Genomic DNA, 57,671 nt, shown 5'->3' on the forward strand with positions numbered 1-57,671 from the left:
TCCCCACACCGGGGAGCCCCGCCGCCGTCGTTCCACCCACGGTTTCCGGACCGGCCGCTCAGAACGGCCGCAGCGCCGGCTCCTTGCGCCCGCCGCCGAGCAGCCGCTCCAGCGCCACCTCCACATCGCCCCGCCAGGAGAGCGTGGTCCGTGCCTCCAGCCGCAGCCGCGGGTAGCGGTGGTGCGGCCGAACGGTCTTGAAGCCCACCGCCAGCAGGTGGTCGGCCGGCAGCACGCAGCTGGTCGGCACCCGGCCCGCCGAGCCGAAGGCCTCGATCGCCCGCACCCCGCGCCCGAGCAGATCCTTGGCCACCGTCTGCACCAGCACCCGGCCCAGCCCCTGCCGCTGGTAGCCCGGCAGCACTCGGCTGACCATCAGCTGGACGGCGTCCGGCGAGACCGGGCTGGTCGGGAAGGACTGTGAGCGGGGGACGTAGGCCGGCGGGGCGTAGAGCACGAAGCCGGCGGGCTGGTCGTCCACGTAGGCGATCCGGCCGCAGGACCCCCACTCCAGCAGCACCGCGGAGATCCATCCCTCCTTCTCCAGCTCCGGCTTCCCGGACTCAACCGCCTCCTTCGCACTCACCGGGTCCAGCTCCCAGAACACACAGGAGCGGCAGCCGGTCGGCAGATCCGTGAGGTTGTCCAGCGTCAGCGGAGCTATCCGGCGTCCCATGGCCCGTACTCCTCCTCCCTTTCACGGTCGAGCATTCCCCCATGAACGCCGATGGGTGCATGTTTCACGTGAAACAGCGCTCACGTGGAACATGCACCCATCGGGTCGTTGCCCTCGGCCGGCTCAGCCCTGCGACAGCCGCAGACCGTCCTCGCCCGGAGCCATGCTGTCCAGGATCCGGTTGAGGTCCTCCACCGAGCCGAACTCCAGTACCACCTTGCCCTTGCCCAGCTTGCCGCCGCGCTGCGACACCTCGACCTTGACCCGGGTGTCGAAGCGGTCCGAGAGCCGGGTCGCCAGGTCGTTGAAGGCCGGGGACATCAGCTTGCCCGCCTTGGGTGCCTGGCGCTTGGGCTTCTGCTCGGTCTTCATCAGCTCGGCGATCTCCTCGGTGGTCCGCACCGTGAGACCCTCCGCGATGATCCGCTTGGCCAGCTCCTCCTGCCGGTCCGCGTCCGGGATGCCCACCAGCGCCTTGGCGTGGCCGGCGGTCAGCACCCCGGCGGCGACCCGGCGCTGGACGGACGGCGGGAGCTTCAGCAGCCGCAGGGTGTTGGAGACGTGCGGGCGCGAGCGCCCGATCCGGTCCGCCAGCTCGACATGGGTGCAGGAGAAGTCCCGCAGCAACTGGTCGTAGGCGGCCGCCTCCTCCAGCGGGTTCAGCTCGGCCCGGTGCAGGTTCTCCAGCAGGGCGTCCAGCAGCAGCTTGTCGTCCTCGGTGGCCCGGACGATCGCCGGGATCCGCTCCAGCCCGGCCTCCCGGGAGGCGCGCCAACGGCGCTCGCCCATGATCAGCTCGTAGCGCTCGGCCTCGACCTGACGCACCACGATCGGCTGGAGCAGACCGACCTCCTTGATGGAGGCGACCAGCTCGGCCAGCTTGTCCGCGTCGAAGACCTCGCGCGGCTGACGCGGGTTGGGGGTGATCGCGTCCAGCGGCAGCTCGGCGAAGGAGGCACCGGGGACCGGCGCCGGCTGCTCCGCTCGTCGCCCGACGGCCGCCTTGGCAGCCACCGTGCCGCGACCGCCCGGCAGCACCGGCACGGAGGCCGGCGACGTCACGCCGGTCACCACCACCGAGGTCGGCGCGGACGTGGCGGCGGCGGGCTGCGCCGCCCCACTGTCCGCCGGCGCGGGGCCGATCAGCGCCCCAAGCCCTCGTCCCAGACCCCTGCGACCACTCACCGATTACCCTCCGTCGTACCGTGCTGCGCCACCGGGGCACCGTACCCCTGCTGGCCGTCCCGCTGCTGGCCCACCAGCGGTCCGACCTGGCCCACCGCACGCAGCGCGAGCTCGCGGGCGGCCTCCAGGTACGAGAGCGCCCCGGTCGAACCCGGGTCGTAGGTGAGCACCGTCTGCCCGTAGCTGGGCGCCTCCGAGATGCGCACCGAGCGCGGGATCGCCGTGCTCAGCACCTCGTTCTGGAAGTGGGTCCGGACCTCCTCGGCGACCTGGGCGGCCAGCCTGGTCCGGGCGTCGTACATGGTCAGCAGGATCGTCGAGACGTGCAGCGCGGGGTTGAGGTGCGCGCGCACCAGCTCGACGTTGCGCAGCAGCTGGCCGAGGCCCTCCAGCGCGTAGTACTCGCACTGGATCGGGATCAGCACCTCCTGGCCGGCCACCAGGGCGTTGACCGTCAGCAGGCCCAGCGAGGGCGGACAGTCGATCAGGATGTAGTCCAGCGGCTGCTCGTAGGCGGCGATGGCGCGCTGCAGCCGGCTCTCCCGGGCCACCAGCGAGACCAGCTCGATCTCGGCGCCGGCCAGGTCGATGGTGGCGGGGACGCAGAACAGCCCCTCGACGTCCACGACCGGCTGGACCACGTCGGCCAGGGGCTTGCCCTCGACCAGCACGTCGTAGATGGAGGGCACCTCGGCGTGGTGGTCGATGCCGAGGGCGGTGGAGGCGTTCCCCTGCGGGTCGAGGTCGACGACCAGGACGCGCAGTCCGTGCATCGCCAGCGAGGCGGCCATGTTCACGGTGGTGGTGGTCTTGCCCACCCCACCCTTCTGGTTGGCGACCACGATCACCCGGGTGCCGGCGGGTCGGGGCAGCCCCTCCCCCGCTCGGCCGATCGCCTGTACCGCAGCCTGGGCGGCCCGTGCGATGGGCGTGTCATCGATCTGGTCGATGGTCTCCGAGTCCTGCATGAGGGCCAGTGTTTCACGTGAAACCGGAGCGGCAACAGTCGCCGCCCGGCTGCGGCTAAGGATTCCCGAGAGCAAGGAGCGACGTTTCACGCGAAACACCATGCCCGCTATGTCGGAAATCTGACGTTGCGACACTCCGATGTCCCGACGGCGGCCCGGGCGTCACCTGAACGACGACGGGCGGACGGCTCCCCCGTTCAGGAGGACCGTCCGCCCGCTCTCGTCCGTTTCCGGCGTCACTCGGCCTCAGTGGGCCTCACCATCAGCCCCTCAGCGGCTGCGGCGCCGCCCGCCCCGACCGCGTTCGCCGCCCTTGGCGTTGGCGTTGGCGTTGCGGCCGGCCCGGGCCACCTTGGCCCGCCGGGTCGCGGCCTTCACCCCGCCGGGGCTCTCCCCCGCCTTGACCTGGACCACCCGGGTCGAGGTCTCCAGGGTGCCCTCGCCGACCGAGATGACGCTCCACTCGACCGCGCCCAGCTTGGCCAGCCCGGCGCGCGAGTCGGCCAGTTCCTGCTCGGCGCTGTCGCCCTTGAGCGCCAGCATCTGCCCGTGCGGACGCAGCAGCGGCAGCCCCCAGCCGGCCAGCCGGTCCAGCGGCGCCACCGCCCGGGCGGTCACCACGTCGACCGCGAGCTTGCCCACCATCTCCTCGGCGCGGCCGCGCAGCACCGTGACGTTCTCCAGGGCCAGCTCCCGGACGACCTCCTCCAGGAAGGTGGTCCGGCGCAGCAGCGGCTCCAGCAGGGTCACCGAGACGTCCGGACGGGCCAGCGCCACCGGGATGCCGGGCAGGCCGGCGCCGGAGCCGACGTCGCACAGGGTGGAGCCGCTCGGCAGCAGCTCGGCCAGCACCGCGCAGTTGAGCACATGGCGGTCCCACAGCCGGGGCACCTCGCGCGGCCCGATCAGCCCGCGCCTGACACCCGCCGTGGCCAGCAGCTCGGTGTAGCGGACGGCGGCGTCGAAGCGGTCGCCGAAGACCTCCCGGGCGGCGGCCGGCGCCTCGGCCAGCACATCCAGCTCGGGTACCTCGGCCGCGCGCCCCTCAGCGTCCGGATCCACGTCCGCCCCCGGACGGCCGGCGGCCGTGCTCTCCGTGTCCATCTCGACCTCTCCGATCCCCGGATCCACCGACCCGCTCAACGCACTGTTTCACGTGAAACATCCCGGAAGGGACGACGACCCCGCCCGCACGAGGCGGACGGGGTCGCGTCCGGTGAAGCTCACCGGCTGCCGCAGCGGCCGGTCATCGACCGTCGGCCTCAGGCCGGCAGCACGACCACGCACCGCTGGGGCTCTTCGCCCTCGGACTCGCTGCGCAGACCCGCGGCCGCGACCGCGTCATGGACGACCTTGCGCTCGAAGGGCGTCATCGGCTTCAGCTTGACCTGCTCGCCGGTGCTCTTGGCCTGCTCCGCGGCCTCGGCGCCGAGGGCGGCCAGCTCCTCACGCTTGCGGGCCCGGAAGCCGGCAATGTCCAGCATGAGGCGGCTGCGCTCGCCGGTCTCCCGGTGGACAGCCAACCGGGTCAGCTCCTGCAGGGCCTCCAGCACCTCGCCGTCCTGGCCGACCAGGCGCTGCAGCGCGCGGTCGTTGCCGTCGCTGACGATGGAGACCAGGGCGCGGTCGCCCTCGACGTCCATGTCGATGTCACCGTCGAGGTCCGCGATGTCGAGCAGACCCTCCAGGTAGTCCGCCGCGATGTCGCCCTCGTGCTCCAGGCGGGTGATGAGGCTCTCGTCGGCGCTGGCGGCGGCCTCGGCCTCGACGGCGGAGGTGGTGGTGCCTTCCGTCACTGATGGACTCCTTCGGAGTTGGGCCCGTCTGGCGGGCCGGGAACGAAGCTCTTCGGGGCTGCCACAACGGGCCGGGGGCCGGTCAGGACTTCCTCTTCGGCCGCTGGCCGCCGCGCTTGGGCTGCTGCCGGGCGCCCTGCTTGGTGCCGGCGGGCTTGGCCGCGGTCTGCTTGGCGTCGGACTCGGCCGGGGCCGCGTCGCTCGGCTGCTCGGCCACGGTGTCCTCGCCCGACTCGGCCGCCTGGGTGGTGGCACCGCCGTGCTGGCGCTGGGCCTTGGTCTGCCGACGCGGCTGCTGGCGGCGCGCCTGCACCGACTCCTCGACCACGGTGGCCGCCGAGGCCGCCTGGTCGAGGGCCTCCTTGGACGGGGGCAGCATGCCCCAGAGCGCGCCCTTGATCTCCGTACCGTCCGGACGCAGCCGGCCGGCCTTCTTCAGCCGCGCCTGGCGCTCCTGGAAGGCCTTGCTGCCCGGGGTCGGGTTGTTGCGGATGACGATCAGCTGCTGGCCCATCGACCAGACGTTGGTGGTCAGCCAGTAGACCAGGACACCGACCGGGAAGTTGATGCCCATCACGGCGAACATGACCGGGAAGACGTACATCAGCATCTTCTGCTGCTGCATGAACGGCGTCTTCACCGTGAGGTCGACGTTCTTGGTCATCAGCTGGCGCTGGGTGACGAACTGCGACAGCGACATCATGACGATCATCACCGCGGTGACGACCTTGACGCTGGTCACGCTGCTGCTGACGAAGGTCGCGGACAGCGGGGCACCGAAGATGTGCGCCTTGCCGGCGCTCACCAGCAGGTCGCCGTGGATGACGCCGATGGTCTTGCCCTTGGCGACCGAGGCGAGCACGCCGTAGAGGGCGGTGAAGAACGGGGCCTGCACGATGATGGGAAGGCAGCTGGAGAACGGGTTGGTACCCGCCTCCTTGTACAGCTTCATCATCTCTTCGGACTGGCGCTGCCGGTCGTTCTTGTAGCGCTCCTGGATGGCCTTCATCTTCGGCTGGATCGCCTGCATGGCCCGGGTCGCCTTGATCTGCTTCACGAAGAGCGGGATCAGGCAGATCCGGATGACGACGACCATCGAGGCGATGGACAGACCCCACGCCCAGCCACCGTCCGGATTGAAGACGAGGCTGTACAGCGAGTGGAACTGGACGATGATCCAGGACACCGCCGTGTAGAGGGGGCTAAGAAAACCGAAGGTCACCGGTCAGACTCCTTGGACAGGTGGATTGGCCGCTCCGGGCCAATGGTGGCCGGGCCCTCGGGGTCCGGACCGGCGGGGGTGACGGTCACCGGCTCTCCGGTGGCGGACCGGCTGCTCAGCCGGTCTCGCAACCGCCGGTGCCACACCGGATGCTTGCGCGGCGGGACATGATCGACCCCGCCGGGCGTCCACGGATTGCAGCGCAGGATGCGCCACACGGTCAGTCCGCCGCCTTTGACCGCCCCGTGCACCCTCACGGCCTCGTAGCCGTAGTGCGAGCAGGAGGGGTAATAGCGGCAGACCGGACCGAGCAGCGGGCTGATGGTCCACTGGTAGACCCTGATCAGACCCATCAGCAGGTACTTCATCGCCCTGCTCCCGTCGGCGCCGTGGCGGCGGGCTCGGCCCTCAGCAACCGCTTCAGCGCCGCGTCAAGATCACGTTCGAGATCCTGGTACGAGGCGGTCGCGGCCTGGGGCAGCGCACGCACCACTATCAGGCTACCGGCGGGCAGCCTGGACAGACGATCACGGACGAGATGGCGCAACCGGCGCTTGACCAGGTTGCGAACGACCGCCGGGCCGACGGCCTTGCTCACGACGAAACCCGCACGCGCCGAAGGAGTCCCCTCGGCGACGTGCGGGCGGGAGTCGCTGGTCCGGTCGGTCTGCCCCTGCGGGTCGGCATCTCTGCTGAGATGGACGACCAGAAGGGGCCGGCCGGCCCGGCGACCGCGTTTGACCGCGGTCGCGAAGTCCTGGCGCCGCCGCAGCCGATTCTCGGAGGGCAGCACAACAGACTCTGTCGTGGATCAGGCGGACAGGCTGGCGCGGCCCTTGCCACGGCGGGCGGCCAGGATGGCGCGGCCGGCGCGGGTACGCATACGCAGCCGGAAGCCGTGGGTCTTCGCGCGGCGACGGTTGTTCGGCTGGAAGGTGCGCTTGCTCACTCGGGGGCTCCTGAGGTGAATCGTAGGATGACGGGGAGTCGCTTGGCCGTCACCGTGCGTCCGCGTGATCTCCCCTGATTCGGAAATCCGGCCCATCGCCCCAGTTCGGCTGGGGTCTGAGGCAATCCACGGCGCCCGTGCTGCGCGCCTTATGGAGCGGGTGGACCCGCGGACATGCGGCAGCGGCCATCGACAACTCGACCTGGTTACGGTACGCGGGACGGGGTGTGAGGGTCAAACCAGCCGCCCGTGGCGTACTTACCCACAGCCTGTGGACAACGACTTGATCCGTTCCCGTTCGCTGACTACCGTTGCAGGACTTGTCTGGTTTGTTCTTGGAAAGCGTGCACCAGTGGCTGATGTCAACAGCGACCTCGTCCCGGTCTGGGCGAGGGTCGTCGAGCGGCTGGTCAGCGACCCCGACGTCGGCGAGATGGACAAGCAGTGGGTGCAGCGCACCCAGCCCATGTGGATGATGCACGACACCGCCCTGCTGGCGACCCCCAACGAGCGGGCCAAGCAGGTGCTGGAGGGCCGGCTGCTGCCGCAGCTGACCGAGGCCCTCAGCCGCGAGCTCAACCGGCCGGTGCGGATCGCCGTGATGGTCGACGCCGACGCCGTGCCCACCACCCCCGCGCCCGCCGCCCAGGCCCCCGCCGAGCCGTACCCCGGCCCGGCCGAGGAGGACACCGGCGGCTACGGCGGCCAGGACTACCAGCACCCCTACGAGCAGGACTACGAGCGCCCCCGCTACGACACCGGCGGCTACGAGCAGCGCCCGGCGCCGTACGGCGGCCAGCCGGGCCAGCCCTGGCCCGGTTACCAGGAGTCCGGTTACCAGGAGCCGCAGCAGCCCTACCGCGAGCCCGAGGAGCCCTCTCCCCGCCAGGCGCCGCGCCCGCTGCCCAGCCCACCCTCGACCACCCAGGGCGACCTGTTCGGCGGCGCGTACGGCCCCGGCCCGGGCGAGCAGCCCCGCGGCGGCGCCGGCCGTCGTTCGCACGGCGCCCGGCCCACCGGTGGCCGCCCGGCCGACAAGCCCACCGCGGAACGGGGCACCGACCGCCTCGCCGTCCCCGGGGTGCCCGCCCCGCCCGGCGCGCCCCCGGCCGGCGGCTCGCGCAAGGACGAGCCGGCCGCCCGGCTGAACCCCAAGTACCTCTTCGACACCTTCGTCATCGGCGCCAGCAACCGCTTCGCGCACGCGGCGGCGGTGGCGGTCGCCGAAGCCCCGGCCAAGGCGTACAACCCGCTCTTCATCTACGGCGAGTCCGGGCTGGGCAAGACCCACCTGCTGCACGCCATCGGGCACTACTCGCGCAGCCTCTTCCCGGGCACCCGGGTGCGCTACGTGTCCTCGGAGGAGTTCACCAACGAGTTCATCAACTCGATCCGGGACGGCAAGGCGGACACCTTCCGCCGCCGCTACCGGGACATGGACATCCTGCTCGTGGACGACGTCCAGTTCCTCGCGAGCAAGGAGTCCACCCAGGAGGAGTTCTTCCACACCTTCAACACCCTGCACAACGCGAACAAGCAGATCGTCCTCTCCTCGGACCGGCCTCCCAAGCTGCTGACCACGCTGGAGGACCGGCTGCGCAACCGCTTCGAGTGGGGCCTGATCACCGACGTCACCCCGCCGGAGCTGGAGACCCGGATCGCGATCCTGCGCAAGAAGGCGATCCAGGAACAACTCAACGCCCCCGCGGACGTGTTGGAGTTCATCGCGTCCCGGATCACCCGCAACATCCGGGAACTGGAGGGCGCGCTGATCCGGGTCACCGCCTTCGCCAACCTCAACCGGGCGCCGGTGGACCTGGAGTTGGCCGGGATCGTCCTCAAGGACCTGATCCCGGGCGGGGACGAGGACGCCGGCCCGGAGATCACCGCGCAGGTCATCATGCAGCAGACCGCCGCGTACTTCGGCCTGGGCGTGGACGACCTCTGTGGATCCTCGCGCAGCCGGGTGCTGGTGACGGCCCGGCAGATCGCCATGTACCTGTGCCGGGAGCTCACCGACCTGTCGTTGCCGAAGATCGGCGCGCAGTTCGGCGGCCGCGACCACACCACCGTGATGCACGCGGACCGCAAGATCCGCTCGCTGATGGCCGAGCGGCGCTCGATCTACAACCAGGTCACCGAACTCACCAACCGCATCAAGAGCTAGCACCCGTCCACGGACGGGCCGGCCGGCTTCCAGAGGGCGTCAGGAGCGATCCTGACGCCCTTTCTTCACATCCACAGGTGTGTGCCGGGCCGAGGCTGGGCAGGGATGACGTCGACGGACGTTCCGCCAGCCCGCAGCCGGCGCCGAACAACTGACCGGTGATTCGAAAACCGGGGGCGCGCAAGGCCGTTGTCCACAGGACCGGCCCCTTCCGCACAGTCCACAGGCTGGGGAGTCCGAAGTTATCCAGAATTCGTCCACAGGCCTGTCGCCGCTACGCTCTTCCGCGCAGGTCAGGTGCCTGTGGACTTGTGCACAACGGTTATCCACAGGGTGTGGACAATTGACGGGCCGCCAATGGGCCGTCCGGGTTATCCACCGGTTGTCCCCAGGGGCCGGGCGGTTATCCCCAGGTTGTCCACAGCCGGGTCCACAGTTCGACAACCGTGGACTGCCGTTCATGCCCTGGTGTGAAAGGCGTCACGGAAAGTTGACCGGCGCCCGTGGATAACCGGGCCCGGATCTGGGGACAGCCCTGGGGATAACCTGTGGATACTCAGCGTGCCCTGTGGGTAACGCTCGGCTGTCCACAGCACGGCCTGTCCGTCCACAGCCGCCGTCCACACCGTCTGTGGACAAAAATCGGGCGTTGACCTGCGGAAACAGGGTTATCCACGGTTTCCACAGGCCCTACTACTACCGCTACACAGATAGACCGTGAACCTGCTTTCAAAGTGGGTGGGCCCCAAATCTGTGGACAAGCGCTCCCCGACATCTGTTCGGGTTTGCTTCCGCCCGTCTGCCCCGTCTGTCGGCGGAGTACGTCAGACTGTCCTTTGCAGCTGGAAGCGGAGTGGCAGAGCTCGGCGGACAGCGGGACCGACGATCAAGATCAGACGAACCAGAGTGCGAGCGGGAGCGCTCGATCCAGGAGGCGGTTACCGGTGAAGTTCCGGGTGGAGCGTGACGTCCTCGCGGAGGCGGTGGCCTGGGCTGCCCGCAGCCTCCCGGCACGGCCGCCGGTGCCGGTGCTGGCCGGCCTGCTGCTGACCGCGCAGGAGGGCAGCCTGGCGCTGTCCGGCTTCGACTACGAGGTCTCGGCCCGGGTCGAGCTGGAGGCCGACGTCGAGGAGGCCGGCACCGTCCTGGTCTCCGGTCGACTGCTCAACGACATCTCGCGCAACCTTCCCAACAGGCCTGTGGAGATCTCCACCGACGGCCAGCGGGTCAGCGTGGTCTGCGGCAGCTCCCGCTTCACCCTGCCCACCCTGCCGGTGGACGAGTACCCGGCCCTGCCCCAGATGCCGACCGCCACCGGCACCGTCTCCGGGGACGTCTTCGCCTCCGCCGTCAGCCAGGCCGCGGTCGCCGCCGGCCGGGACGACACCCTGCCGGTGCTCACCGGCGTCCGGGTCGAGATCGAGGGCGACCGGATCACCCTGGCCGCCACCGACCGTTACCGCTTCGCCGTCCGCGAGCTGCTGTGGAAGCCCGAGCAGTCGGACATCTCCGCGGTCGCCCTGGTGCCCGCCAAGACCCTGCAGGACATCGCCAAGTCCCTGGGCAGCGGCGACAACGTCTCCATCGCGCTCTCCTCGGGCGGCGCGGGCGAGGGCCTGATCGGCTTCGAGGGCGCCGGCCGCCGCACCACCACCCGGCTGCTGGAGGGCGAGTTCCCCAAGTTCCGCAGCCTCTTCCCGACCGAGTTCAGCGCGGTCGCCGCGATCCAGACCCAGCCCTTCCTGGAGGCGCTCAAGCGCGTCTCGCTGGTCGCCGAGCGCAACACCCCGGTCCGGCTCAACTTCGAGCAGGGCGTGCTGACCCTGGAGGCCGGCTCGGGCGACGACGCCCAGGCCACCGAGCGGATCGAGGCCGACCTGGAGGGCGACGACATCTCGATCGCCTTCAACCCGGGCTACCTGGAGGAGGGCCTCAAGGCCATCGACTCCCCCTTCGCCCAGCTGAGCTTCACCACCCCGACCAAGCCGGCCCTGCTCAGCGGCAAGGTCTCGGTGGACGCCGAGGAGGACAAGGCGTACCAGTACCTGATCATGCCGGTCCGCCTCTCCGGCTGACCGCCGGCTCCGTCCGTCACCCACAGGCTGTGCACACCCGCTGTGCACAGCCTGTGGACGTCTCCCCCGGTCGGCCCGACTGCGCAGAGCCCGTCACCGTCGGAAGCGTAGGCTCGGGGAGTGCGGCAACGGCGCCGCCGGCAGGCACGTCCCCACAGTAAGGATTTGGTCATGGAGCTCGGCCTCATCGGTCTCGGCAAGATGGGCGGCAACATGCGCGAGCGGATCCGCCGCGCCGGCCACACCGTCGTCGGCTACGACCGCAACCCGGAGATCTCCGACGTCGAGAGCCTGCAGGAGCTCGTCACCAAGCTCCAGGGCCCCCGCGTGGTCTGGGTGATGGTCCCGGCCGGTGCCGCGACCCAGGCGACCGTCGACGAACTCGCCGAGCTGCTCTCCCCCGGCGACGTGGTCGTCGACGGCGGCAACTCCCGCTGGACCGACGACATCAAGCACGCCGAGGCGCTGGCCGCCAAGGGCATCGGCTTCGTCGACTGCGGCGTCTCCGGCGGCGTCTGGGGCCTGGAGAACGGCTACGCGCTGATGTACGGCGGCGACGCCGAGCACGTCGCGCGCGTTCAGCCGGTCTTCGACGCGCTCAAGCCGGAGGGCGACTTCGGCTCGGTGCACGCGGGCGCGGTGGGCGCCGGCCACTTCGCCAAGATGGTCCACAACGGCATCGAGTACGCGATGATGCAGGCCTTCGCCGAGGGCTGGGAGCTGCTGGAGGCCGCCCCCGAGGTCACCGACGTGCGCGAGGTCTTCCGCAGCTGGCAGGAGGGCACCGTCATCCGCTCCTGGCTGCTGGACCTGGCCGTCCGCGCCCTGGACGAGGACGAGCACCTGGACAAGCTGCGCGGCTGGGCCGCCGACTCCGGCGAGGGCCGCTGGACCGTCGAGGCCGCGATCGACCACGCCGTGCCGCTGCCGGCGATCACCGCCTCGCTGTTCGCCCGCTTCGCCTCCCGCCAGGACGACTCGCCGCAGATGAAGATGATCGCCGCGCTGCGCAACCAGTTCGGCGGCCACGCGGTCGAGTCGAAGTAGCCCCCTTCCGGGGCGGAGTCCCCTCCCGGGGGCGGAGTTCCACCGGGCTCCCCGGTCATCCACAGGTCTGTTCATAGAAGGCGAGCGCAGTCCACCGCCATGCACGTCGCGCATCTGTCGCTCGCCGACTTCCGGTCGTACGCCCGGGCCGAGGTTCCCCTCGACCCGGGCGTGACGGCCTTCGTCGGACCCAACGGCCAGGGCAAGACCAACCTGGTCGAGGCGATCGGCTACGTCGCCACCCTGGGCAGCCACCGGGTCGCCACCGACGCCCCGCTGATCCGGCTCGGCGCCGAGCGGGCGGTGATCCGCACCTCGGTGGTGGACCGCGGCCGCTCCACCCTGGTCGAGCTGGAGCTCACCCCGGGCAAGGCCAACCGGGCCCGGATCAACCGCTCGGACAACGTCCGCCCGCGCGACGTGCTGGGCCTGCTGCGCACCGTGCTGTTCGCCCCCGAGGACCTCAGCCTGGTCAAGGGCGATCCGGGCGAGCGCCGGCGCTTCCTGGACGAGCTGCTGACCGCCCGCGCGCCCCGGCTGGCCGGGGTCCGGCAGGACTACGAGCGGGTGCTCAAGCAGCGCAACGCCCTGCTGAAGACCGCCGCGATGGCCCGCCGGGCCGGCGGCGGCAAGGGCGCCGACCTGTCCACCCTGGAGGTGTGGGACGGCCATCTGGCACGCGCCGGCGCCGAGCTGACAGCCTTCCGGATCCAGCTGGTGGCCGTCCTGCAGCCGCTGGTGACGGCCGCTTACGGGCAGTTGGCCCCCGGCGGCGGCGAGACCGCGCTGGAGTACCGCAGCTCCTTCGAGGGCGAGCTGCCGACCAGCCGGGAGCAGGCCGAGGAGCAGCTGCTGCAGGCGCTGCAGGCGGTCCGCAAGCAGGAGGTCGAGCGCGGGGTCACCCTGGTCGGTCCGCACCGCGACGAGCTGGTGCTCAGGCTCGGCCCGCTGCCCGCCAAGGGCTACGCCAGCCACGGCGAGTCCTGGTCGTTCGCGCTGGCGCTGCGGCTGGCCTCGTACGAGTTGCTGCGGGCCGACGGCGGCGAGCCGGTGCTGATCCTGGACGACGTCTTCGCCGAGCTGGACGCCGCCCGCCGGGACCGGCTGGCCGAACTGGTGGCCGACGGCGAGCAGGTGCTGGTCACCGCCGCGGTGGCCGAGGACGTGCCGAAGGCGCTGGCCGGCGCCCGGTTCGCGGTCTCCGACGGCGCCGTCCGCCGGATCGACGCCTGATCCGCGGCCCGGTTCATCGCCCGATCCATCGTCGGATCCGTCACCTGATCCGCTCGTCACACCGACCGCGCCTCGGGTACGCCCCGCCGTCACGCGTCCGAGCGCTCCCGTAGGCTGGACGGCTCATCGGTTGTCCACAGGCTGGGGAAAGGAGATCGCCGTGAGCGAGCCGGCGGAGCACTCCCTCTCTGGCCCCACCCCCGCTGCCCCCGAGCCCACCGGCGCCGACCTGGCCCGTTCCGCCCTGCGGGCGGCCCGCGCCCAGGCCCGCCAGCGCGGCGAGCAGGTGCAGCAGAAGCGCGAGGCGAAGCGGCACGGCCTGCGCAGCGGCGCCCGCTCGGACGGCCGCGACCCGGTCCCGCTGGGCGCGGCGCTGAACCGGCTGCTGACCGAGCGCGGCTGGGAGTCCTCCGCCGCGGTCGGCGGGGTGATGGGCCGCTGGCCGCAGATCGTCGGTCCGGACATCGCCGCGCACTGCCACCCCTCCTCCTACGACGAGGCCGCCGCGGTGCTCACCGTGCAGTGCGACTCCACCGCCTGGGCGACTCAACTGCGCTGGTTGGCACGGCAGTTGGTGGCTCGTCTGAACCACGAGCTGGGCCACGGCACGGTGCGGACCATCAAGGTGCTCGGCCCGGCCGCGCCCGCCCGCGGCTACGGCCGGCTGCGCGCGCCCGGGAGCAAGGGCCCGGGCGACACCTGGGGCTAGGGCCCGTCGGCCCCGCCGGGATCGGACCACGATCTTCCGGAATCCCTGACGGCCCTTCCAGGCGCCCCGGGCCCCCCGGGCGAGTATCGGGACATGTGCCGAGGGGATTCAGGGCGGCATATCTGCCTTCAAGGGCTGCCAAACGCCCATCTCTGTCAGTCGTACCGGTAGACTGGGAGCCAAACACTGTTGCTAGTGGCAACCGAGTCGAAACGCTGTGGTCGCACGCCCGCCCGTAGGGGGAGAGGCATGCGACCCGTGCTGTGCCAGAGAGGGCGCTTCGTGGCCGATTCCGGCAACCCCAGCCAGACCCCAGACCAGACCGACCAGGCTTCCTACACCGGTAGCAACATCCAGGTGCTGGAAGGCCTCGACGCCGTCCGCAAGCGCCCCGGCATGTACATCGGCTCCACCGGTGAGCGCGGCCTGCACCACCTGGTGCAGGAGGTCGTGGACAACTCCGTCGACGAGGCGATGGCCGGGTACGCCGACACCATCGACGTCACGATCATGGCCGACGGCGCGATCCGCGTCGTCGACAACGGCCGCGGCATCCCGGTGGACATCGTCCCCGGCCAGGACAAGCCCGCCGTCGAGGTCGTGCTCACCGTCCTGCACGCGGGCGGCAAGTTCGGCGGCGGCGGCTACGCCGTCTCCGGCGGTCTGCACGGCGTGGGCGTCTCGGTGGTGAACGCGCTGTCCACCCGGCTCTCGGTGGAGATCCACAAGGACGGCAGCATCTGGACCCAGGACTACAAGATGGGCGCGCCGACCGCCGCCCTGGCCAAGGGCGCGGAGACGGACCGCACCGGCACCACGGTGACCTTCTGGGCCGACGGCGACATCTTCGAGACCACCGTCTACTCCTTCGAGACGCTCTCCCGGCGCTTCCAGGAGATGGCCTTCCTCAACAAGGGCCTGTCGATCTCGCTGACCGACGAGCGCCCCGAGCACGTGGACGAGGAGGGCAAGCCGCTCACCGTCACGTACAAGTACGACGGCGGCATCGCCGACTTCGTCGCCCACCTCAACTCCCGCAAGGGCGAGGTCATCCACCCCTCGGTGATCGACTTCGAGGCCGAGGACAAGGACAGGGCGATCTCGGTGGAGATCGCGATGCAGTGGAACTCCTCCTACACCGAGGGGGTCTACAGCTTCGCCAACACCATCCACACCCACGGCGGCGGTACCCACGAGGAGGGTTTCCGCGCCGCGCTGACCGGCCTGGTCAACCGCTACGCGCGGGACAAGAAGCTGCTCCGCGAGAAGGACGACAACCTCTCCGGCGAGGACATCCGCGAGGGTCTGACCGCGATCATCTCGGTCAAGCTCGGCGAGCCGCAGTTCGAGGGCCAGACCAAGGACAAGCTCGGCAACACCGAGGCGAAGACCTTCGTCCAGAAGGTCGTCAACGAGCACCTCGCCGACTGGCTGGACCGCAACCCCAACGAGGCCGCGGACATCATCCGCAAGTCCATCCAGGCCGCCACCGCGCGCGTCGCCGCCCGCAAGGCCCGCGACCTCACCCGCCGCAAGGGCCTGCTGGAGTCCGCCTCGCTGCCGGGCAAGCTCTCCGACTGCCAGTCCAAGGACCCGTCCGAGTGCGAGATCTTCATCGTCGAGGGCGACTCCGCAGGCGGCTCGGCCAAGCAGGGCCGCGACCCGCGCACCCAGGCCATCCTGCCGATCCGCGGCAAGATCCTGAACGTCGAGAAGGCCCGGATCGACAAGGTGCTGCAGAACACCGAGGTCCAGGCGCTGATCTCGGCCTTCGGCTGCGGCATCCAGGAGGACTACGACGAGTCCAAGCTGCGGTACCACAAGATCGTCCTGATGGCGGACGCCGACGTCGACGGTCAGCACATCCGCACCCTGCTGCTGACCCTGCTGTTCCGCTTCATGCGGCCGCTGGTCGAGGCCGGGTACGTCTACCTCGCCATGCCGCCGCTGTACAAGATCAAGTGGGGCAAGGACGACTTCGAGTACGCCTACTCCGACCGTGAGCGCGACGCTCTGATCGCCGCCGGCGTGGAGGCCGGGCGCCGGCTGCCCAAGGACGACGCGATCCAGCGCTTCAAGGGTCTCGGCGAGATGAACGCCGAGGAGCTCCGGGTCACCACCATGGACGCCGAGCACCGGCTGCTGCTCCAGGTCACCCTGGAGGACGCCGCCCGCGCCGACGAGCTGTTCTCCGTGCTGATGGGCGAGGACGTCGAGGCCCGCCGCTCCTTCATCCAGCGCAACGCCAAGGACGTCCGCTTCCTGGACGTGTGACGCGCCTGCACCCCAGGCCCCGCACGTACCAGTCCGCGTGAAAGGAAACTGACCACCAGTGGTCGACGACAACCGTCCCGACGGCGAACAGCCCGAGACCCCCGAGATTCCCGACGCCGCCGAGGCCACCGCCCAGGTGACCATGCGGATCGAGCCGGTCGAGCTCGAGACCGAGATGCAGCGCTCGTACCTCGACTACGCGATGAGCGTGATCGTCAGCCGTGCGCTCCCCGAGGTCCGCGACGGCCTCAAGCCGGTGCACCGCCGCGTGCTCTACGCGATGTACGACGGCGGGTACCGCCCCGAGAAGGGCTACTACAAGTGCGCCCGCGTCGTCGGCGACGTCATGGGCAACTACCACCCGCACGGTGACACCTCGATCTACGACACCGTGGTCCGCCTGGCCCAGCCGTGGTCGCTGCGGATGCCGCTGGTGGACGGCAACGGCAACTTCGGCTCCCCGGGCAACGACCCGGCCGCGGCCATGCGCTACACCGAGTGCAAGCTGATGCCGCTGGCCATGGAGATGATGCGCGACATCGACGAGGAGACCGTCGACTTCGCGCCCAACTACGACGGCCGCTCGCAGGAGCCGACCGTCCTGCCCGCACGCATCCCCAACCTGCTGGTCAACGGTGCCACCGGCATCGCGGTCGGCATGGCCACCAACATCCCGCCGCACAACCTCCGCGAGGTCGCCTCCGGCGCGCTCTGGTACCTGGAGAACCCGGAGGCCTCCGCCGAGGAGCTGCTGGAGGCCCTGATCGAGCGGATCAAGGGCCCCGACTTCCCCACCGGCGCGCTGATCGTCGGCCGCCGCGGGATCGACGACTACTACCGCACCGGCCGCGGCTCGGTCACCATGCGCGCCGTGGTCGAGGTCGAGGAGATCCAGGGCCGCCAGTGCCTGGTGATCACCGAGCTGCCGTACCAGGTCAACCCGGACAACCTCGCGCTGAAGATCGCCGACCTGGTCAAGGACGGCAAGATCGCCGGCATCGCCGACGTCCGCGACGAGTCCTCGTCCCGCACCGGCACCCGCCTGGTGGTCGTGCTCAAGCGCGACGCGGTCGCCAAGGTCGTGCTGAACAACCTGTACAAGCACACCGAGCTGCAGACCAACTTCGGCGCCAACATGCTGGCCCTGGTCGACGGCGTGCCGCGCACCCTGTCGCTGGACGCCTTCATCCGGCACTGGGTCAACCACCAGGTCGAGGTCATCGTCCGGCGCACCACCTTCCGGCTGCGCAAGGCGGAGGAGCGCGCCCACATCCTGCGCGCGCTGCTCAAGGCCCTGGACCTGATCGACGAGGTCATCGCGCTGATCCGGGCCTCGGCGAGCGCGGACGCCGCCCGCACCGGCCTGATGGGCCTGCTCGACATCGACGAGCTCCAGGCCAACGCCATCCTCGAGATGCAGCTGCGCCGCCTGGCCGCCCTGGAGCGCCAGCGGATCACGGACGAGCACGACGAGCTGCAGCGCAAGATCGACGAGTACAACGCGATCCTGGCCTCGCCGATCCGTCAGCGGGAGATCATCTCCGAGGAGCTCGCCGCGATCGTCGAGAAGTACGGCGACGAGCGGCGCTCCACCCTGATCCCGTCCGACGGCGACCTCTCCATCGAGGACCTCATCGCCGAGGAGGACATCGTCGTCACGATCACCCGTGGCGGCTACGTCAAGCGGACCCGCTCCGACCTCTACCGCTCGCAGAAGCGCGGCGGCAAGGGCGTGCGCGGTGCCCAGCTCAAGCAGGACGACATCGTCGACCACTTCTTCGTGACGACGACCCACAACTGGATCCTGTTCTTCACCAACAAGGGCCGGGTCTACCGCGCCAAGGGCTACGAGCTGCCGGACGCCGGGCGCGATGCCCGCGGCCAGCACGTGGCCAACCTGCTGGCCTTCCAGCCGGAGGAGCACATCACCCAGGTGATGGCCGTCCGCACCTACGAGGACAAGCCGTACCTGGTCCTCGCCACCCGGGCCGGCCTGGTGAAGAAGTCCCCGCTCAAGGACTACGACTCCCCGCGCTCCGGCGGCCTGATCGCGATCAACCTGCGCCAGGACGAGGAGGGCCGGGACGACGAGCTGATCGGCGCCGAGCTGGTCTCCGCCGAGGACGACCTGCTGCTGGTCTCCAAGAAGGCCCAGTCGATCCGCTTCACCGCGACCGACGACGCACTGCGGCCCACCGGCCGTGCCACCTCCGGCGTCAAGGGCATGGCCTTCCGCGAGGACGACGAGCTGCTCTCGATGAACGTCGTCCGTCCGGGGACGTACGTCTTCACCGCCACCGACGGTGGCTACGCCAAGCGCACCGGTGTGGACGAGTACCGTGTCCAGGGGCGCGGCGGTTACGGGACCAAGGCGGCGAAGATCGTCGAGGGCCGGGGCTCGCTGGTCGGCGCGCTGGTGGTCGACGACACCGACGAGATCATGGCGATCACCCTGTCGGGTGGAGTGATCCGAACGAGGGTTTCCGAAGTTCGTGAAACCGGACGTGACACCATGGGCGTCCAACTGATCAACCTCGGAAAGCGCGACGCGGTGGTGGGCATGGCCCGCAACGCGGAGGCCGAGGACGACGAGACGGCGGAGGACGAGGTCGCGGGCACCGAGTCCACCGAGACGGCCGAGGGTGCGGAGACGGCGGTCGGCGGCGACGCCGAGGCCTGAACCGAACCGCAGACCGGTGTCGCCGCGTCCACAGGAGTGGACGCGGCGGCATCGGACGCCGACCAGTACCGGGCAATCCCGCCGGGCGCTGGATGACGAGTGACGGACCAGGGCGGCGCCGCCCTGGTGGGAAGTGCGGGAGGACCAGGTGAGTGGAGCCACGGGTGCTGCGGGAGGACCCTCCGGCGGCCGTCCGGGCGCGCAGGGCGGGGGTTCGTACGGCGTCCCGGGACAGCCGCCGACCGAGCACTCGGCCGCGTCCACCTCGCTGATGCCGCCGGTCGGCGGAGCGGGCCAGGCCGGTGCGACCTACGGGGGCCAGACGCCGTCCGGCAGCCAGGCCCCCGGCGCGGGCGGCTTCTCGACGCCGACCACCTACACCAAGGGGCAGCCGACCCCGGCCCGGGGCACCCGGACCGGTGGCAACACCCCGGCCGGCGGCACCCCCGTCCCCGGGGCGGCGCGCCGCCCCTCCGGCGGGCCCTCGACCGGCGTCGGAACCCTCGGCCGGACCCGCAAGGCCCGGCTACGGGTGACCAAGGTCGACCCGTGGTCGGTGATGAAGGTCAGCTTCCTGCTGTCGCTGGCCGTCGGCATCATCATCATCGTGGCCGCGGCGGTGCTGTGGATGACGCTGGACTCGCTCGGCGTCTTCGACTCGCTGACCAAGACGCTCAAGGACGTCACCGGCGGCGGCGCCGAGAACACCAGCAGCCAGCTGAACCTGATGGACTACATCGGCTTCGGCAAGGTGATGATGTTCACCACGCTGATCGCCGTGGTCGACGTCGTGCTGCTGACCGCGCTGTCCACGCTCTCGGCCTTCATCTACAACGCGGCGGCCGGCTTCACCGGCGGCGTCGAGCTGACCCTGGCCGAAGAGGACTGATCCCTGGCCGAATGCTGACCATCGGTCAGTTGTCCGTCCGAGAGCGGAATGTACGGGCCCCGCAGGCTGTTGCCGCCTGCGGGGCCCGTCGGCATTCGGGTGACAGCCGGCTCCCGCGGCGCGCCACCCGGAAACGGGTCGGCCGCGGTGGGATTAGCTGGACGCCGCCCGTTCCCGCGCCTGGGAGTGCCACAGGCCGTCCCTGGTCGGTCGACCGGGTCGGGAGAGGTTCAGCAGGACGACTGGACGGAGGCGCGCGATGGCGAAGCTCGCAGGTCAACTGGTGGAGGCCCTGGAAGGGCTGTTGGGGGTCCCGGTACCACTGCGGGTCCAGGCATGGGACGGCAGCGTCGCCGGGCCGCCGGGAACGCCCACGGTGGTGCTGCGCAACCGCCGGGCGCTGCGCCGGCTGATCTGGCAGCCGGACGAGCTGGGCCTGGCCCGGGCGTACGTCTCGGGGGACTTGGACCTCGCCCCCGGCACCGACCTGTACGAGACGCTCTCCGCGGTCGCCCGCTTCGCCGAGCGGCCGGAGATCCGCACCATGACCATCGGGCCGCGCGACGTGTTCGGCGCCAGGGGTCGCAGGGTCCTCGCCGCCGCCGTGCGGGCCGGGGCGATCGGCCCGGAGCCCACCCCGCCCCCGGAGGAGGTCCGCAGGGCCCAGGGGCGGCTGCACAGCCGCGGCCGGGACCGCGCGGCCATCAGTCACCACTACGACGTCGGGAACGACTTCTACGGCCTCGTGCTGGGTTCGTCCATGGTCTACTCCTGCGCCTACTGGACGCCCGAGGCGAAGAGCCTGGAGGCGGCCCAGGAGGCCAAGCTCGACCTGATCTGCCGCAAGCTCGGCCTGCGGCCCGGGATGCGGCTGCTGGACGTCGGCTGCGGCTGGGGTTCGCTGCTGCTGCACGCGGCGAAGCACTACGGGGTCACCGCGGTCGGCGTCTCCATCTCCAAGGAGCAGGTCGCGCTGGCCCGCGCGCGGGTCGAGGAGGCCGGTCTCGCCGACCGGGTCGAGGTCCGGCTGCAGGACTACCGGGAGATCACCGACGGCCCGTTCGACGCGATCTCCAGCGTCGGCATGGCCGAGCACGTCGGTTCCGAGCAGTACCGGGTCTACGCCGAGGGCCTGTACGGGCTGCTGGTGCCCGGCGGCCGGCTGCTCAACCACCAGATCGCCCGCCGCCCGGACCACCCCGGTGAGCCGCACCGCACCAGCCCCTTCATCGACCGCTACGTCTTCCCGGACGGTGAGCTCTCCCCGGTCGGTTCCACCGTGGCCCGGCTGGAGGAGGCCGGCTTCGAGGTCCGGGACGTCGAGGCGCTGCGCGAGCACTACGCGCTGACCCTGCGCGAGTGGGTGGCCAATCTGGAGGCGCACTGGACGGAGGCGGTCCGGTTGGTCGGTCGCGGCCGCGCCCGGGTCTGGCGGCTGTACATGGCCGCCTCCGCGCTCGCCTTCGAGCAGAACCGGATCGGCGTGAACCAGGTCCTCGCCGTCCGCAGCACCGAGGAGGGCGTGGCCGCTCTGCCGCCGACCCGCGAGGAGTGGCTGGTGCGTCCGGCCGTCGAGGTCCCTGCCGCGACCTAGGCCGGAACGGATTTGGGGGATCGGCGGTCGGTCCGCTAATCTTTCAGTGCGGCAAGGGCCTATAGCTCAGACGGTTAGAGCGCTTCCCTGATAAGGAAGAGGCCACAGGTTCAAGTCCTGTTAGGCCCACCACCGCGAGAGGCCCGGAGTGATCACTCCGGGCCTCTTGTCGTTTTCGCAGATCGGGGTGGCTTCCGGTACGCTCTCTGAGCAGCGCGGGCCTATAGCTCAGACGGTTAGAGCGCTTCCCTGATAAGGAAGAGGCCACAGGTTCAAGTCCTGTTAGGCCCACCGCCACGAGGGGCCCGGAGTGATCACTCCGGGCCCCTCGTCGTTTCGCCGTGAATCCGGGGGCGTCGCGGCCGGGGTGCCGGCCGGACCGGCTCTGACGAGGGCTTCCCGGACCGGCCGCGTGCGGACGAACCGCAGGACGGGAGGTGCGGCGTCAATCCTCCAGGCGGGCCTTCGGGTTGAAGCACCGGTGGCTGGTCACGATTGGGACACTGGTGTGTATCATCGGCCGCAAGGGCAGTCTGGCACCCGGCAGCCCGTTCGCGCTCGAAACACATCTGGACTTGTCGGCCCGTTCCAGTCCGGCTGGAGCACCGGCTCCTGAGTCCACCAACGCAAGAAGGACGAGGTCCCGCGGTGAAGAAGCTCCTCCTGGTCGCCCTGGTCGCCCTCGGCGGCTTCTTTGTCTACCGTCAGGTCCAGGCGGACCGCGCCGAGCAGGACCTGTGGACCGAGGCCACCGACCCGGTTCCGGCCGGTCGCTGACCCGGACGATCTGACGATCGACGATCTTCGGAGGCGCTGATCGCGCCTCCCGAAACCGGTCGGCCCGGTCCTACGACCGGACCGGCCGGTTCCTTCGAGGGGACGGCGCTCGGAATCGCGTCGGAACCCGGTACGCTAGTGCCCGTTGGCACGCGCCGTGCCGTCGAGGGGCATTAGCTCAGTTGGTAGAGCGCTGCCTTTGCAAGGCAGATGTCAGGAGTTCGAGTCTCCTATGCTCCACAGCGCCTGAACGGCGGCTGACCTGTTCTCCGGGTCAGCCGCCGTTCTGTCGTTCCGGGCCGTCTTCCCCGGACCGTTCGCTAGGACTGCGGGCGGTCGTCCTCGGTGGGGTCCGCGGACTCGGCCGCGTCGTCGGGGGCGGCGCCGTTCATCGGGGCGGTGGCGCCGCCCGGCCGGGGCGCCTCCCGGGCCGGGGGTTCGACCAGCCACTCCGGGTTGCTGTGCCGGCGCCACCACTGCCAGGCGACGATGCCGCCGCCGATCGCCAGCACGCCCGCCACCGCGAGGCCGGTGGACCAGCCGCCGCGGCACCGCGCCCGCTTCGCGTTCCGGGCGGCGAGTTCGCTGATCTCGGCCGCGCTCACGTGGCCCTGGAGGGCGGTCAGCGCGGCGGCGCCGCGGGCCTGGGCCTCGTGGGCGACCGGGGAGACCGCGGCGCGGGCGTCCTCGACGGCCTGGGCGACCCTGGGGCCCACCGTGGCGCGGGCCTGGTCGGCGGCGCGGGTGGCGGAGAGGCGGGCCGCCAGCGCGGCCTCCTGGGCCCGGTGGAGGGCCTTCAGGGCGTTCTCCTGGGCCTCGGGCGGCAGGCTGGCGAAGGCCTGGCCGAACTGTGGGGCGAGGTGCCTGTCGTACTGGACGCGGAGATTGTGGGCGGCCTGGGAGGCCTTCGGCCCGAGCGCGTCCAAGGCGGGCCCGAGGCGTTGCTTGGCGCCGTCCGCGAAGTGCGAGGCGGTGTCCCGGGTCCTGGTGGCCGTCTCACGGGCCGAATCCGAAAAGCTCACGAGTCTCTCCTCCTGGGCGGCATCCTTTATGCACGTATCCACCTGAATGCTGATCATGCATCCGGATTTGTCCACCGGCACTCCGGGGTGGGCCGGGCGAGGGCCCCTGTGTGCGGGCCGGGGGAGAAGCGGCAGGGGAGAAACGGGTTCCCGTGGGGAGTGGGGTGCCGGGGCGGGCGCGGGTGCGGGAAGGCACCGGGGGCGGGGGGTGCCGCAGTACGCTGGCGGCTCCGGTGGTCGGGTACGGGAAGGGGAGAGCGCTGATGCTCCCGGACGAGCCGCGGCAGTCGACGGAGCCTTCTCCGGAGGGTGGGCCGCCCGGTTGCTACCGGCATCCGCAGACCGCCACCGGGATCTCCTGCACCCGCTGCGAGCGGCCGATCTGCCCCCGGTGCATGGTGGCCGCCTCGGTGGGTTTCCAGTGCCCGGAGTGCGTCGGTGGCGGGCACACCGGGGCGCGGCGGGCGACCACCCGGTTCGGCGGCGCACTGACCGTCGACGGCGGGCTGGTCACCCGGGTGCTGGTCGGGATCAACCTGGTGGTCTGGCTGCTGGCCGCCTACGTGCTCAGGCCGCGGCTGGGTGAGGTCTGGTCACTGGTCAGCGCCGGGCGGGACGTTCTCGGCGGTCCGTACGGCATCGCCGACGGTCCGGCCCAGTGGTACCGGCTGCTGACCGCCACCTTCCTGCACCTGGAGTGGTGGCACATCGGGCTGAACATGCTGGTGCTGCTCTGGCTCGGCCCGCCGCTGGAGGAGGCGCTCGGCCGGCTGCGCTTCCTGGCCCTCTACCTGCTCGCGGGCCTCGGCGGCAGCACCTTCGCCTTCCTGGTGGCCGGCGACTGGATGAACTCGCTGGGGGCCTCCGGGGCGGTCTTCGGCCTGATCGGCGCCACGATCGTGATGCAGCTGCGGAACCGGGGCCCGCTCGCCCCGGCGGTGGCCTTCCTGGTCTTCAACCTGGTGGTCACCTTCTCCCGCCCGGGCATCGACTGGCGCGCGCACCTCGGCGGCCTGGCCCTGGGCGCACTGACGGCTTTGGGCCTGATGTACGCCCCCCGCGAGCGCCGCAACCTGGTCCAGGCGCTGACGGTGGCCGGGGCGGTGGCAGTGGAGGCGGCGATGTTGCTGACCGGGATGGCCCTCTACGGCGCGTGACGCCCTGGACGTTTGTCCACAGCGGGTGGGGGGTTGTGCACAGGTTGTGCGCCGGTCCGCCTGTGGACTGCTGTTCTACGCGTGTTCCCCTGTGCGGTTCTCCCGTTTCCGAGCGGTTGTGCACAGCTGTGGACAGTCCCGGTCGGAAAAGTTATCCACAGGCTGTGGGGACTTTTCCCCAGTGTGGATAACCATGTGGATAAGCCCGACTGTCAGATGGTGGGACTGCATGATGGCGGGATGGCCGACGGGGCTTCGGCCCGTGTCCGGGCACGCCTGACCGCCGCTCCGGGACCCGCGATCCGAAGCGGCGGAAACGGCTCGAATTCGAGCCTCAGGACGAGCGGAGCGTCACTTCCACTGGGTGGAGACGCCGAACCCCGCCGCGATGAAGCCAAAGCCGACCAGGATGTTCCAGTTCCGCCAGCTCTCGACCGGGTAGCTGCCGCTGGTCACGTAGTACGTGACGATCCAGACCAGGCCGATCAGGAACAGTGCCAGCATCAGCGGCGCGACCCAACCGCGGCCCGAGCTGATCTTCACCACAGCCGTCGTCGGCGGGGTGTAGTCGGACTTCTTGCGGAGTCGAGACTTCGGCACGAGGAGCTCTCCTGTCGATGCGCTGTGAGACCGCGCAGGGGTGCAGCGGGTGAGACGCCGACGACGGGACGTGGAGAACGCTCTGGGACCGCTCCCCGACCTGCCACCGGCGTCCGTTAGCGTAGTGGCTCGGCGGGTCTCAAGGAGATAAGGGTACGGTGACTAATTTGTCGATTCCCCCTGGGAAGGCCGGTACCCGCCGATCCGGCATCCGAATTGTCGGCCGTGCCCTGACCTGCGCCGTGTTCGCGCTCGCCGGTCTGCTCTTCTACATCAGCGCACAGACCGCCCGCGGCACCGACCTGCGGACCGACAACTCGCTGCTGAGCCTCGGCGACGTGATCCGCCAGCGCAGCTCCCAGAACCAGCAGGCGCAGGCCCAGCTGGCCGACCTCCAGTCCCGGGCGCAGCAGCTCACCGAGCAGCAGGGCAACGACCCCGCCGACGCGGCCCGGCTGGACGGCCTGCGGCTCGGCGCGGCCCTGGAACCGCTGCAGGGCGGTGGTCTGAGCGTCACCCTGAACGACGCCCCGCCGAACGCCACCGCGCGCATCCCCGGCGTGCCCGAGCCCGGCGTCAACGACCTGGTCATCCACCAGCAGGACATCCAGGCCGTGGTCAACGCGCTGTGGCGGGGCGGCGCCGAGGGCGTGCAGGTGATGGACCAGCGGCTGATCTCCACCAGCGCGGTGCGCTGCGTGGGCAACACCCTGCTGCTCCAGGGCCGGGTCTACTCCCCGCCGTACGTGGTCAAGGCGGTGGGCAGGACGGACGCCCTGCGGGCGGCCGTCGAGGCCGACCCGACCATCCGCAACTACCTGCAGTACGTCCAGGCGTACGGCCTGGGCTGGAAGGTCCAGGAGAGCGGCGACCTGACCCTGCCCGGCTACTCCGGTACCACCGAACTCCGGTCGGCGGGCGGACAGTAGCGGCTGAGTGGCGGACCGGCCTCGCGGCTGTGGATCTCGGGTCTACTCTTGACCCCAGTCCGCTACGTCGAGGGAGCACCATGTACGGCTTCATCTGGCGTCACCTCCCGGGGAACACCCTGGTCAAGGCCGTCATTTCGCTGCTCCTGATTCTGGGGATCGTCTACCTTCTCTTCACCTACGTCTTCCCGTGGGCGGAACCGCTGCTCCCCTTCGGTGACGTCACAGTGGACGGCGGCGACGGAGCCGCGGCCGGCTGACCGGAGGGCCCGGCAGTTCCCCCCAGCACCGCACCCACGGAGACCACGCGCGAATGACCACCCAGCCGACCCCACCCCGCATCCTGGTCGTGGACAACTACGACAGCTTCGTCTTCAACCTGGTCCAGTACCTGTACCAGCTCGGCGCCACCTGCGAGGTGGTGCGCAACGACGAGGTGACCGTCGAGCACGCCGTCCGCCGGACGGGTGAGGAGGGCTTCGACGGGGTGCTGCTCTCCCCCGGGCCCGGGGCGCCCGAGGAGGCCGGGGTCTGCATCGAGATGGTGCACCACTGCGCCGGGATCGGGCTGCCGGTGTTCGGCGTCTGCCTGGGCCTGCAGTCGATCGCGGTGGCGTACGGCGCGGTGGTCGGCCGGGCGCCGGAGCTGCTGCACGGCAAGACCTCGCTGGTCGAGCACGAGGACGGCGGGGTGTTCGAGGGCCTGCCCTCGCCGCTGACCGCGACCCGCTACCACTCGCTGGCCGTCGACCCGGCCACCGTGCCGGCCGAGCTGATCGTCACCGCGCGCACCGGGAGCGGCGTGATCATGGGCCTGCGGCACCGTGAACTGCCCGTCGAGGGCGTGCAGTTCCACCCCGAGTCGGTGCTGACCGAGGGCGGGCACCGGATGCTCGCCAACTGGCTGGCGGAGTGCGGCGACCCGCACGCCGTGGACCGGTCGGCCGGGCTCGCCCCGGTGATCGGCCGGGGCTGAGCGGCGTGACCGCGGTGCGCCCGGAGGGGCGTTACCAGCCCGAGGCCGGCCCCTACGGCGGCGCGCAGCAACAGTACGCCGGCGCGCCGTACGACGGCGGCCGGGCCGACGGGCCGTACCCGCAGCAGCACCCGGTCCAGGGCGTGCCCGAGGACGCCTGGGGCGTGTACGAGCAGGCCGAGGAGCCCGCCGCGGGCGGGCCCGAGTACCCGTGGCTGCCTGACCAGACCCTCCAGCTGCGCCTGCCCGCCGACGACGGCGAGCCGGCCGCGGAGCCCGCCCCGTCGACCGGCGGTCGGGCCGAGCGCCGACGGGCCGCCCGGGGCCGGACCTCGGTCCGCGCGGGCGGCGGGCGGCGCCGGGCGAAGGGCCGGGCGGCCGGCCGGACGCGCCCCAAGGAGTCCGCGGCCGTGGTGGGCGCCCGGTTCGTCGGCGAGCTGTGCATCACGCTCGGCGTGGTGATGCTGCTGTTCGTCGCGTACCAGCTCTGGTGGACCAACGTGCAGGCCGACGAGGCCGCCAGCAGCGCCCGCGACCAGCTGGAGCAGCAGTTCGACGCCCAACCGCCCGCCCAGCCGGGCCAGCCGGCGCCGGACCCGAACAAGCCGGAGGCGTTCGCGCCCGGCAAGGGCTTCGCCATCATCTACCTGCCCAAGCTGGGGCTGAAGTTCCCGATCGCCGAGGGGACCGACAAGTCGGCGGTGCTCGACAAGGGCCTGGTCGGCCACTACACCAACACCGGGATGCCCGGCGACAAGGCGAGCAACTTCGCGCTGGCCGCCCACCGCAACACCCACGGCGAGCCCTTCCGGTACATCAACCAGCTGGGCAAGGGTGACAAGGTCGTGGTGGAGACCGCCACCGCCTACTACACCTACGAGATCACCGGCGGCATCCCGCAGACCTCCCCCAGCAACGTGAGCGTGATCAAGCCGGTGCCGGTCGGCTCCGGGTACACCGGCCCCGGCCGCTACATCACGCTGACCACCTGTACGCCGGAGTTCACCTCCAAGTTCCGGCTCATCCTGTTTGGCAAGATGATCGAGGAACGGCCGCGCAGCCAAGGCAAGCCGGCCGCGATCACGGGCGGATAGCCGCCCGGAGGCCCGTTCGGAGGGGGAGCACCGCAGATGCAGGACGACGGGACCGCACAGTCGGCAGGGCCGGCCCAGGAGGCCTTTCCCCCGCCCGGGGGCGACGCCGCGCCCGACGGCGCGGGCGGGGCGCGGCGCGGGCGCAGCCGGGCGCTGGCCGCGCTCGGCGTCTTCGGCGAGCTGCTGATCACCCTGGGCCTGGTGCTCGCCCTGTTCGTCGCCTACTCGCTGTGGTGGACCAACGTGCAGGCGGACCGCTCCGCGGCGGACGCCTCCGACAAGCTGCGCAACTCCTGGGCCGCGGGCCCGACCGCCGGCCCCTCGGCCGCGCCCGGCGCCACCCCAGCGCCTGGCGCCACGCCAGCGCCCGGCGCCACCTCGCCGGCGCCCGGCGGGGGCCCGGCGGCGCCGCCGCCCGCGATCGGGGACGACGTCGGCTTCCTGCACGTCCCGGCGATGGGCAAGGACTTCCAGGTGCTGATCCGGATGGGCACCTCCACCGGGGTCCTGGACGAGGGCGTGGCGGGTGTCTACGAGCAGCCCTACAAGGCCGCGATGCCCTGGGACGAGGAGGGCAACTTCGCGCTGGCCGCCCACCGGGACGGCCACGGCGCCAAGTTCCACGACCTGGACGCCGTCCACAAGGGCGCCGCGATCGTGGTCGAGACCAAGGACAAGTGGTACGTCTACAAGGTCGACAGCACCCTGCCGGAGACCTCCAAGTACGACACCGGCATCATCGCGCCCGTCCCGGTCGGCTCCGGGTACACCGGCCCCGGCCGCTACATCACCCTGACCACCTGCACGCCGGTGTACACCTCGCGGTACCGGATGGCGGTCTGGGGGAGCCTGGTGCGGGTGGACGACATGGACGCCAAGCGCACCCCGCCGCCCGAGCTGCGGCACTCCTGAGGGCCCGTCAGGGTCGTCCGAGGCCTCCTCAGGCTTCCTCCCCGGCAACGCCCGAGGGCCCGTCGCGATCACCGCGACGGGCCCTCGGGCGTTGCTGCTCGGGACGGTCGAGCCTCAGAACCAGGGGAACCAGGGCTTAGTTGTTGCCCCCTTTGGGGTTGGGGGGTGTGGCGAAGGGGTCGCCCCCTTTGGGCGGGTCCGCCGGCTTGGTGAACAGCTGGACCTGGGTGTTCGGGTCGAGCTGGGTGCCGGCCCCCGGGTTGCTCATCTGGACGATCGCGTTCGGGTCCTGCGGGCCGACCACCGTGTAGCCCAGGCCGGCCTTCTGCAGCGCGGCGATGGCGTCCGACAGCTTGGCGTTCTGCAGCGGCGGGACGGTGGCCTTGTCCGGCGCCTTGTAGACGGTCAGCGAGATCTTCGTACCGGTCGGGGCCTTGGTGTTCGGCGCCACCGACTGGGAGGCCACGGTGTTGACCTTGGTGGGGTCGGTGGTCGGCGTGGTCTTGGAGGAGTCGACCTGGAAGCCGAGGTTCTGCAGCTGGTTCTGCGCGTCGTCCTTCTGCGCGCCGACCACGTTCGGGACGTTCACCTTGGTCTTGCCCTGCGAGACCGTCAGCTTGATCGGGGCGCTCGGGTCGGCGGTGTTGCTCGCCGCCGGGTCCTGGGCGGTGACGTTGTCCTGCGGAGCGGTGTCGTCGTCCTTGTACTCGGTGGTGACGTTGGTGAAGCCGGCGTCGGCGAGCGCCTTGGTGGCCTGGTCCTTGGTCTTGCCGACCACGTTCGGCACCTGGGCCTTGGCCGGGCCGGAGGAGATCTGCACCGTGATGGCGGTGTTCTCGGCGACCTGGCCGCCCGCCGCCGGGTTCTGGGTGCAGACCTGGTCCTTCTTGACGTTGGTGTCCGGGCAGGCGATCTTGTCGCCCTCGGTCACCTGGAGCTTGGCCCCCGCGGCGGTCTTCGCGTCGGCCAGGCTCTTGCCGACCAGGTTCGGCACGGACACCTTCGCGGTGTCCTTGGTGCCCTTGTCGCTGAACATCGCCTGGGCCACGAAGAAGGTGCCGACCAGGACCAGGACGGCGGCCACCGCCAGCACGATCCAGGAGGTGTTGCTCTTCTTCGGCCGGTCCTCGCCGCGCCGACCGCGGCCGCCCTCGCCGTAGCCGTCGTCGTAGCCGTCGTGGCCGCCGCCCGGGGCACCGGCGTAGGTCTGGCCGTAGCCGTCGTCCTGGTAGCCGCCCTGGCCGTAGCCGGCCTGCGCGGAGGCCTGCGGCAGCACGGTGGTCGGGCCGCCGCCGGGCTGCTGCGGCAGCACGTTGGTCTGGCCGTACGGGTCGTGCTGCTGCGGGTAGCCGTTCTGGTCGTAGCCGTACCCGGCGCCGCCCATGCCGTAGGCGGCGGCCTGCTGGGCGGCGGCGACCGGGAGGCCGTCGAGGAAGCGCTCGATGTCGTCGCGCATCTCGTCGGCGCTCTGGTAGCGGTAGTCGCGGTCCTTGGCGAGCGCCTTCAGCACGATCGCGTCGATCTCGGGGCGCACCTCGGGGTCGAAGACGGACGGCGGCTGCGCCTCCTCCCGGACGTGCTGGTAGGCCACCGCGACCGGGGAGTCGCCGACGAACGGCGGGCGCACGGTCAGCAGCTCGTAGAGCAGGCAGCCGGTGGAGTACAGGTCGGAGCGGGCGTCGACCTGCTCGCCCTTGGCCTGCTCGGGGGAGAGGTACTGGGCGGTGCCGATGACGGCCGAGGTCTGGGTCATGGTCATCCCGGCGTCACCCATCGCACGGGCGATGCCGAAGTCCATCACCTTGACGTTGCCCTGCCGGGTCAGCATCACGTTGGCCGGCTTGATGTCGCGGTGCACGATGCCGGCCCGGTGCGAGTACTCCAGGGCCTGGAGGATGCCGATGGTCATCTCCAGCGCCCGCTCGGGCAGCAGCCGGCGGCCGGAGTGCAGCAGCTCGCGCAGCGTCGACCCCTCGACGTACTCCATCACGATGTACGGGATGGAGATGCCGTCGATGTAGTCCTCGCCGGTGTCGTACACGGCGACGATCGCGGGGTGGTTCAGGGACGCCGCCGACTGTGCCTCGCGACGGAAGCGGGCCTGGAACGACGGATCCCGGGCCATGTCGGCCCGGAGCGTCTTCACTGCGACGGAACGGCCGAGCCGGGTGTCATGGGCGAGGTACACCTCGGCCATGCCGCCGCGCCCGAGGACGCCGCCGAGCTCGTACCTGCCGCCTAGGCGGCGAGGCTCTTCCATAGTTCCGACCCTCTCCCTCACCCGCCGGTGAGGTTGTGACGTAGGTGTCCCCGCACGCTCTGGGTGACGCCGCGCGCGCCGCGACCGGTTCTCCGGCCGGGCCGTGCGTCGCCTCGCGGGCGGCAACGGGCACACCCGCTGCTGGCGGATACGCTACCGGTCGCACCCCACCGGACCGGAGTCAGCCGTCGGCCGATATCAGACCGGTATCCGGACCGGGGTGCCGATCGTGACATTCGCCTCACCGTCGGCCGCGCTCCCCTACTTGCCGAGCGCGGCCTGCATCACCGCCTTGGCGATCGGGGCCGCGAGGCGGCCGCCGCTGATGCCGTCGCGGTTGTTGGAGCCGTCCTCGACCACGACCGCGACGGCGACCGACTGGCCGTCCGGGGTCTTGGCCCAGGAGGTGAACCAGGCGAACGGCAGCCCGGCGTTGTCCTCGCCGTGCTGCGCGGTGCCGGTCTTGCCGCCGACCTGCAGGCCGGGGATCTTGGCGTTGGTGCCGGTGCCGTTCTCGACCACCGAGACCATCAGGTCCTGCATCTTCTGCGCGGTGGCCGGGCTCATCGCCTGGGAGAACTGCTTCTCGGTGTGCTTGGAGATGGTGGTCAGCGAGGCCGAGCGCTCCTGGTCGACCAGGTACGGCTGCATCAGGCTGCCGTTGTTGGCGATCGCGGCGGAGACCATGGCCATCTGCAGCGGGGTGGCCCGGGTGTCGTGCTGGCCTATCGAGTCCTGGGCGGTGCCGTCCAGGCTGGGGCTGTCCGGGAAGATGCTCTTCTCGGAGCGGATCGGGGTGTCCACCGTGCTGTTGAAGCCGAACTTCTCGGCCTGCGCCCGCATCTTGTCCTTGCCGAGGTCCGCGCCCATCTTGGCGTAGACCGTGTTGCAGGACTGGTCCATCCCGGACTTGAGCGTGGCGTTCTCGCAGCGCTCGTTGGGGCTCTCGTTCTTCAGCACGGTCTGGGTGCCGGGCAGGACGTACGGGTCCGGGGTCTGCGTGACGTCGTTGATGTTCTGGTACAGGCCGTTCTCGAACGCCGCGGTCGCGGTGACCAGCTTGAAGGTCGAGCCGGGCGGATAGGTCTCCCGCAGCGCCCGGTTCAGCATCGGCTTGTTCGGGTCCGCGAGGAGGTCCTGCCAGGACTTGGTGTCGCCGCTGTCGCCGCCGGCGAAGGTGCTCGGGTCGTACGAGGGGGTGGAGACCAGGGCCAGGATCGCGCCGGTCTTCGGGTCGAGCGCGACCACCGCGCCCTTCTTGTCGCCGAGGCCGTCGAAGGCGGCCTTCTGGACCTTGGCGTTGATGGTCGTGACGACGTCGCCGCCGCGCTTCTGCTCGCCGGTCATCATGTCCAGCGTGTTGCGGAAGAACAGCCGGTCGTCGGTGCCGGAGAGGATGCCGTCCTCCAGGCTCTCCAGCTGGGTGGAGCCGTAGGCCTGCGAGGAGTAGCCGGTCACCGGCGCGTACATCGGGCCGTCGACCCAGGAGCGCTTGTACTTGTAGCGCAGGCCGTTCACGAAGTCGGACTTCGTCACCGGCTGGCCGCTGACGATGATGTTGCCGCGCGGGTGGGCGTAGCGGTCGTACAGCTGGCGCTTGTTGTTCTTGTCGGACGCCAGGGAGTCGGCCTGGACTCCCTGCACCCAGTTGGTGCGCGCCATCAGGGCCAGGATCAGCACGAGGCAGAAGATCGAGACCCGGCGGATCGGTTTGTTCATCGGACGGGTCCTCCCTGGCCCTCGGTGGCCGGGGCCGGTTCGACCCCGGGTCGGCGGGCGCTGTCGCTGATCTTCAGCAGGATCGCGACCAGCGCCCAGTTGGCGACCACGGACGAACCGCCCTGGGCGAGGAACGGCATGGTCATACCGGTCAGCGGGATCAGCCCGGTGACCCCGCCGGCCACGACGAAGACCTGCAGCGCCATCGCCGAGGCGAGACCGACGGCGAACAGCTTGCCGAACGGGTCGCGGGCGGCGAGGGCGGTGCGCAGGCCGCGCTGCACCAGCAGGGCGTACAGCAGGAAGATCGCCATCAGGCCGGTGAGCCCGAGCTCCTCGCCGAAGGAGCCCAGGATGAAGTCGCTCTTCGCGGCGAAGTTGATCAGCCAGGAGCGGCCCTGGCCCAGGCCCGAGCCGGTCACCCCGCCGGAGCCGAGCGCCATCAGCGACTGGCCGATCTGCTCGGTCGAGCCCTTGGGCGGGTTCGCGGAGAACGCGGCCATCGGGTCGAGCCAGGCGTCGATGCGGACCTTCACGTGGCTGGTGGTCGTGGCGACGGCGACCGCGCCGCCGATCGACATCAGCAGGCCGAACAGGATCCAGCTGGTCCGCTCGGTGGCGACGTAGAGCATCACCACGAACAGGCCGAAGAACAGGAAGGACGTGCCGAGGTCGTTCTCGAAGACCAGGATCAGCAGGCTGAGCAGCCAGATCACGATGATCGGGCCGAGGTCGCGGCCGCGCGGCAGGTACAGGCCCATGAAGCGGCGGCTGGCCAGTGCCAGGGCGTCCCGCTTGACCATCAGGTAGCCGGCGAAGAACACGGTCAGGATGATCTTGGCGAACTCGCCGGGCTGGATGGAGAAGCCGCCCATCCGGATCCAGATCTTGGCGCCGAAGTCCTCCGCCCGGGCCGGGAAGAAGGCCGGCGCGGCGAGCAGGACCAGCGCCACCACCATCGAGATGTACGTGTAGCGCTGGAGCACCCGGTGGTCCTTCAGCAGGACCATCACGCCGATGAACAGGGCGACCCCGAGCGCGGACCAGACCAGCTGGTTCCTCGCCGCCGGGAAGTTGCCGCTGAGCAGCCTGCCCGCCTTGTCCAGCCGCCAGATCATCACCACGCCCAGCCCGTTCAGCAGGGTGGCGATCGGCAGCATCAGCGGGTCCGCGTACGGCGCGAAGCGGCGCACCAGCAGGTGCGCGACCAGCGCCAGTGAGCCCATCCCGAGGCCGTAGCCGAGCATGCCGGCCGGCAGCCGGGAGTCCATCGCCAGCCCCACGTTGGCGTACGCCAGGATCGGCAGCAGGACCGCGAAGACCAGCAGCGCGAGCTCGGTGTTGCGCCGGTTCGGCGCGCCCTGGAGCGAGATGGTGGTGTTGCCCCGGCGCCGGGGCACGGCCCGCTGGGCCACCGCCCGGCGCCGACGGCCGGCGCGGCCGGTCTCGCCGCTCAGGTGGTAGCTGCTCACGTGGTGACCGCTCCCTGACGGCCGGCAAGCCCGCTCCGGGCGGACCTATGTCGGGTCACGGACGTCACTGCTTCGGGCAGGATTCGGCCCGGCTGCGGTCATCGTCGCTCAGCTGGGGCTGCTGGGCCTGCTCGCTCGGGGCGGCGGTCGCCGGCGGGGTGGCGTTCTGCGTCGGGGCGGAGGTGCTCGGCGCGGTCGGGGTCGGCGTGGTGGTCGGAGCCGCCGCGGCCGGGCCGCGCGGGGTCTTCTCCTTCTCGCCCGGGACGGGGGTGGCGGCCACGAACGAGGCCTTGCTGGCCTGGGTCGGTGCGGCGCCCTGCTGGGCCGCTCCCGGCTGGGCGCCCTGCGGGGCCGTTCCGGTGGGGGCGCCGGCGACCTTCTGGCACAGCTGGGCCCAGTTCACGAGGTCGGTCATCGTCTTCTCGGCGTCCTTCAGGTTGCCGACCGAGATGGTCTTGTTCACCTGGGCGCGCTGGTCCTGCGGCAGCCACTTCAGCGGGGCGTCGCTGTGCGACTCGTGCACCGAGGACAGGCTCAGACCGGCCAGGTTCTGGTTGATGCCCTGGTAGATGGCGACGTGGTCGCCGTCCTCGCCGATGTAGTACTGGTCCTGGGTCCACTGGTAGCCGAAGTACCCGGCGCCGCCGAGCAGGCCGAGGGTGACCAGGACGGCCAGCGAGACGGTCAGGCCCCGGCGCTTGCGCTTGGGGGGTTGCTCCTCGTCGAAGTCCTCGGTGCCGTACACCGAGGGCTCGGCGGAGGGGTAGCCGTAGCCGGCCTCGCCCTCGTAGCCTTCGGCGGGGCCGAAGCCGCCCTGCGCGGCGCCGTAGCCGTCCTCGTAGCCTTCGGCCGGGCCGAAGGCGCCCTGCGGTCCGCGACCCAGGCCGGCGGCGCGGCCGGCCGGGGTGTCCGCGATCGAGCGGTCGGCGGCGGCCGAGGACGGCGGGGTGTCGGCGACCGCGCCGACCACCACCGGGACGTCGTTGAACTGGCCGCTCATGGTGTCCGTGGCGCCGACGTCGATGACGTCCGCCACGATGCAGGTGATGTTGTCCGGACCGCCGCCGCGCAGCGCGAGCTGGATCAGCTCCTGCACGGTCTGCTCGGGCGAGTAGAAGCTGCCGAGGGTGTCCTGGAGGGTCTGGTGGCTGACCGGGCCGGAGAGGCCGTCGGAGCAGATCAGGTAGCGGTCGCCGGCCCGGACCTCGCGGATCGACAGGTCGGGCTCGACCTGGCCGCGGCCGTCCAGGGCCCGCATCAGCAGCGAGCGCTGGGGGTGGGTCTCGGCCTCCTCGGGCGTGATCCGGCCCTCGTCGACCAGGCGCTGCACCCAGGTGTGGTCCTGGGTGATCTGCACCAGCGAGCCGTCGCGCAGCAGGTAGGCGCGGGAGTCGCCGACGTGCACCAGGCCCATCCGCTGGCCGGTCCACAGCATGGCGGTCAGGGTGCAGCCCATGCCCTCCAGCTGCGGGTCCTCCTCGACCATCTGCCGGAGCCGGTCGTTGGCGCCCTGGACGGCGTCGCCCAGAAGGGTCAGCAGGTCGGCGCCCGGCACGTCCTCGTCCAGCCGGACGATCGAGCCGAGCACCTCGGAGGACGCGACCTCGCCGGCCGCGGCGCCGCCCATGCCGTCGGCCACGGCCAGCAGCCGCGGCCCGGCGTAGCCGGAGTCCTCGTTCCCCTCCCGGATCAGTCCCTTGTGGGAGCCGGCGGCGAAGCGCAGCACCAGGGTCATGCGACCTGTGCCCCCCTCTGGGTCTTGGACGGGATGCTTGCCCTCATGCGCTACTACTTCCGCAGTTCGATGACGGTCCTGCCGATACGGATCGGCATGCCCGGCTGGAGCGGGGTGGGCGCGGTCAGGCGCTGCCGGTCCAGATAGGTGCCGTTGGTGGAGCCTAGATCCTCGACCGTCCACTGCCCAGTCTGATCCGGATAGATCCTGGCATGCCGGGAGGACGCGTAGTCGTCGTCCAGCACGATGGTGGAGTCGTGCGCGCGGCCCAGCGTGATGGTCTGGCCCTGCAGCGCCACGGTGGTTCCGGCCAGCGAGCCCTGCACCACGACGAGCTGGGTCGGGGCGCCGCGACGGCGGCCGCCACCCTGGGTCTGGCCCGCGGCGGACCCGGTGGACCCGCCGGCGGCGGGCGTCGGACGTCCGGAGGCCGCGGTGGTCGCGGTACCGCCCGGTGCGGCGTTGGCGCCGCGGCGGGAGGGGCGGGGGTTCACCTTGGTGCCGAACAGGTCGCTGCGGATCACCTGGATCGCGACGATGACGAACAGCCACAGTACGGCGAGGAAACCCAGCCGCATGACCGTCAGGGTCAGTTCTGACATGGCCGTCCCGCCAGTCGGTGAGCGAGGCGCGCGAACAACTCGGACACTACCCTTCGACCTGCCGGTAGACGATGGTGGTGGAGCCCACGACGATTCGGGAGCCGTCGCGGAGCGTAGCGCGCTGGGTGTGCTGCCCGTCCACCACGATGCCGTTGGTGGACCCCAGGTCGAGCACCATCGAGGGGGTACCGGGGCGGATCTCGGCGTGCTTGCGGGAGACCCCGGGGTCGTCGATCCGCACGTCCGCCTCGGTCGAGCGGCCGAGTACGCAGGCCGCGCCGGAGATCTGGTGGCGGGCGCCGTTCACCTCGATCCAGCGGCGCACCGAGGCGCCGTGGCCGGAGCCGGGGAAGGCGCGGACGTTGCCGCCGGCGGGCGGGGCCGAGGGCATCGCGGGGGGTGCGGCCGGCGGCGGGGGCGCGCTGTACTGCCCGGCACCGCCCTGCTGCCACGGCGCGCCGGGGGCGGGGGCGGCCGGCTGGCGGTCGTAGCCGGGCTGCTGCGGCGGCGGGGAGTACTGCTGGGGCTCCTCGGCCGCCAGGGTGCGGCTGCGCACCCGGTACAGGCCGGTGTCCAGGTCGTCGGCCTTCTCCAGGTTCACCTGGAGCGGGCCCATGAAGCTGTACCGCTGGGCCTCGGCGTACTCGCGGACCATCCCGGCCAGTTCGGTGCCGAGCTGGCCGGAGTAGGGGCTGAGCCGCTCGAAGTCGTGCGGGCTGAGCTCGACGATGAAGTCGTTCGGCACGACGGTGCGGTCGCGGTTCCAGATGCTCGCGTTGTTGTCGCACTCGCGCTGCAGGGCGCCGGCGATCTCCACGGGCTGGACCTCGGACTTGAACACCTTGGCGAAGGTGCCGTTGACGAGACCCTCCAGTCGCTGCTCGAACTTCTTCAGCATCCCCATGGGGCACCCCCTTCCAGGGTTCGTTCGCCTGCCTGCCGACCAGCCCTCTCCGAGGAGCGGTCCTCCGAGGAGTCGGTCGTGCCTACTTGCGGTACTTCCGTACTGATCGTATCCACGCCGGGCCCTTCCGTACGGTTCCCGGACCGCGTGGTGCCCGGGGGTGGGCTCGGACACACAGGGTGACGCATGCCGGGTGCCGCACGCCAGGTGTGCCGGTCGGAGCCGCCTCCCTCCTTCGCTCGCCCGTTCGTCGTTCGCCCGTCCGGGCCTGGTCGGTCTCCTCCGGATACGGATTCGGAGCTGCCCCCCAGGTCGTGCTACTGTTTTCCACGTCGGAAGGGCCGCCCGGAAGGGAAGCCGGACCGAGGAAGCGCGAAGACCACATGGTACCGAGCGGTTCTGAGGGAAGGTCGGCAGAGAAGACAACACCCATGCGCGGGTGGCGGAATAGGCAGACGCGCTGGATTCAGGTTCCAGTGCCCGAAAGGGCGTGGGGGTTCAACTCCCCCCTCGCGCACAGCGAAGCCCCGCAGATCTTCGGATCTGCGGGGCTTTCTCGTTCTCCCGGGCCGTTCCCCGGGGTCCGTGCTCACGGACCCCGACCGGGTGCGGTCCGTGAGCGGGGCGGTCGGCTCAGGAGTGGGCGGCGGGGAGCTCGGCACGGACCTCGAAGCCGCCGTCCTGGGTGGGGCCGGCCGTGAGCGTGCCGCCCAGCAGCTGGGCGCGCTCGCGCAGGCCCACCAGTCCGTGGCCGCCGCCCGGCAGGGTCTCGGCCGGGCGGACCGGCGGCGCCTCGTTGCGGACCTCCACCCGCAACCGGCGGCCCTTCGCCCGGACCTTCACGTGCACCACCGCCTCCGGGGCGTACTTGGTGATGTTGGTGAGCGCCTCCTGGACGGTCCGGTAGGCGGCCCGCTCGACCGCCTCCGGCCACGGGCGGTCACCGGGGTTGAGCTCGGCGTCGGCGGTCAGGCCGCTCTCCTCGATCAGCCGGGGCAGGTCGGCCAGCCGGGGCTGCGGGGCGAGCGGGGCGGCCGGGAACGGGGAGCCGGTGCCGCGCAGCACCCCGACCATCTGGCGCAGCTCGTCCAGGGTCCGTACGGACAGTTCGCGGATGGTGCGGGCGACGGTCACGGCGGCCGGGTCGGCGGTGCTCACCTGGAGCGCGCCGGCCTGGATGCTGATCAGGCTGACCTGGTGCGAGACCACGTCGTGCATCTCCCGGGCCAGTCGGCCGCGCTCGCTCATCAGCACCCGCTCGGCGAGCAGCCGGCTCTCCCGTTCCTGGCCGCGGGTCAGCTCCTCCAGACGGGCGGCCAGCTCTCGCCGGGTTCGGGAGAGCAGACCGGTGGCGGCCGGGCCGGCGGCCAGCATCACGGCCTGGATGGCGTCCAGGGCGGTGTTCCGGCTGAGGTCGATGACCGGGGTCGGCAGCGGCCAGTGGAAGAAGGAGACCAGGGTGAACAGGGCCGCGCAGGGGAACAGCACCTTGGTGCTGGGACGCCCGGTGGCCACCGTGTAGACGGCGGTGATCGGGGCCAGCCAGATCGCCTCCACCCAGGTACCGGGCATGGTGAGCAGGAACACCGCCACCGGGAAGCGGCGGCGCCAGAACAGCGCGACGGCGGCCAGCGTGGAGAGCGCCAGCTGCCACCAGGTGGCGTCCCGGGCCACCAGCGCGGCGTCCAGCAGGGAGTACAGGACGGGCAGCAGCAGCATCAGCCAGGGCGCTGTGCACCAGGCCGGCAGCCGGCGGGACGGCAGCTGGTCGACGGCCGTCATGCCCCGTCGCCGGGCTTGGGTCGCACCAGGCCGGCCCGGTGGGCGACCACGGCGGCCTGCACCCGGTTGGCGGCGCCGAGCTTGCCGAGGATCGCGCTGATGTGGTCCTTGACCGTCCCGGTGCCGAGGAAGAGCCGGTCGGCGATCTCGGCGTTGGACAGGCCCTCGCCGAGCAGGGCGAGCACGTCGAGCTCCCGGCCGGTGAGGGTGCGGGCCAGCGCGGAGGCCTCGGCGTCCGGGCCGCCGCCGTCGACGTAGCCGCCGATCACGGTGCGGGTGACGGTCGGGGAGAGGATGTTGCCGCCGGCCGCGAGCACCCGGACGGCGTGCACCAGCTGCTCGGGGGCGGTGTCCTTGAGCAGGAAGCCGGCCGCGCCGGCCCGCAGCGCGGTGCCGATGTACTCGTCGGTGTCGAAGGTGGTGAGCATCGCCACCGCGGGCGGGTCGGGCAGGGCACGCAGGCGGCGCAGCACGGAGATGCCGTCGAGGTCCGGCATCCGGATGTCGAGCAGCACCACGTGCGGGCGCAGGCGCTGGACGTGTTCCTCGGCCTGCCCGCCGGAGCAGTCGCCGACCACCTCCAGGTCTGGGGCGGAGCCGACGATCAGGCCCAGGCCGGAGCGGACCAGGATCTCGTCGTCGACGATCAGCACGCGGGTCGTGGTGATGGTGCCTCCTCGGTTCGGGCGGCCGGGTTCGGGCGGTCCGCGGGGATCGCTTTTGAGGGTAGGGGTAGCGACGGCGGGGCGCCGAACGCATGGGGGGTGTCGACCCCCGCCGTTCGGCGGGGGTGGGAATCCGCTACCCGGTTCACGTAATTCTCAGGAATGGTGGGGAACCATGGAGTTGGCTGCCTTTTCCGGCCCGCCGCTCCCTGTGCGGGCAGCCGGTGGGCGAGGGGTGGCCGGTCAGTCCGCCGGGCCCGTGCGGGCGCCCGGCGCCGGGCCGTGTGCGGATGCGCCCCACCATCTGATCGTTTGGAATTGAGCTGTGTCGTCCACTGTGAAGCCGGAGCCGTCCGCCACGTCGACCGGGCCCCGGCCCGCCGGGCTGCTCGACCGCTGGCGTCCGAGGGCCGCCGTGGCCTCCGTCTGGTACCTGCGGCTGCTGGCACTGCTGAACGTGGCCACGGTGCTGCTGGTGCCGTGGGGGAACCAGGTCTCCGAGCACAACGAGGGTGAGTACTTCACCCCGTACCTGATGACCTCGGGCCTGGCCGCCGCGGTGCTGTCGGTCTTCCTCGCCGTCGCGATGCGGCGCCGCAAGCGGGCCGCGTGGATCTTCAACGCGGCGCTCAGCGGCGTGTTCGCGCTGTTGTACCTGACGGTCATGGTGCTGCCCGGGGAGCGGTTCAACAAGCACCCGCTCAACTACATCTCGACCATCCTGACCTGCCTGTTCGTGCTGGCGCTGCTGATCGGGCGCAAGGAGTTCACGTCCAAGGGCGACCGCTCCAACCCGAAGACCGCGGCGGCCACCTTCGTCGGCGGGCTGGTGTTCGGCGGCACGGTCGGCGCGCTGCTGGTCTGGCTGACCAACGAGCTGAACGGCGCCGGCTGGTGGGACCTCTTCCGCTACTCGGTCGGCCGGATGATCACCATCACCCCGTCCGAGCACCTGCGCTCGGTGATCGCCGCGCCGACCTGGGTGAACGCCGCGATCAACGCGATGGGCGCGGTGCTGTTCCTGCTGGTGCTGTACGTGGCCTTCCGCAGCCCGCGCGGCAAGGAGCTGCTCAACCCCGAGGACGAGGCGAAGCTGCGCGGCCTGCTGGACAAGCAGGGCGAGCGGGACTCGCTGGGCTACTTCGCGCTGCGCCGGGACAAGGCGGTGATCTTCTCCCCCAGCGGCAAGGCGGCGGTGACCTACCGGGTGGTCGGCGGGGTCTCGCTCGCCTCGGGCGACCCGATCGGGGACCCGGAGGCCTGGCCGGGCGCGATCGACGCCTGGCTGGCCGAGGCCCGCGAGCACGCCTGGGCGCCGGCCGTGATGGGCGCCTCCGAGGAGGCCGGTGTGATCTACGCCCGGCACGGGCTGGACGCGCTGGAGCTGGGCGACGAGGCGATCGTCGAGCTGGACGAGTTCTCGCTGGACGGCCGCGCGATGCGGGTGGTCCGGCAGGCCTACAACCGGGTCAAGCGGGCCGGGTACACGGTGCGGATCCGCCGCCACGAGGACATCTCCGAGGCGGAGATGGCGCAGCTGGTGGCCAAGGCCGACGAGTGGCGCGACGGTGCGACCGAGCGGGGCTTCTCGATGGCGCTGGGCCGGCTCGGGGACCCGGGCGACGGCCGCTGCGTGATGCTGGAGTGCCATGACGGGGACGGCGAGCTCGCGGCGCTGCTGAGCTTCGTCCCGTGGGGCCCGGACGGGCTCTCGCTGGACCTGATGCGCCGGGCCCGGGACACCGAGAACGGCCTGATGGAGTTCATGGTGATCGAGCTGCTGCAGCGCGCCGACGAGCTGGGGCTGAAGCGGGTCTCGCTGAACTTCGCGATGTTCCGGTCGGTGTTCGAGCGCGGTTCGCGGCTGGGGGCCGGCCCGGTGCTGCGGCTGTGGCGTGCCGTCCTGGGGTTCTTCTCGCGCTGGTGGCAGATCGAGTCGCTGTACCGCGCGAACGCCAAGTACCGGCCGATCTGGGAGCCGCGCTACCTGCTGTTCGAGAAGAGCAGCGAGATCCCGCGGATCGGCCTGGCGAGCGCGCGGGCCGAGGGGTTCATCGTCGCGCCGAGCCTGCCCGCGCTGTTCCGTCGCCGGCACTCCGCGGCCGCCGTGGTGGCCCCCCGGGTGCCGGTGTCGGCGCGGGACGGGAAGGGGTAGCCCCGCGTCGGGGGCGGCGGGGGCCTGCCCGGTCGGACGGGGGGTGGGGTGGAGGGCCCGATCGGTCCGATGGGGGATCCGGTGGGGGGATTGTTCTCCCCCCTGAGGATGACCTCAATCCCCATCCATGCCGATGTGGATTTGTTAACTGGCTTCTAATGTTGGAGTGACTGAGAAGTTCGGGGATTCAGGAGAAACGTTGTGATTCACAGGACCCACGCGGGGGGCGTGCGAAAGGGGCCGGTGGCGCTAGCCAGAACGGCCGCTGTCGCCGAGTGGGGAGCGTTGTACGTCACGGTCCGGGACGCGGTGGTGCGAAAGAGGTTCGCCGCGTTCCCGCTGGCCACGGCGGCGACGTTTCTGATCCTGCTGTTCAGTGTCGTCCAGCACCTGCCGGGCGGCGAGCGGTTCGTCAACCACATCGGAGTGGTGCGGGCCGCGCTGCCGCTGGAGGTCTCGCTGCTGCGGACCCCGCTGTCGTTGTACGTGCCGGCCCTGGACCTGCCGGTCTGGGGGGCGCTGGCCCAGGTGTTCGTGGTCTTCGCGATCGCTGAGATCGTGCTCGGCCGGCGGATGACGCTGGTGGTCGCCTACACCTGCACCCTGACGGGCACGCTGTTCGCCCGGATCGGGGTGGCCATCGGGCCGGGCCACCTGTTCGGCTTCCCGAAGTGGGTCGCCTACGTGCGGGACACCGGGCCGTCGGCCGCGGTGGTGGCACTGGCGATCTGCATCGCGTTCCGCTGCCGGGCCTGGCTCACGGCCGCCCTGGTGGTGACCCTGATGGTCGGCGAGGCGATCGTGCTGCCGAACCTGGCCGGTCTGGAGCACGTGGTCGCGGTGGTCACCGCGCTGCTGATCGCCGTCTCGGTCGAGGTCTTCGGGGACTTCTGGCCGCGGGTGCTGGCCGGGGTCGGCGCCGCCACCTCGGTGGCCGCGGTCGCCTCCCGGGAGGTCGCGGTGGAGGCCGGGCGGCGCCGTTCGGCGGGCGCCGTCATCCCCTGACGATCGCTTCATCGGTCGTGACGGCCGCGTACGTCGACCCACTGGTTCGCAGTGTGTCCGTACGCGGCCGTCACGCGTGCGGGAGGGGGAGTTCGAACCAGACGACCTTCCCCACCGCCTTGCGGGCGGTGCCCCAGCGTTCGGCGAGCTTGGTGACCAGGGTGAGGCCGCGGCCGGTCTCGCCGAGCTGCTCGGCGGGTTCCAGCGAGGGCAGGTTGTGGTTGTCGTCGCTGACCTCGACCAGCAGCTTGTCCACCCGGATCAGCTGCAGCTGGACGGTGTCCCGCGCGACCCGGACGGCGTTCGTGACCAGCTCGCTGACCAGCAGCTCGGTGGTGTCGCTGAGCGCCTCCAGGTGCCAGGCGGCCAGCCGCTCGCGGACCAGCGAACGGGCCCGGCGGACCTCGCGGTGGTCCACGGTGAGGTCCCAGGTGGCCACCTCGGACGGGGCGACCCCGTCGAAGCGGGCCACCAGCAGGGCGACGTCGTCCTTGCGGTCGTCCGTGTGCAGTCGGCGCAGCACCTCGTCGCAGGCCTGCTCCGGGCTCTGCTGCGGGTCGATCAGGTTGCCGCACAGCGCGGCCAGGCCGGCTCCTATGTCCCCGCCCCGCACCTCGACCAGGCCGTCGGTGCACAGCACCAGCATCGAGCCGTCCGAGACGTCGATGGTCTTGGCGACGAACGGCACCCCGCCGACGCCGATCGGCGCGCCGGCCGGGATCTCCAGCAGCTCGCCGGTGCCGTCCGGGTGCACCAGGACGGGCGGGACGTGCCCGGCGCTGGCCAGCTCGCAGGTGCGGTTGATCGGGTCGTAGACCGCGTACAGGCAGGTCGCCAGGTGGTCGTCGCCCAGTTTGTGGGCCAGGTTGTCCAGGTGGCGCAGCAGCTGGCCGGGCGGCAGGTCCAGGGCGGCGAGGGTCTGCATCGCGGTGCGGAAGCGGCCCATCGCGGCGGCGGAGTGGATGCCGTGACCCATCACGTCGCCGACCACCAGGGCGACCCGGCTGCCGGGCAGCTGGATCGCGTCGAACCAGTCGCCGCCGACCTCGGCCTTGGGATCGCCCGGCAGGTAGCGGTGGGCGATCTGCACGCCGGGGATCTGCGGCGGGCGGGTCGGGATCATCGAGCGCTGCAGGGTGGTGGCGACCCGCGCCTCGGCGCGGTGCAGCCGGGCGTTGTCCAGCGACAGCGCGGCCCGTACCGCCAGCTCCTTGAGGGTGGCGGCGTCGCTCTCGTCGAAGGAGGCGCGGTCGGGGAGCCGGAGCAGCTTGAGGATGCCCAGCACGGTGCCCCGGGCGGACAGCGGCACCACCAGCATCGAGCGGCCGGAGACCACCGGGGCCAGCCGGGCGCCGCCGAGCGCGATCGCGTAGTCGACCGCGACGTCGTCGCTGACCACCGGGACCAGCACCGGCTGGTTCAGCTGCAGGGCCATTCCGGGCGGGGTCCGGCGGGGCATGCTGACCAGCGAGCCTTCGGGGAGCACGTGGTCCCAGGCGCCGCCGGTCTCGTTGAAGACCAGGGCGACCCGGCGCAGCATGGTGTCGTCGTCCGGCCTGGCGACCGGCAGCTCGGAGTCCGAGATCAGCCCGTCCACCAGGTCCACGCACGCGAAGTCGGCGACCCGGGGGACCAGCACCTGGCACAGCTCGCGCGCGGTGAAGCCGAGGTCCAGGGTGGTGCCGACCTTGCCGCCGACCTCGTTCAGCAGGGCCAGCTGCTCGCCGGCCTGCCCGTTGGTGAGGAACGGGCCCAGCCGTCCGCTCGGTGGGCCCTCGGGGCAGGCGGGGGCGGGGACGGTGCCGGACGGGGCCTGGTCGGCACGGCGGGACGGGAGGCCCTCGGCGGACGACTCGACGGCGGCCTGCTGCTCGATGGTGGCTCCTCCTCCGATGGGTGGGGGGACCTCCCGGCCGGAGGCGGGGGGAGGGACGGACGGGACGCTCGCGGGGCCGCCGCCGACCGCGGCGGGGAGCTGGGCCGGTTCGCGTTGTTCGCGTTGTTCGCGTTGTTCGCGTTGTTCGCGCTGGACGGCCTCGCGCTGGACGGGCAGCGGGCCGGCCGGCCGGCGGCCGGGCGCGGACTGCTCGGGCTGCGGCGGAGGGCCGACCCGGGCGGCGCGCTGCTGGGGCGTCGGGTAGCGGCGGCCCAGGCCGGCGGCGGCGTGCGCGGCGCCGGTCTGCGGATCGGAGGGCAGCACCGGCAGCACGGTGGCCGCGTCCAGCCGCAGGGCGGGCAGCCCGCCGTGGGCCACCGCCTCCAGCAGCGGCGCCCGCTGGGCGGCGGGCAGGAGCCGGGACAGCGGCTCGGGCAGCCCGCCGACGGCGGGGGTGAGCGTCGCGGTCAGCCCGTGGAAGCCGCCCCGGGCGGCGGGGCCGGCGGAGAACGGCAGCAGCCGCTCGCCGAGCGCGAGCCGCGGCCCGGTGGTGCGCAGCGGGCGGGCGTCGGCGGCCAGCGCGAGCAGCCCGCCGGACGGGCCGGACAGCGGGTAGGCCCACCAGAGCACGTCGCGCTGGTGTTCCTCGCGGTCGTGCACGGTCAGCCGGCCGGCCCAGGGCCGGCCGTCGGCGGTCAGCTCGGCCAGGGTGTCGAGGGCGTCGCAGCGGCGGCGTACCGCGCAGCGGCCGAGCATCCGGTCCTCCAGGGCGGGCAGCAGGCCGGAGGCGGGGCGGTCGGTGGTGGCCTCGGCGCGGTGCCCGAACAGCTCCTCGGCGGCCCGGCTCCACTGGGCGATCCGTCCCGTCCGGTCGACCAGGACGAGGGCGAGCCGGACGAGGGCGGCCACCCCGCCCGGGTGGTCGCCCGGCGCGGTTTCGGCGCCCGCCGAACGCGGTGTGGAGTTGGACTCGGCCACCATGGATTCGGTCTGCTCCCGCCTAGCCGCCACGCCTGGAGGCGGCCGTCTCTCCGGAGGAAGGCACGCTGTGCGGATACCAGCGAAGCACGGACCGGGCCGGGCCCGACACCGAAACGGGGAGATTCATCAGGATCGGTTGCGTGTCGCGTGCCGCGCGCCGGTTCGTACCCCCGCTTCACCCGGACGGGGCTTGCCCGCGCGGCGGTAGGGTGGCAGGCCGGGCCGCCCCCGCGGCGGCTCCGCAGGACCCTGCCGGCCGGACGAGACAGAGGCGAGAAGTGAGCGCGCAGAGCCCCGTTCGCTGGACGGACCCGGAGCAGCAGGAGCTGGAGGAGCGGGTGGCCGCGGCCGAACTCGCCTGGCTCAGCATGGACGTGGACGTGCAGACGCTGCGGGTCGAGATCGACAACTTCGCCCTGATCCACCACCAGCTGCTCGGCCCGCTCTACGCCCGGCTGGACGAGCTGGACGCACTCGTCGCCGAGGCCGTCGCGGCCCGCACCGGACGGCCCGAGGACGTCCGGCTGGCCGCCGAGGCACGGCAGCGGGTCGAGGAGCTGCCGGACCTGGACGCGCTGTTCGACTCGGTGCGGGAGAAGTCCGGCGAGGAGCAGGCCGAGGCGGCCCCGACGCCCGCCGCGCCTCTCCGGGTGAAGCCGGGCAAGCAGGCCCAGCGGGTCTACCGCGACCTGGTCCGCCGCGCCCACCCCGACCTGAGCACCGACCCGGCCGAGCAGCAGCGCCGGGCGGCCTTCCTGGTCCGGGTCAACGAGGCCTACGCGTACGGGGACGCCGCCGCGCTGGAGGGCCTGGCCGCCGAGTGGTCCACCGCGCCGGAGGCCGCCCCCGCCCTCGACTCCCCCGACCGGCTGGGCTGGCTGCGCCGACGGCTGGACTGGCTGACCGCCAAGATCGCCGAGACCGCCACCGAGCAGGTCCGGCTGGAGCAGACCCCGATGGGCCAGCTGCTCGCCCTCGCCCCGCAGGATCCGGACCGGCTGCTGGAGCAGCTCGCCGAGGAGCTGCTCGCCAAGGCCGCCGCGCAGCAGGCCGAGCTGGAACGACTGTTCGGTGCCCACTCGGCGGTGCCGGTGGGCGAGAATGGCACGGACCCGACCTTCCCCCAGCCTCCGGCCGGGCGGTACCCCCACCAGGAGAGCCACACGATGTTCGCGCAGATCCCCACCACCGACGCCGCCTCCGTCCCGGCCGACGCCGCCCTGCTGGACGTGCGTGAGCAGGACGAGTGGGACGCCGGCCACGTGGACGGCGCGCTGCACATCCCGATCGGCGAGGTGATCGCCCGGATCGGCGAGCTGCCCGACGCGAAGCTGTACGTGCTCTGCCGGGTCGGCGGCCGCTCCGCGCAGGTCGTCCAGTACCTGGTCCAGCAGGGCCGGGACGCGGTGAACGTGGACGGCGGGATGTACGCCTGGGAGGGCGCGGGCCGTCCGATGGTCAGCAGCACCGGCCAGGCGGCCTTCGTCCTGTAGGCCCCGTTCGGGGGTTGGGGCAGGATGGGCGCGCGACGCGCCGGTACGGGGCCGGCGGAGCGCCGGTCGGGCGGGGGAGGCCATGACGGAGACCACGGACCGGCCTGCCTCCCGGGGGCACCTCCCGGCCGGGGGCCCGGGGAGGGTCTGGTCGAAGCCCGCGCAGCTCGTCCTCGGCCTCGCCGGGGCGGTGCTGGTGGGTGGCACCGGGATGTTCCTGAGCGCGGTGTTCCTGCACGTGGCACCCCCCAACGCGCTGTCCCGGCAGTACCAGGACCAGGTCGACGGCGTGGTGTACCCCGAGTTCGAGCAGAACTGGAAGCTGTTCGCTCCCAACCCGCTGCAGCAGAACATCAGCGTGGACGCCCGGGTGCGCACCGTCGCCGACGGCGGAACCACCCACACCCGTGACTGGACCGGGCTGACCGCGCAGGACCTCGCCGCGATCCGGGGCAACCCCGCGCCCAGCCACGCCGACCAGAACCTGTTGCGCCGCGCCTGGGACTTCTACGACGGCTCGCACGACCAGGACGAGAAGCAGACCAACCCGCGCGGCCGGCTCGCCGAGCAGTACCTCAAGCGGATCGCGCTGCAGCGGATCGGGCGGGAGGTGGACGGCGAGCGGGTCCTGGAGATCGAGTTCCGGGTGACCTCGACCACCGTTGCGCCGCCGTCCTGGAGCGGCGAGGCCGCGCCGCCCGCGCCCAAGGTGCGGGAGCTGCCGTGGTGGCCGGTCGGGGACGAGGACTACCGGGGGCTCGGGTGAACGAGGTGTCGGCGCAGGCTCCGCAGCCGGTGGAGGCCGTGGAGCCGCCACGGTCGGACCGCGTCCCGCGGCAGGGCGGGCAGCCGCCCGCACCGGTGGCGGTGCCGCGCGGGCCGGCGGCGGTGCTCGGGCGGGCGGTGGAGGCCTTCACCGGGCGGGTGCTCGGACGGCACCAGGCCGCGGTGGTGCGGATCGGCTTCGGGCTGGTCTGGCTCGTCTACCTGCTGCGCGAGTGGCCCAACCGGCGGGTGCTGTACGGCGACCGCTCGCCCTGGTCGATGGAGCTCGCCCAGCGGCTGCTGGCCGACACCGGGGCCTTCACCGTGCTGCCCTGGTTCGGCGGGCGGCTCTGGTTCGAGCTGGTCTACCACCTGGCCGTGCTGGCCGCCCTGGCGGTGCTGCTGGGCTGGCGGACCCGGGCCGTCACGGTGCTGTTCCTGGTCACCGTGCTGTCCCTGCAGAACCGCAGCGTCCTGCTCGGCGACGGCGGGGACAACGTCGTCCACCTGATGGCGGTCTACCTGGTCTTCACCCGCTGCGCCGAGGTCTGGTCGCTGGACGCCCGGCGGGCCCGGGCCGGTCGGTCCTGGTGGTCCGAGTGGTCCGGGGTGGGGCTCTGGGCGCTGCTCGGCGCGGTACTGGCGGCCTGTCAGCTCGGCGACTTCTCCGGCGACAGCCTGACCTGGACCGGCCCGACCTTCCCGTACCTGGGCTGGTCGCCGCTGTTCTGGGGGCTCTGGGCGGTGGCCGGGATCTGGTGGGCGCTCGGACGGCTGCGGCCGGACGGCGAGCCGCGGGCGGTGCTCGACGCGCTGGCGAACATGGTGCACAACTGCGCGCTGCTGGTGATCGCCGCCGAGGTGGTGCTGATCTACGCGACGGCCGGCTGGTACAAGGTGCAGGGCTCGCGCTGGCAGGACGGCACCGCGCTGTACTACCCGCTGCACCTGGACTACTTCACCCCCTGGCCGGGGCTGTCGGCACTGGTCGGCTCGGCGCTGCTGCCGGTGTTCCTGATCTCGTACGGCACGGTGATCCTGCAGGTCGCCTTCCCGTTCACGCTGGTCAACCGGCGGGTCAAGAACGTGCTGCTGGCGGTGATGATGGTCGAGCACGTGGGGATCGCGGTGGTGCTCGGGCTGCCGGTGTTCTCGCTCGCGATGGTCGCGGCGGACGCGGTGTTCCTGCCGACCGGCGCCCTGCTCTGGGTGGCGGCCCGGCTCGGGCGGATCGGAGCGGGCAGGTCCCCCGGGTCCACCGGGGGCATCGGCTCCACCCGGCGCAAGGACGGGGGGCCCGCCGCCTAGGATGTCGTTATGTCCTGGTTCACCGCCCTTCGTGACACAGCGCGGACCGGACTCACCCTGGACCGGGCGCTCACCGACCCCAAGCGGGCCGCGCGCGGGGCGGTCGCCGTGGCGCTGGTGCTGTTCCCGACCCTGGCACTCGGCGGGGTCCCGCTCGCCACCTCGGCCGCGATGGGGGCGTTCATCGCCGGCTCGGCCACCTTCCAGCGCAGCTTCCGGCCCCGGGCCAGCCTCGCCGTCGCGGCCGGGTTCGGGCTCGGCGTCAGCACCTTCCTCGGCTACCTGGCCGTCGGGGTCACCGGACTGTTCCCGGTGCTGCTCGCGGTGTGGGCCTTCGGCGCCGGGCTCGCCTGGGCGATCGGGCCGACCGCCGGGGTGGTCGCGGCCAACACCCTCTCGGTGATGCTGATCGTCGTCCAGCTGCCGGTCAGCGTGTCCACCGCGCTCGGCCACGGACTGGTCGCCGCGCTCGGGGGGATCGTCCAGGCCGCCGTCATCACCCTGTGGCCGATCGGGAGTTGGACCGCCCAGCGGGGCGCGCTCGCCGACACCTACGCGGAACTCGCCGACTACGCACGCCGGTTGCGGCAGGACCCGACCGCGCAGGTGGACCCGGCGCCGTTCATGACCGCCCGGTACGCCGCCGCCCTGACCCCCTGGCAGGACCGCCACCGGCCGCCCGAACTGCGCGGCCTGCGCGGCCTCGCCGAACGCATCCGGCCCACCCTCGCCGCGCTCGCCGACCCCAAGGTGGGCGCCCCGGAAGAAGGACCGGAGCGCGACCGGGCCCGCGAGGTGCTGGCGGCCTCCGCCGAGGTGATGGACGCCCTCGCCCGGGCGATCCGCACCGGAGACCCGGTCCGGCTCCCACGTTCGGCGCCCACCCTCACCCTCGTCCGGCCCGACGAGGGGGCACGGCTGCGGGGCGCGGCCCGGCGCTCCGCCCGGCGGCTCGGCGGACTGCTGCGCAAGGCCGCGGACACACTGGACCGCGGCGACGAGGACACCATCACCACCCCCGTGGTCGGGGCCGGCGGGGCGCTGCACAAGCCGTCCATCGTCCGGATGCTGCCGGTCGCGGCGCGGGCCGTGCGGCGGCAGCTGCGGCCGCGCTCGGCGATCTTCCAGCACGCGGTACGGCTGGCCGGGGTCGTCACCGTCGCCTACCTGCTGGCCCGGCTGGCCGGGTTCCACCACGGGTACTGGGCGCCGATGACCGCCGCGATGGTGATGCGGCCGGACTTCGCCCAGACGTACAGCCGGGGCGTCGCCCGGCTGGCCGGGACGGTCGTCGGGGTCGCCGCCTCCACGCTGGTGGTGCAGCTCGCCCACCCCGGGGAATGGGTGCTGGCCGCGCTCGCGGTGCTGTGCATCGGCGGGGCGTACCTCGCGTTCCGGACCGGGTACGCGCTGACCACGGTCGGGATCTCCTCGTACGTGGTGTTCCTGCTCGGGCTGCAGGCGGGCGACCCGTTGGCGACGGCCTTCGAACGGGTCGGGCTGACACTGCTCGGCGGGTCGGTCGCGCTGCTGACGTACGCGCTGTTCCCCACCTGGCAGACCGCGCGGCTCGGGGAGCGGCTCGCCGAATGGCTGGCGGCGGCCGGGCGGTACGCGGCGGCCGTGGTCGCCTGTTACGAGCAGCCGGCGGCGCCCCGGGGGCGGGTGGTGCGGTCGGCACTGCTGGACTCGCGGGAGGCGCGCTCCGAGCTGATCCAGGCCATGCAGCGGGCCGACGCCGAACCGGGTCGGCACGAGTCCGGGCTGACCGGGGTGAGCCGGCGCCAGATCGACCGGGCCCGGGCGGCGGTCGGACACCTCGGGCGGGCGGCGGTGCTGCTGGAGGCGCACCTGCCGGCCGCCGACGCGGATCCCGTGCCGGGGGCGGCGGAGTACGCGGAGGAGCTGCAGCTGGCGACGGCGCTGGCGGCGGGGGCGCTGCTGACGGGGCGACCGGTGGAGTTCGGGGCCGTGCGGGAGGCGCAGGCGCGGTTGGAGGAGCGGCTGGCGGAGGTGCCGGCGGGGGTGCAGCGGGATGTGGTGCGGGCGGGGACGCGGTTGCTGGGGGTGGCTTTGCGGGATCTGGAGCGGGCTCTGCGGGGGAGTTCGGAGGCGCGGTAGGCGGGGTGGGAGCATGAGCGGCATGGACGAGGAGCTGGTGCGGGCGTGGCGGACGGCCGAGGGGGAGCCGGGGGCGGTGCTGTTGGACGGGTTCCACGCGCTGAAGCACGCGCTGCGCTTCGGTGGTGACGTCCGCCGGGTGCTGACGGCCGATCGGTCGGCGCTGCTGGCGCTCGCCGCCGAGCTGGCCGAGGACGTCGTCCCGGCGTTGGACGGGCTCGCGGTGGAGCTGCCGGAGACCCGGCTGCGGACGCTGGCGCCCCGGCTGCACCCGACCGGGGTGATCGCGCTGGCCGTCCGGCCGTCCGTCGAGGCCAACCGGGCGGTGCTGGCGCACCGGCCGCGCAGGGCGCCGGTGGTGCTGCTGGAGAACCCGCGCAACCTGGGCAACGTCGGGGCGGTGATCCGGCTGGCGGCCGGGTTCGGCGCCACCGGGGTGGTGACCACCGGCGATCTGGACCCCTGGCACCCGACCGTGCTGCGCGGCAGCGCCGGGCTGCACTTCGCGACCGCCGTCGAGCGGCTGAGCCTGCCGGAGCTGCCCGCCGGGCCCCTGTACGTGCTGGACCCGGAGGGCGCGGACATCCGGGACGTGCCGTTCCCGGACGACGCGCTGCTCGCCTTCGGCACCGAGCGGCACGGCGTCTCGGCGGAGCTCAAGGCCCGCGCCGACCAGCTGGTCGCGGTGCCGATGCAGCCGGGGGTGTCCAGCTTCAACCTGGCGACCAGTGTCGCGATGGGCCTGTTCCACTGGCAGTCCGGCAGGCGCTGAGGACGGGGCGTCGGGAGGACGGCCTGCGCCAGGTGTCCGGGCCGGGGCCGGAGTGCCGCGCGCCCGGGAGGGCGGGGGCGGCTCAGCGCGGGGGCGGCAGCGGGGTGCCGCCGTCGCTGCTGCTGCCGGTGCGGACCCGACGGCGGCTCAGCGCGGGTTGGCGGGCGAGTACTCGGGACCGGTCCAGGTCAGCGGGGTGGCGTCGGCGAGTTCCAGCACGCCGGTGACGGTCAGTTCGACCATCCGCTCGGCGCCCGGGGCGGACTCCCGGGCCTGCTCGGACCAGTCGGCGCGGGCCTCGCCGGTGACCAGCAGTGCCCCGCCGGTCTCCCAGTCGGGCAGCAGCAGGCCGGCCCGAGGGTCCAGCTCCAGGTTTCCGAGCGTCATGAACATGCTGTTTCCCCGGTACTCCGGCCAGCGCACCCGGTCCGGCCCGACCGCCTCCAGGAAGCCGGGGAAGCCGCCGCGGTGCGAGGCGTCCACGCTGCCCTCCGGGCCGGCGGTGGCGATGAAGAAGGTGTCCGCGGTGGCCACGGCCAGCTGCTGCGCCGTGGACAGCACCGGGCCGGCGGCGGCCGCACGGGGCGTGCCCGCGCCGGGGCGGTCCAGCGGGGTGCGGCGCTGGATGTACTTCGGGCAGTTGGAGACCACCTCCTCGGCGTGGATCGTCAGCCCGCCCCGGTCGTCCGGCGTCGAGCGGCCGTTGAGCCGCATCCGGCGGCGGCCGGCCGGGTCCAGGGCGATGGTGCCGACCCGGGCCGGCCGGGCCAGCGCCTCGGCCAGCGGGTCGGCCCCGGCCGGGCGGGCGGCGACCGTCATCGTCCGCTCGTCCGCGGCCTGCAGGAAGCCGGCCGGGCCGGCCAGCTGGGTGGCCCAGATCCGGCCGTCGGGGTCGGCGGCGCCGACCACCAGCATCCGCCGTTCGGTGAGGAAGCGGGCGGCGACCGCCGGGACGGTGCTGCGGATCGACCGGCCGGCGTGGTCGGCCCGTTCGGTCAGGCCGGCCCGGGCCTGGGCGGCCCGCTCGCCGGCGTGGTACGGCGTGCTGACGGTCGTCATGGCGTGCTCCCCTCGGCTCGGTGGCGGGCTCCCCCGTGGCCCGCCGGTGGCGGTCTGCGATCGGTGTCGGCTTAGAAGAAGCCGCAGGTCGGGGCGTCGGTGGTGGGTGCCTCGGCGTCGGTCCCGTCCACCCCGGTGCGGGTGTAGACCTCCAGCCGGATGCCGTCCGGGTCGGAGAAGAAGATGCCGCCGGAGGCCGAGCCCTCGCCGTGCGGGACGACGCCGTCGTAGGCGAACTCGGCGCCCAGCTCGCGCAGCAGCTGCTCGGTGGCGCGGACCTCGTCGAGGCTCTCCACCTCGAAGGAGAGGTGGTGCAGGCCGGGAGTCGCGGCGGCGAAGGCGCCGGTGCTCTGCTGCCAGAGGGTGACCACCAGACGGCCGTCGCGGCCGAGCAGGGCGTAACGGCGCTCGGGGTCGGTGCCCTCGTGGGCGAGCTGGAGGCCGAGGACGGCGCGGTAGAAGTCGATCGAGCGGGTCAGGTCGGTGACGTTCAGGCCCACGTGGCCGGTCTGCAGGGTGCGGAGCAGGGTGGTGCTGGACATGCCTGGTCACTCCTGTGGCTGGGGTGGTCCGGCCAGGTCCCTGCCTAACCGGTACTCATGAGGCTATGGGTTAGATGATGGGGCGTCAACCGGTTCTCTGGGGTGAAGGGGTTAGGTTCTCCGGGGTGGGAACGCGACAGCCCCGCCGGACCTGACGGTCCGACGGGGCTGTGGGGCTTGGGGGTGGGAGGGCGGCTACGCCCACTCCCAGCGGATGCCGATGTGGCCCGGCTGCTGGTCCGGGGCCAGCACGTGGGCGCTCGCCGAGGCGCCGATCCACAGCTGCTCGCGGCGGTGGTCGACGTCGGCGCCCGGCTCGCGGTCGTAGCGCTCGCAGTGCACCGGGACGGCCGCCGGGTCGAAGTGCACCTGGAGCACGTACTCGCGCACCTGGGTGGCGAAGCGGCGGCTGTACTCCATGGTCGGGCCGCCCGGCGGGATCTCCACCTCGTACTCGAAGACCGTGCTGTCACCGAGCCCGAGCGGGCGGTCCAGCATCAGCTCGGCGACGGTCAGCCCGACCTCCGGGCGGCGGCGGACCCGGCCCAGCCGGCCGTGCCGCACCGAGGTGATCTCCGGGCAGCCGGTGGCCTCCTCGTCGGCCTTGTGCACGACCAGGCAGCGGCCGACGCCGCCGACCGTGGCGCGCACCACCTGGCGCATCCGGAGCAGGTTGGCGCGCCGCTCGGCGTCCACGTAGTACGAGTCGTGGATGCTGAGCCGCTCCAGCTCGCCGGCCGGCGGGGCGTCCAGTTCGGCGAAGATCGCGGCGATCTCCTGCTCGCCCGGCCAGACGTCCTCCAGCCCGAGGTGGCTGATGCTGGCGGCGGCGGCCCAGCGGCCGCGCGGGCGCGGCGGGCCGAGCAGCGAGGAGAGCGAGCTGTGCGGCAGGCCGAGCAGCTCCTCCAGCAGGTGGACGGCGCGCAGCGAGCTGGCCCGCTCGGGCTGGCTGCGCCCGCGGCGCCAGTAACTCAGGGTCGTCACACTGACCCTGACGCCGCGTCCGGCGAGCGCCGCGCGGATCCGGTCCAGGCTGAGGCCGCTGGCCTCGATGGCCAGGTGCAGGGCGTCCGCGAAGCCGCCGGCCGGGGTGGGGCGTCCGGCGGACGGCACGGGGGCCGTGGCCGGGGCCGCAGGCGCGGGCGGGTCGGGACGCTCCGTACGCGATCCGACCAGCCGCAGCCGCGCGGCGTCCTGAGGCTGCTGTGCGGCCATGCGGTGACCCTCCCCACCAGGTGAGTTCGGTGGCACCGGGCCGGCGCCGGGGCGCGCCGCCAGCGGCTTCACCGAGCTTTGGGGAACCCTATGCACGGTCGAGAGGCTACGTCATCAGTCGCGCGTATGACAGTGGTCACGACAGGTCGACCGGATGGTTATCGATCTTGAAACAGTCCGGAAACACGACCGGAACCCGGGAGGGCGGACGGCGCGAACCGGGACGGAAACGGACACCGCCGGGGCGGGCCCTGACGGCGCCGCCCCGGCGGGGGTCTCGGTGGTGCTCGGTGGAGCTACCGGCCGGTGATCACTTGACGTTCAGCGCGACGTCGTCGATCACGAAGCTGGTCTGGTTGGAGCCGTCCTCGGTACCGGTGAACTTGAGGGTCACGGTCTGGCCGGCGAAGGAGGTCAGGTCCAGGGTCTGCTGCACGTAGCCGGAGGCTGCGTTCACGTTGGACCAGGTCTTCAGCGTGGTGTTGTTGGCCTGCAGGGTCAGCGTGTCGTACGCGGTGCTGCCGGTCTCCGCGGTGTCGATGTGCAGCCAGAAGGTGAGGGTCGCGGAGGCGCAGCCGGTCGGGACCGTGACGGTCTGCGACAGGGTGTCGGTGTGGGTGCTGCCGTAGCCGTCCAGCCAGGCCTTCCAGCTGCCCGAGTGGGCCGGCTGCGAGGTGCTGTTGTCGATGACGCCCGAGGAGGTGGTCCACGGGGCGGCGGTGCCGCTCTCGAAGCCGCCGTTGCCGATCAGCTGGGCGGCGGTGCAGCCGCCGGTGGGCGGCGGGGTGGTGCCGCTGCTGCCGCCGAGCAGGGCGGTGGTCAGGGCGTCGGCGACCGGGGAGCCCCAGCCGGTGACCTGGTCGTAGCCGGCCTTGGCGGAGAAGTCCTGGTTGGCGCCGGTGGTCACGTCGTGGAACGTGCTGCCGTAGCTGCTGCTGTTGGCGACCGAGTACAGGCGGGGGCTGGCCTCGCCGAGGACCGGCTGCCCGGCGGCCTTGGCCTTCTGGTTGAACTGGGCCGCGTAGCCGGACCACAGCGGCGCGGCCGCGCTGGTGCCGCCGTAGACCTGCCAGGCGCCGGCCGTGTAGATCGAGAAGCCGCTCTGCGGGTCGGCGTTGGAGGCGACGTCCGGCACGGTGCGCATGGTGCCGCTGACACCGGTGCCGGTCTGCCAGCTCGGCTTGTTGAACACGGTGGAGACGCCGCCGCCGGCGGTGCTCCAGGCGCTCTCCGAGGAGTAGGTGTTGCCGCTGGTGACCTTGAGGTTGGTGCCGCCGACGCCGGTCTGGTGCGGGCTGGACGCCGGGAAGTCGACGGCCTTGACGGTCGAGCCGCTGGTGGAGCGGGTGCAGTCGCGCGAGCCGTCGTCGCCGGAGGCGGAGAAGATCGAGATGCCCTGGGCGGCGGCCTGCTTGAAGGCGTTGTCGACCGCGGTCATCGAGGCGGCGGTGGTGTCCGGCTCGCAGGAGCCCCAGGAGATCGAGATGACCGAGGCCTTGTTGTCGGCCACGATCTTGTTGGCCATGTCGATCTCGCCCTGGTCGTTGTTCGGGGCCTCGTAGATCAGCTGGGTGGCCTTGGGGGCCGCGCCGCGGACGATCTCGCTGTCCAGCTCGACCTCGCCCTGGCCCTGGCCGGGCGCGGAGTCGTAGTTGGCGCCGTCCACCGAGACGGTGGAGACGGCCGGGCCGGTCAGGCCGAACTGCGAGTCGTAGGTGGTCAGGTCCGAGGACGTGTAGCCGTCGAACTCCCAGAGGGCGACCGTGGTGCCGGTGCCGTCGGCGCCGGTCTTGTTCAGGTTGTAGGCGCCGGTGTACTGGGCCGGGCTCATGCCGCTCGGGGTGGCGGTGGCGGCGCTCGGGGTGACCGCGTTGGGCTTGGCCAGGTGGGTCTTGCGCACCGCGTGGTTGTCCAGGCCGCTCACGCCCTGGACCACGGTGGCCAGGTCGGCGGGGATGGAGGCGGCGTCGTCGTTGGCGAAGAACGCGCGCTGCAGCTGCGGGTCGACGTAGGAGCTCTCGTGGGTGCCGAAGGCCTGCGAGATCTGCGCGGCGGTGCCGTGGGCGTTGACCACCTGGCGGTTGGCGCTGACGTCGCCGACGGTCAGGCCCTGCGCGGTCAGGTAGGCCTTGACCTTCTCGACGTCCTGCTGGGCGGGGCCGAACTGGGCGGAGAACTGCTCGGGCGTCAGGTACTTGCCGAACTGCGGCGAGCCGGGCGTGGTGACCGCGGTGAGGAAGCGGTCCAGGGCGTCGGCGTTGCGCAGCTTCAGGCTGACGGCCACCGAGATCTGCTGCTCGGCCGGGACG

At 72.1% G+C, this 57,671-nt stretch carries 47 protein-coding genes and 4 tRNA genes (1 of these 51 running past the window's edge); 27 read left to right on the forward strand and 24 right to left on the reverse strand.

Going from position 1 to position 57,671, the window contains the following annotated elements; all coding sequences use genetic code 11:
* Window positions 1–58 precede the first annotated feature (58 nt).
* The 9 genes from ACFVWU_RS16535 to rpmH all read right to left on the reverse strand — a co-directional run bounded on the left by ACFVWU_RS16535 (window position 59) and on the right by rpmH (window position 6,796).
* A complete protein-coding gene (locus ACFVWU_RS16535; RefSeq protein WP_387620800.1) occupies window positions 59–676 on the reverse strand; it encodes a GNAT family N-acetyltransferase in 618 nt (205 codons plus the stop codon).
* Window positions 677–799: 123 nt separating this feature from the next.
* Window positions 800–1,861: a ParB/RepB/Spo0J family partition protein gene (locus ACFVWU_RS16540; RefSeq protein ID WP_387620803.1), complete on the reverse strand. Its 1,062-nt coding sequence runs from the start codon at window positions 1,859–1,861 to the stop codon at window positions 800–802.
* Window positions 1,858–2,802, reverse strand: a complete 945-nt coding sequence (locus ACFVWU_RS16545) for a ParA family protein (RefSeq protein WP_387620935.1) — start codon at window positions 2,800–2,802, stop codon at window positions 1,858–1,860. The genes ACFVWU_RS16540 and ACFVWU_RS16545 overlap by 4 nt, the downstream gene beginning before the upstream one ends.
* A gap of 297 nt (window positions 2,803–3,099) precedes the next feature.
* Window positions 3,100–3,933: a 16S rRNA (guanine(527)-N(7))-methyltransferase RsmG gene (rsmG, locus tag ACFVWU_RS16550; RefSeq protein ID WP_387620806.1), complete on the reverse strand. Its 834-nt coding sequence runs from the start codon at window positions 3,931–3,933 to the stop codon at window positions 3,100–3,102.
* Between the two features lie 158 nt (window positions 3,934–4,091).
* The gene (locus tag ACFVWU_RS16555) at window positions 4,092–4,625 is read right to left on the reverse strand and encodes a protein jag (RefSeq protein WP_387620809.1); all 534 of its coding nucleotides are present in this window, start codon (window positions 4,623–4,625) and stop codon (window positions 4,092–4,094) included.
* Between the two features lie 82 nt (window positions 4,626–4,707).
* The gene (gene yidC, locus ACFVWU_RS16560) at window positions 4,708–5,847 is read right to left on the reverse strand and encodes a membrane protein insertase YidC (protein ID WP_387620812.1); all 1,140 of its coding nucleotides are present in this window, start codon (window positions 5,845–5,847) and stop codon (window positions 4,708–4,710) included.
* Entirely contained in the window at window positions 5,844–6,215 is a 372-nt protein-coding gene (yidD, locus tag ACFVWU_RS16565) for a membrane protein insertion efficiency factor YidD (RefSeq protein WP_387620814.1), read from the reverse strand. The genes yidC and yidD overlap by 4 nt, the downstream gene beginning before the upstream one ends.
* On the reverse strand, window positions 6,212–6,640 hold the full coding sequence (gene rnpA, locus ACFVWU_RS16570; RefSeq protein WP_387620817.1) for a ribonuclease P protein component: 429 nt from the start codon (window positions 6,638–6,640) through the stop codon (window positions 6,212–6,214). The genes yidD and rnpA overlap by 4 nt, the downstream gene beginning before the upstream one ends.
* A gap of 18 nt (window positions 6,641–6,658) precedes the next feature.
* Window positions 6,659–6,796 carry a 50S ribosomal protein L34 gene (gene rpmH / locus ACFVWU_RS16575; protein ID WP_030059672.1) on the reverse strand — a complete coding sequence of 46 codons (138 nt, stop codon included), beginning with the start codon at window positions 6,794–6,796 and terminating at the stop codon, window positions 6,659–6,661.
* A gap of 352 nt (window positions 6,797–7,148) precedes the next feature.
* Between rpmH and dnaA the strand changes: the two genes are divergently transcribed.
* From dnaA to ACFVWU_RS16640, 13 genes are all read left to right on the forward strand, one after another.
* Window positions 7,149–8,963 (forward strand): chromosomal replication initiator protein DnaA, encoded by a 1,815-nt coding sequence (gene dnaA / locus ACFVWU_RS16580; protein ID WP_387620820.1) that lies wholly within the window; start codon window positions 7,149–7,151, stop codon window positions 8,961–8,963.
* Between the two features lie 944 nt (window positions 8,964–9,907).
* The gene (gene dnaN / locus ACFVWU_RS16585; protein WP_224284069.1) at window positions 9,908–11,038 is read left to right on the forward strand and encodes a DNA polymerase III subunit beta; all 1,131 of its coding nucleotides are present in this window, start codon (window positions 9,908–9,910) and stop codon (window positions 11,036–11,038) included.
* Between the two features lie 171 nt (window positions 11,039–11,209).
* The gene (gnd, locus tag ACFVWU_RS16590) at window positions 11,210–12,085 is read left to right on the forward strand and encodes a phosphogluconate dehydrogenase (NAD(+)-dependent, decarboxylating) (RefSeq protein ID WP_380413687.1); all 876 of its coding nucleotides are present in this window, start codon (window positions 11,210–11,212) and stop codon (window positions 12,083–12,085) included.
* A gap of 99 nt (window positions 12,086–12,184) precedes the next feature.
* Window positions 12,185–13,318: a DNA replication/repair protein RecF gene (recF, locus tag ACFVWU_RS16595; RefSeq protein WP_387620825.1), complete on the forward strand. Its 1,134-nt coding sequence runs from the start codon at window positions 12,185–12,187 to the stop codon at window positions 13,316–13,318.
* Between the two features lie 160 nt (window positions 13,319–13,478).
* A complete protein-coding gene (locus tag ACFVWU_RS16600) occupies window positions 13,479–14,027 on the forward strand; it encodes a DUF721 domain-containing protein (RefSeq protein WP_387620828.1) in 549 nt (182 codons plus the stop codon).
* Between the two features lie 258 nt (window positions 14,028–14,285).
* Complete coding sequence (gene gyrB, locus ACFVWU_RS16605) at window positions 14,286–16,301, forward strand: DNA topoisomerase (ATP-hydrolyzing) subunit B (protein WP_387620937.1); 2,016 nt, start codon at window positions 14,286–14,288, stop codon at window positions 16,299–16,301.
* Between the two features lie 142 nt (window positions 16,302–16,443).
* On the forward strand, window positions 16,444–18,981 hold the full coding sequence (gyrA, locus tag ACFVWU_RS16610; RefSeq protein ID WP_387620940.1) for a DNA gyrase subunit A: 2,538 nt from the start codon (window positions 16,444–16,446) through the stop codon (window positions 18,979–18,981).
* A 148-nt stretch (window positions 18,982–19,129) separates the two neighbouring features.
* Window positions 19,130–19,870: a DUF3566 domain-containing protein gene (locus tag ACFVWU_RS16615; RefSeq protein ID WP_387620831.1), complete on the forward strand. Its 741-nt coding sequence runs from the start codon at window positions 19,130–19,132 to the stop codon at window positions 19,868–19,870.
* Between the two features lie 259 nt (window positions 19,871–20,129).
* A complete protein-coding gene (locus tag ACFVWU_RS16620) occupies window positions 20,130–21,464 on the forward strand; it encodes a class I SAM-dependent methyltransferase (RefSeq protein ID WP_387620833.1) in 1,335 nt (444 codons plus the stop codon).
* A gap of 55 nt (window positions 21,465–21,519) precedes the next feature.
* A tRNA-Ile gene (locus ACFVWU_RS16625) sits at window positions 21,520–21,596 on the forward strand.
* A gap of 85 nt (window positions 21,597–21,681) precedes the next feature.
* A tRNA-Ile gene (locus ACFVWU_RS16630) sits at window positions 21,682–21,755 on the forward strand.
* Between the two features lie 357 nt (window positions 21,756–22,112).
* A complete protein-coding gene (locus ACFVWU_RS16635) occupies window positions 22,113–22,241 on the forward strand; it encodes a DLW-39 family protein (RefSeq protein ID WP_014137031.1) in 129 nt (42 codons plus the stop codon).
* A gap of 167 nt (window positions 22,242–22,408) precedes the next feature.
* Window positions 22,409–22,481 (forward strand) — tRNA-Ala (locus ACFVWU_RS16640).
* Between the two features lie 80 nt (window positions 22,482–22,561).
* Here the strand turns inward: ACFVWU_RS16640 and ACFVWU_RS16645 are convergent.
* The gene (locus tag ACFVWU_RS16645; protein WP_387620836.1) at window positions 22,562–23,263 is read right to left on the reverse strand and encodes a DUF5324 family protein; all 702 of its coding nucleotides are present in this window, start codon (window positions 23,261–23,263) and stop codon (window positions 22,562–22,564) included.
* A 263-nt stretch (window positions 23,264–23,526) separates the two neighbouring features.
* On the opposite strand from ACFVWU_RS16645, the gene ACFVWU_RS16650 reads away from it, so the two are divergent.
* The gene (locus ACFVWU_RS16650; protein WP_387620839.1) at window positions 23,527–24,420 is read left to right on the forward strand and encodes a rhomboid family intramembrane serine protease; all 894 of its coding nucleotides are present in this window, start codon (window positions 23,527–23,529) and stop codon (window positions 24,418–24,420) included.
* Between the two features lie 351 nt (window positions 24,421–24,771).
* Here ACFVWU_RS16650 and crgA read toward each other — a convergent pair whose 3' ends face one another.
* Entirely contained in the window at window positions 24,772–25,020 is a 249-nt protein-coding gene (gene crgA / locus ACFVWU_RS16655) for a cell division protein CrgA (protein WP_380608889.1), read from the reverse strand.
* A gap of 167 nt (window positions 25,021–25,187) precedes the next feature.
* On the opposite strand from crgA, the gene ACFVWU_RS16660 reads away from it, so the two are divergent.
* The 5 genes from ACFVWU_RS16660 to ACFVWU_RS16680 all read left to right on the forward strand — a co-directional run bounded on the left by ACFVWU_RS16660 (window position 25,188) and on the right by ACFVWU_RS16680 (window position 28,931).
* Window positions 25,188–25,949, forward strand: coding sequence for a DUF881 domain-containing protein (locus ACFVWU_RS16660; RefSeq protein ID WP_387620843.1), 762 nt, complete (start codon window positions 25,188–25,190; stop codon window positions 25,947–25,949).
* Window positions 25,950–26,029: 80 nt separating this feature from the next.
* Complete coding sequence (locus ACFVWU_RS16665) at window positions 26,030–26,209, forward strand: hypothetical protein (protein ID WP_355668934.1); 180 nt, start codon at window positions 26,030–26,032, stop codon at window positions 26,207–26,209.
* Between the two features lie 53 nt (window positions 26,210–26,262).
* Window positions 26,263–26,925, forward strand: coding sequence for an aminodeoxychorismate/anthranilate synthase component II (locus ACFVWU_RS16670; RefSeq protein ID WP_387620847.1), 663 nt, complete (start codon window positions 26,263–26,265; stop codon window positions 26,923–26,925).
* 5 nt (window positions 26,926–26,930) lie between these two features.
* Entirely contained in the window at window positions 26,931–28,019 is a 1,089-nt protein-coding gene (locus ACFVWU_RS16675) for a class E sortase (RefSeq protein WP_387620849.1), read from the forward strand.
* 36 nt (window positions 28,020–28,055) lie between these two features.
* Window positions 28,056–28,931 (forward strand): class E sortase, encoded by an 876-nt coding sequence (locus tag ACFVWU_RS16680; protein ID WP_387620851.1) that lies wholly within the window; start codon window positions 28,056–28,058, stop codon window positions 28,929–28,931.
* Between the two features lie 136 nt (window positions 28,932–29,067).
* On the opposite strand, the gene pknB is transcribed toward ACFVWU_RS16680, so the two are convergent.
* The 6 genes from pknB to ACFVWU_RS16710 form a co-directional block, all read right to left on the reverse strand.
* On the reverse strand, window positions 29,068–31,191 hold the full coding sequence (gene pknB / locus ACFVWU_RS16685) for a Stk1 family PASTA domain-containing Ser/Thr kinase (protein ID WP_387620854.1): 2,124 nt from the start codon (window positions 31,189–31,191) through the stop codon (window positions 29,068–29,070).
* A 261-nt stretch (window positions 31,192–31,452) separates the two neighbouring features.
* Window positions 31,453–32,910 carry a peptidoglycan D,D-transpeptidase FtsI family protein gene (locus ACFVWU_RS16690; protein ID WP_387620857.1) on the reverse strand — a complete coding sequence of 486 codons (1,458 nt, stop codon included), beginning with the start codon at window positions 32,908–32,910 and terminating at the stop codon, window positions 31,453–31,455.
* Window positions 32,907–34,325, reverse strand: coding sequence for an FtsW/RodA/SpoVE family cell cycle protein (locus ACFVWU_RS16695; protein ID WP_387620943.1), 1,419 nt, complete (start codon window positions 34,323–34,325; stop codon window positions 32,907–32,909). The genes ACFVWU_RS16690 and ACFVWU_RS16695 overlap by 4 nt, the downstream gene beginning before the upstream one ends.
* A gap of 121 nt (window positions 34,326–34,446) precedes the next feature.
* Window positions 34,447–36,117, reverse strand: a complete 1,671-nt coding sequence (locus ACFVWU_RS16700) for a PP2C family protein-serine/threonine phosphatase (protein ID WP_387620860.1) — start codon at window positions 36,115–36,117, stop codon at window positions 34,447–34,449.
* 53 nt (window positions 36,118–36,170) lie between these two features.
* Window positions 36,171–36,719 (reverse strand): FHA domain-containing protein, encoded by a 549-nt coding sequence (locus ACFVWU_RS16705; RefSeq protein ID WP_387620863.1) that lies wholly within the window; start codon window positions 36,717–36,719, stop codon window positions 36,171–36,173.
* 46 nt (window positions 36,720–36,765) lie between these two features.
* Window positions 36,766–37,623: an FhaA domain-containing protein gene (locus tag ACFVWU_RS16710; protein ID WP_387620866.1), complete on the reverse strand. Its 858-nt coding sequence runs from the start codon at window positions 37,621–37,623 to the stop codon at window positions 36,766–36,768.
* 433 nt (window positions 37,624–38,056) lie between these two features.
* On the opposite strand from ACFVWU_RS16710, the gene ACFVWU_RS16715 reads away from it, so the two are divergent.
* Window positions 38,057–38,140, forward strand: a tRNA-Leu gene (locus ACFVWU_RS16715).
* Between the two features lie 116 nt (window positions 38,141–38,256).
* Here the strand turns inward: ACFVWU_RS16715 and ACFVWU_RS16720 are convergent.
* Together ACFVWU_RS16720 and ACFVWU_RS16725 are read right to left on the reverse strand one after the other, a co-directional pair.
* Entirely contained in the window at window positions 38,257–39,405 is a 1,149-nt protein-coding gene (locus ACFVWU_RS16720; RefSeq protein WP_387620868.1) for a sensor histidine kinase, read from the reverse strand.
* The gene (locus tag ACFVWU_RS16725) at window positions 39,402–40,052 is read right to left on the reverse strand and encodes a response regulator (RefSeq protein WP_387620945.1); all 651 of its coding nucleotides are present in this window, start codon (window positions 40,050–40,052) and stop codon (window positions 39,402–39,404) included. Before ACFVWU_RS16725 ends, ACFVWU_RS16720 begins: the two co-directional genes overlap by 4 nt.
* 403 nt (window positions 40,053–40,455) lie before the next feature.
* Here ACFVWU_RS16725 and ACFVWU_RS16730 point away from each other — a divergent pair, with 403 nt between their 5' ends.
* Window positions 40,456–42,225, forward strand: coding sequence for a phosphatidylglycerol lysyltransferase domain-containing protein (locus ACFVWU_RS16730; RefSeq protein ID WP_387620948.1), 1,770 nt, complete (start codon window positions 40,456–40,458; stop codon window positions 42,223–42,225).
* A 243-nt stretch (window positions 42,226–42,468) separates the two neighbouring features.
* The gene (locus ACFVWU_RS16735) at window positions 42,469–43,230 is read left to right on the forward strand and encodes a hypothetical protein (protein ID WP_387620870.1); all 762 of its coding nucleotides are present in this window, start codon (window positions 42,469–42,471) and stop codon (window positions 43,228–43,230) included.
* A 70-nt stretch (window positions 43,231–43,300) separates the two neighbouring features.
* Here the strand turns inward: ACFVWU_RS16735 and ACFVWU_RS16740 are convergent, their stop codons facing one another.
* Window positions 43,301–46,087, reverse strand: a complete 2,787-nt coding sequence (locus ACFVWU_RS16740) for a SpoIIE family protein phosphatase (RefSeq protein ID WP_387620873.1) — start codon at window positions 46,085–46,087, stop codon at window positions 43,301–43,303.
* A gap of 278 nt (window positions 46,088–46,365) precedes the next feature.
* On the opposite strand from ACFVWU_RS16740, the gene ACFVWU_RS16745 reads away from it, so the two are divergent.
* The 5 genes from ACFVWU_RS16745 (at window position 46,366) to ACFVWU_RS16765 (ending at window position 52,546) form a co-directional block, all read left to right on the forward strand.
* Window positions 46,366–47,580, forward strand: coding sequence for a rhodanese-like domain-containing protein (locus tag ACFVWU_RS16745; protein WP_387620876.1), 1,215 nt, complete (start codon window positions 46,366–46,368; stop codon window positions 47,578–47,580).
* An 82-nt stretch (window positions 47,581–47,662) separates the two neighbouring features.
* A complete protein-coding gene (locus ACFVWU_RS16750; protein WP_387620879.1) occupies window positions 47,663–48,346 on the forward strand; it encodes a DUF5819 family protein in 684 nt (227 codons plus the stop codon).
* Entirely contained in the window at window positions 48,343–49,653 is a 1,311-nt protein-coding gene (locus tag ACFVWU_RS16755) for an HTTM domain-containing protein (RefSeq protein ID WP_387620882.1), read from the forward strand. Before ACFVWU_RS16750 ends, ACFVWU_RS16755 begins: the two co-directional genes overlap by 4 nt.
* Before the next feature lie 9 nt (window positions 49,654–49,662).
* A complete protein-coding gene (locus tag ACFVWU_RS16760) occupies window positions 49,663–51,774 on the forward strand; it encodes an FUSC family protein (protein ID WP_387620885.1) in 2,112 nt (703 codons plus the stop codon).
* Between the two features lie 22 nt (window positions 51,775–51,796).
* Window positions 51,797–52,546 carry a TrmH family RNA methyltransferase gene (locus ACFVWU_RS16765; protein WP_387620951.1) on the forward strand — a complete coding sequence of 250 codons (750 nt, stop codon included), beginning with the start codon at window positions 51,797–51,799 and terminating at the stop codon, window positions 52,544–52,546.
* Between the two features lie 147 nt (window positions 52,547–52,693).
* Here ACFVWU_RS16765 and ACFVWU_RS16770 read toward each other — a convergent pair whose 3' ends face one another.
* From ACFVWU_RS16770 to ACFVWU_RS16785, 4 genes are all read right to left on the reverse strand, one after another.
* A complete protein-coding gene (locus tag ACFVWU_RS16770; RefSeq protein ID WP_387620889.1) occupies window positions 52,694–53,605 on the reverse strand; it encodes a pyridoxamine 5'-phosphate oxidase family protein in 912 nt (303 codons plus the stop codon).
* Between the two features lie 71 nt (window positions 53,606–53,676).
* The gene (locus ACFVWU_RS16775; protein WP_387620892.1) at window positions 53,677–54,147 is read right to left on the reverse strand and encodes a VOC family protein; all 471 of its coding nucleotides are present in this window, start codon (window positions 54,145–54,147) and stop codon (window positions 53,677–53,679) included.
* Between the two features lie 195 nt (window positions 54,148–54,342).
* Window positions 54,343–55,362: an XRE family transcriptional regulator gene (locus ACFVWU_RS16780; RefSeq protein ID WP_387620895.1), complete on the reverse strand. Its 1,020-nt coding sequence runs from the start codon at window positions 55,360–55,362 to the stop codon at window positions 54,343–54,345.
* A 310-nt stretch (window positions 55,363–55,672) separates the two neighbouring features.
* Window positions 55,673–57,671, reverse strand: partial view of a protease pro-enzyme activation domain-containing protein gene (locus ACFVWU_RS16785; protein ID WP_387620898.1) — the 3' portion only. It continues 170 nt past the right edge of the window; only the last 1,999 of its 2,169 coding nucleotides appear in the window; the start codon falls outside the window, past its right edge — the gene reads right to left on this strand; it ends in the stop codon at window positions 55,673–55,675.

The organism is Kitasatospora sp. NPDC058190, from assembly GCF_042883685.1.
GTDB lineage: Bacteria > Actinomycetota > Actinomycetes > Streptomycetales > Streptomycetaceae > Kitasatospora.

Bases quoted from the DNA above. Each gene is read 5' to 3' on its own strand.
- ACFVWU_RS16535 (WP_387620800.1), bottom strand. From the start codon at position 676: ATGGGACGCCGGATAGCTCCGCTGACGCTGGACAACCTCACGGATCTG.
- rsmG (WP_387620806.1), bottom strand. From the start codon at position 3,933: ATGGACACGGAGAGCACGGCCGCCGGCCGTCCGGGGGCGGACGTGGAT.
- yidD (WP_387620814.1), bottom strand. From the start codon at position 6,215: ATGAAGTACCTGCTGATGGGTCTGATCAGGGTCTACCAGTGGACCATC.
- gnd (WP_380413687.1), top strand. From the start codon at position 11,210: ATGGAGCTCGGCCTCATCGGTCTCGGCAAGATGGGCGGCAACATGCGC.
- recF (WP_387620825.1), top strand. From the start codon at position 12,185: ATGCACGTCGCGCATCTGTCGCTCGCCGACTTCCGGTCGTACGCCCGG.
- gyrA (WP_387620940.1), top strand. From the start codon at position 16,444: ATGCGGATCGAGCCGGTCGAGCTCGAGACCGAGATGCAGCGCTCGTAC.
- ACFVWU_RS16620 (WP_387620833.1), top strand. From the start codon at position 20,130: ATGGCGAAGCTCGCAGGTCAACTGGTGGAGGCCCTGGAAGGGCTGTTG.
- ACFVWU_RS16650 (WP_387620839.1), top strand. From the start codon at position 23,527: ATGCTCCCGGACGAGCCGCGGCAGTCGACGGAGCCTTCTCCGGAGGGT.
- ACFVWU_RS16665 (WP_355668934.1), top strand. From the start codon at position 26,030: ATGTACGGCTTCATCTGGCGTCACCTCCCGGGGAACACCCTGGTCAAG.
- ACFVWU_RS16670 (WP_387620847.1), top strand. From the start codon at position 26,263: ATGACCACCCAGCCGACCCCACCCCGCATCCTGGTCGTGGACAACTAC.
- ACFVWU_RS16680 (WP_387620851.1), top strand. From the start codon at position 28,056: ATGCAGGACGACGGGACCGCACAGTCGGCAGGGCCGGCCCAGGAGGCC.
- pknB (WP_387620854.1), bottom strand. From the start codon at position 31,191: ATGGAAGAGCCTCGCCGCCTAGGCGGCAGGTACGAGCTCGGCGGCGTC.
- ACFVWU_RS16690 (WP_387620857.1), bottom strand. From the start codon at position 32,910: ATGAACAAACCGATCCGCCGGGTCTCGATCTTCTGCCTCGTGCTGATC.
- ACFVWU_RS16700 (WP_387620860.1), bottom strand. From the start codon at position 36,117: ATGACCCTGGTGCTGCGCTTCGCCGCCGGCTCCCACAAGGGACTGATC.
- ACFVWU_RS16705 (WP_387620863.1), bottom strand. From the start codon at position 36,719: ATGTCAGAACTGACCCTGACGGTCATGCGGCTGGGTTTCCTCGCCGTA.
- ACFVWU_RS16710 (WP_387620866.1), bottom strand. From the start codon at position 37,623: ATGGGGATGCTGAAGAAGTTCGAGCAGCGACTGGAGGGTCTCGTCAAC.
- ACFVWU_RS16720 (WP_387620868.1), bottom strand. From the start codon at position 39,405: ATGACGGCCGTCGACCAGCTGCCGTCCCGCCGGCTGCCGGCCTGGTGC.
- ACFVWU_RS16740 (WP_387620873.1), bottom strand. From the start codon at position 46,087: ATGGTGGCCGAGTCCAACTCCACACCGCGTTCGGCGGGCGCCGAAACC.
- ACFVWU_RS16750 (WP_387620879.1), top strand. From the start codon at position 47,663: ATGACGGAGACCACGGACCGGCCTGCCTCCCGGGGGCACCTCCCGGCC.
- ACFVWU_RS16760 (WP_387620885.1), top strand. From the start codon at position 49,663: ATGTCCTGGTTCACCGCCCTTCGTGACACAGCGCGGACCGGACTCACC.
- ACFVWU_RS16765 (WP_387620951.1), top strand. From the start codon at position 51,797: ATGGACGAGGAGCTGGTGCGGGCGTGGCGGACGGCCGAGGGGGAGCCG.
- ACFVWU_RS16770 (WP_387620889.1), bottom strand. From the start codon at position 53,605: ATGACGACCGTCAGCACGCCGTACCACGCCGGCGAGCGGGCCGCCCAG.
- ACFVWU_RS16775 (WP_387620892.1), bottom strand. From the start codon at position 54,147: ATGTCCAGCACCACCCTGCTCCGCACCCTGCAGACCGGCCACGTGGGC.
- ACFVWU_RS16780 (WP_387620895.1), bottom strand. From the start codon at position 55,362: ATGGCCGCACAGCAGCCTCAGGACGCCGCGCGGCTGCGGCTGGTCGGA.